Here is a 56262-nt window from a genome sequence, read left to right as displayed (position 1 = left end):
CCCGGAGCCCGCCCCGGCCGTTCCCGCCCGGTCCGCCGATTCCACGGAGGTACGCCCCCCGATGAGCACCACCTCCCACGCCCGTGCCCGCCGCCGGGACCGCCGGGTCTATCTGCGCAGCCATCCCGTGCTGTTCGGGCTGCTCGCCGCCACCCGCGGGCGTCCGGTGCGCCGGCTCGGCCGGACCCTGCTGGTGCACGGCCCGGAGGCCTACCGGGAGGCGCTGACCCGGCTGCCGCTCGACCGGACGGCGGCCGGTACGACGGGCGCCGCCGCACGGACGGCGCTGCGCGACGGCGGGGGCGGGGGCGGGGGCGGGGGCGGGGGTGTGCACGGGGGTGTGCTCTTCGATCAGGAGGGCGGCGCGCACCGGGCGGACCGCCGCGGCCTCGTGGGCTCGTTGGGCCGTGCCGGGGTCGAGGACCTCCGTTCGCTCTGGCGGCCGTTGCTCGTACGCCGTCTCGCGCCGCTGGACCGGGGCGGCGAGGTGGACCTCGTCGACCTCGCGCGCGAGCTCTCCGGGTCGGTGGTGTGCGCCCTGCTGGGGTCCGGCGCCGACCCGCGCGCGGTCGCCGGTGCCGCGGCCGAAGCAGCGGCCGCGTCCGTGCGCAGCCATCTGCCGGGGCCGCGCCGCCCGCGCGCCGAGGCCGCCGCGGCCCGCGCCGCCGACCGGCTCCGCCTGCTCCTGGGTCCCTCCGGGGAGGCCCTGCCGGCGATGGTGGCGGTGGCCGCCGTCAACACCACCGTCGCCGCGCTGCCCCGTGCGGTGGCCTGGTGCGCCGACGCGGGGCTGTGGCAGCAGGCCGCCGACGAGGCCCTGCGGCCGGTGCTCGCCGACGAGCTGCTGCGGGTCACCGCGGCCTCGCCGCTGCTGCCCCGGGTGGCTGCCGCGGACGGCGCCGTCGGCGGCTGCCCGGTGCGTGGCGGGGACCGGCTGTTGCTGGTCGCCCGGCACGCGGCCGGGGCGCACCGGCACGACCCGGACGCGCTGCGGCCCGCCGGCCCGGCCGTCGACCGGCTGGTGTTCGGCGCCGGACCGCACGCGTGTCCCGGGGCCCGGCTGGCCCGGGCCCAACTGGCCGACGTCCTCGGTGCGCTGGCCCCGTACCGGCCGGTGGTGACGCGGGCCCGGGTGGACCGGGGGGCGGCACTGCCCGGCTGGCGCGTACTCACCGTACGGGCCGGGGGCTGCGGGGCCGGAGCGTGATCGCGGTCACGGGCGCGAGCGGATTCTGCGGCGGGCACGTCGCGCGGGCCGCCGCGGCGGCCGGGGCCGAGGTGGTGTGCTTGGGCCGCAAGCCGGGCCCGGTGGGCACGCACCGCTTCTGGGACGCCGCCGCGCAGCCGCCGGACCTGGCGGGCGTGGACCTGGTGGTGCACTGCGCGGCGGCCGTCGGCGATCCGGCGCCCGGCTCGCGGGCCGCGGCGCTGATGCACGCGGTCAACGTGGACGGCACCGAGCGGCTGCTCCGAGCGGCGGGCGGGCGGCCCGTGGTGTGGGTCAGCAGTGCGAGCGTCTACGATCCGCGGCCGAGCCGCGGCCTGGTCGACGAGGAGCACCCGCGCGCCGGGCAGTTGAACGCCTACGGCCGGACGAAGGCGGCGGGCGAGGCCCTGGCCCTGGCCGCCGGGGCGGTGGTGCTGCGCCCCCGGGCCGTCTACGGGCCGGGCGACACCACGCTGCTGCCCCGGCTGCTCTCCCGGGTCCGGGCGGGCACCCTGCTGCTGCCCGGCCCGGACGTGACGCTCAGCCTCACCGCGGTGGAGAACCTGACGCGGGCCTGTCTGGCGGCGGCGGCTTGGGCGCCGGGCGCGTACAACATCGCCGACGGGCAGCCGTACGGTCGCGACGCGGCGGTCCGCGCGGTCCTGCACGCCCACGGCGTCCGGGCCCGGATCCGGCACCTCCCGCTGCCGGTGGCCGCCGCAGCGGCCCGGGTCGCGGAGGCGGTGGCGGCGGTGGTCGGGGCGGAGCCGGCCCTCAGCCGCTACGCGGTGGACCAGCTGGCGCACCCGGTGGTCCTGGACCTCACCCGGGCCCGGGCCCAGGGCTGGGCCCCGCACCGGAACCTGGCGGACCACCTGGCCTCGGTGACCGGGGCCCGGTCGGGGCTCAGCCGCTGACGCCCGCCGGGGCCTGCGCCTTGGCGATGAGCAGGTCGAGCAGGGCGAGCAGGGAGCCGCGGACGTCCGTACGGGAGCGTGCGTCGAGCATGAGGACGGGCGTGTTCGGATCCCGCAGGTGCAGCGCCGCCGCGATCTCCTCGGCGGTGTAGGGCTGTTCGCCGTGGAAGCAGTTCGCGCCGACCACGAAGGGCAGCCCGCGGCTCTCGAAGAAATCCAAGGCCGGGAAGCTGCGGTCCAGGCGCCGGGTGTCGACCAGCACGATCGCTCCGAGCGCCCCGTTCAGCAGGTCGTCCCACATGAACCAGAAGCGTTCCTGGCCGGGGGTGCCGAACAGGTAGAGGACCACACCGGCGTCGGTGAGGGTGAGCCGGCCGAAGTCCATCGCGACGGTGGTCACCGTCTTGGACTCGATGCCGTCGAGGTCGTCGACGCCGATGCCGGCGGACGTCAGTTGTTCCTCCGTGCGCAGCGGTTCGATCTCGGAGATCGTCTCCACCAAGGTCGTCTTCCCGACCCCGAACCCACCGGCGACGAGGATCTTGACCGGGGCCGGTTCCTGCGGGGCGGTCGTGTCATATCCGGGCAAGGCTGTCCCTGATTCTCATGAGCAGGTGGACGTCGGTGGTCTCGGCGACCGCCAGGGGCGGCCGGTGGTGGATCAGCCCGCGGTCGGCGAGTTCGCCGAGGAGCAGCGTCATCGGGGTGAGGCGGATGTGCATCCGTGCCGCTATCTCGGCGACCGCCCGCCCGCCCGGCGGCGCGCACATGGCGAGGATCTCCTGCCACTCGGTGGGCAGGGTCCCGTCCACTTCGCCGTCGGCCGCCGCCGTGATGGTGGTGTCCATGGTGAGGACGCTGTGCGCGGCGGCCGTACGCCCGTCGGTCAGGGCGTACAGCCGCGTCCGGCGGCGGCCCGGGGGCTGCGACTGTGGCTCGTCCCGCGGCATTACGCGGACGGCTGGCCGCGCTCGGGGGTGCCCAGCCACTCGCCGAGCGCCTGGGCGGTCCGTACGGCCTCGCCGCCCAGTTCCCCGAGCCGCGCCTTGCGGGAGGTCACCACGATGAGCGTGCTGCCCTCGCCGCATCCGACGATGCAGAGGTACCGGTCGTCCATCTCGACCAGTTGGCGGATGACGCGGCCGCCGTCGATCTCTCGGGATATCGCCTTCATGGTGGACGCGATGCCGGAGGCCGCGGCCGCCATGCGCTCGGCCTGGGGCTCGTCGAGCAGGTAGGCGCTGAGCTTGATGCCGTCGTTGGAGAGCAGCACGGCTCCTTGGACGCCGGCGATTCTGCTCAGGTTGTTGTCGAGGACGCTGTAGATCGCGTCGTTGGATGCCGTGGTGTTCGGTGAGGTGGTCATGGCTGATCCCGTCGGAGCTCTTCTTCCACTGTCTGGGTCCCCTGTTCGTAGTCCGCCCAGGCATCGGCCACCTCTTCGGGTGTCGCGGTGTCGGGCCGGACGACGCGTTCCTGCGCGCGGGGCTCGCGCAGCTGTTCGGCGATGTGGGTCTGCGGGACGCGCTCGGGGAGGGCCGGGCGGACCGCGGGTGCGGGTACGAGTGCGGGCACGGGCACGGCCTTTGGCGCTGCGGGCACGGCCGCGGGTGCCTTCGTACGGCGGCTCGGCAGCCCGGCGCTCGTGTGCACGACCGGCTCGGGCACCGGGGCGGGCTCGGGGTCCGGGGCGGGCTCGGGGTCCGGGGCGGGCTCGGGCGCCGCGGGCTTGCTCGGCACGGCGGCGGCCAGGGCCAAGGTCGGGGCCGGGGCCGGGAGCAGCTCCAGGACCCGGGCCTGCGGCTCGATCTCGCGGGGGGCCTGCGCGTCGGTCGCCACCAGCAGCTGCCGGGGCAGGATCACCACCGCCGAGGTGCCCCCGTACACCGAGCGGCGCAGGGTGACCTTCGCACGGAGCTGGTCGGCGAGGTGCCCGACGACGAAGAGGCCGAGCCGGTGCGCGTTCTGCGCCAGCACGGAGTACGGCGGGGCCTCGTGCAGGCGCCCGTTCATCTCCTCGTAGCGCTCCGGGCTCACGCGCGGCCCGCGGTCCTCGATCTCGACCGACAGCCCGTCCGTCACCAGTTCGGCGCGGATGACCACCTTGGACTTCGGCGGGGAGAACCGGGTGGCGTTGTCCAGCAGCTCCGCGAGCAGGTGGCTGATCTGGCTGATCGCGCTCGGTTCGACGCTGGTCTCGTCCAGGGCCTGCCGCTCGATGCGCCGGAAGTCCTCGACCTCCGCGGCCGCTTCGCGCAGCAGGTCGGCGACGCGCATGGGCTCGGTGTGCGGGTCGGGGACCTCGCCGCCGGCCAGGATGAGCAGGTTCTCGATCTGCCGCCGCATGCCGACCGTCAGTTGGTCGGCCCGCATCAGCTCGGCGAGCAGTGCCTCGTCGTGGCCGAAGGTGTCCTGGAGGTCCTCGGTGAGGCTCAGCTGGCGGCTGACCAGGTTTCCGGTGCGCGAGGCGATGCCCGAGGCGAACAGGCCGAACCCGTGGCGCTCGGCGGCGAGCTCGCGGTGTCCGTCGACGGACACCGCCACGGCCCGGGCGAAGGCGTCGCTGATGCGCCCGACCTCGTCCCGGTCCCCGCTCACGGTCGGCAGGGCGTCGGGGTCCACGGACTGCCCGCGCTGGAGCCGGGCGACGACCTCGGGAAGGGTCTCCTCGGCGACGGTCACCGTGCGTTCGTGCAGGTCGTCCAGGCGGCGGAGCACCGACCGGGTGGTGAAGACGACCACGATCACGACGGCCAGCAGTCCGCCGGCGCTGCCCCCGATCAGCCAGGCGACCTCGGCCTGCAGCTCGTCGGCCTTGGCCTCGCCGCGGGCGAGCACCGAACGCGCCAGGTCGATGTTGAGCGTGGTCATCTGCACCGAGAAGGTCGCGTGCGCGGCGGACCAGCCGCCGGTCTCGGCGGGGAGCCTGATGCCCGTGGCGATGTCCTTGTGCCCGGAGAGGACCGCGCTCTCGATGCGCGTCTTGGTCTGCCACTCCGGGGAGCCGACGACCCGCTCGTAGGCCCGCTGGTCCCGGACCGTCAGGTGCGGCACGATCAGCGCCTCGTGCAGGTACCGCTGGGCGCCCAGGGCACTGACGAACTGGTCGTAGCCGACGTAGCTCAGGTCCCCGGACGGCCCGGCCAGGGCCAGGACGGTGTCCTCGCGCGCCACCATCTCCGTGGCCTGGAGCATCGACACCACGGGACGGCTCGCCTGGGCGAGTTCGGCGTCCTCGGCGTGGCTGAACTCCTGCTGGTAGACCTGGATGACCTTGCCGATCACGTCGGAGTAGTAGGCCAGGGTGCTGTCGGCGGAGCCGTTGCGGGTGTCCGCGCGCTGCCGGTGGCCGGCCAGCTTCTCCAGCAGTCGGGTCACGTCCACGAAGGACCGCGAGGGGTCGACCGCGAGTCGACGGAACTCGGCCGCGGCCAGGTCCGTGGCATCGCGGCGGGCGCGCAGTTCGCCCTCGGACCCGTCGGCGCCCGCCCACCGGGCGGCGGTCGCCGTCCGCTCGGCCTGCATGTCGATCATGAGCGTGTAGAGCGGGGCGCCGACCTGTTCGGCAGCCGCCACGTCGGACCGCAGCTTCTCCGCCTGGTCCAGCAACCGTTCCGCGGTCACCGCCACTTGGGTGCCCATCGCGATGGTGGGGACCACCGCCAGCCAGATCAGCAGGGTGCGCAGACGCACGGTACGCCGCCGACGGGTCGTCGACTGCCGTCGTATGCCTTCGGGTTCTATGGGAGACATCGGTCCTCGCGAGCGGGGGACGGCGGGAGGCCGATCATAACCAGACATGGCGGAGATTCGGATAGGTGTCTTCAGGGGCCGAAGCGTGCTAGTTGCGGGAAATCATCGCAGGCCAGAGATCGGATCGGAATCGAACTGCGACGTACTCGACACCAAGGCCGCCCCCTTGGGTCGCGGCCGCCGGTTAACCGGTGGAGGTCACGGGTGTCCGGTGGCAGGGTGAGGCCCATGCCGTCGCACCGTGCCGAGCAGTTGGTCCGCGAGTTGCACGCCTCGCTGGGGCTCCGCAGACGCCCCGAGGACATCGCCCAGCTGATCCAGGATCTGTTCGCCGCCCGTCAGGTCGCTCCCGATCCCGCCACCTCCGAGGCCCTGGAGAAGGCCTCCCAGCACTCCCTGCGCAGGATCTGGCACGGATACACCTCCATGCTGGAGGAGTTCGCCGCGCCCGTCGGCGCGCAGCGCCAGCTCGCCCGCGCCACGGCGCTGTTCGCGTCCGTTCCCGAACTCCCCGCAGGGGCCGGGGACGATCCGGCCGAAATCGAGGCGGTCATCCGCCGGGCCGGCGAGGAGATCCACCGCCGGTACGGGGAGAACGACTTCGGCCTGGACCGGCTGAACCGGATGGAGCGGGACGAAGCCGGCATCGGCGAGCTGTCCAAGCGTCAGTACAACAAGCGGTTCCGGCTGCTGCGGCGGATGGAGGCGAAGCTGGCCCGGCTCCTGCACGAACAACGCCGCCGCGAGGTCACGATGACCGGCAAGGGCGCGCTCGCGCACGCGCTGCCGTACGAGGTGTTCGGCGCGGACCCCGACACCGCCGCGTTCATCGCGTACCTCACCGCCCGCGCCCACATGCGCAGCGTCTTCACCAACACCGCGCAGCGCCGCCCGTACGACGAGGTCGCCGACGCGCTCCTGGGGCGCCTGCGCGCGGCGCCCGAACGGACCGACTGGTTCGCCGTGGCGCACGTCCATCCGACCCGCGAGGTGCTCGGGCACCTGTCCGACCAGGAGCTGATCCGGCTGCTGGTGCGGTGGAACCGCTTCCTGCGCGAGGTGGCCGAGCTGCTGGAGGACGCGTGGAACCGCTCCGGCTTCGAGGCGACGAGCATGGTGGTGCGGCGGGGCGACGACTCCTCGACGTGGAACCAGGCGGCGCAGGCCTGGGGCATCGCCCGCGCGCACTGGTTCGCCCTGATGACCGAACTGGGCCAGGAGGAGGTCCTGGACCGGGTCTGCCCGGGCAAGGTCCCGCGGCTGATGGCGGCCGACGTGGCCGCCTGGCACCGCAGGAGCGGCGGCGGGCTGCACCCCGACACGTACGTGTGGGCGGATCTGCCGCGGCCCTGGGAGGTCCTGCGGGGCGAGAAGGAGTGCACGCGTTCGCTGGTGGAGGCGGCCTGCGCCCGGCACGGTGTGGATCCGGTCTCGGGCGGCTGGACCGCGCCCCGCCCGACGGCGGAGGCCGTCCGCTTCCAGCGCACGCCGGAGCTGGTGCACGGCGTGGCCGTCGCCGACCCGCTGATGGCGAGCGCGATGCGGTCGGCGGGGGTGTTCTCGGGCCGCGGCAAGCGCGCGGCGGCCGAGGAATGGCTGTGACTCCCGGGGCCGCGAAATCCCGTTGACCCGGGAGGCCCGGCGTGCGGATGATCGGGGCGGCGGCGAGGAAGCTCTGTGGAGGAGCGCCCGGCTCGCACTCCGGGTGGACGTAGGTTCGAATCCTGCCCTCGCCGCCCTCACCTGCTTCACCTGTTTCACCGGTTTCGGACGCACGGACGGGATGCGCATGGCCACGCAGGAGCACGAGGACGCGGCCGTGCACGCGGCCATGGTCGCGGCCGACGCCGACCGCTGGGACGGCGGCCAGCCCTGCACGTTCTCCGCGTTGCTCGATTACTGGGGCCACCAGGTGGCGGGCGTGGAGGAGGGCTACGCGTGGTGCCTCGACGATTTCGACTACGAGATCTGGTGCCGGACCAGACTGGCCCGCGTCTGGCCCCTCCTGCCCCCGCAGTTCCGATCGGCCCGGCAGCCGGTGCTCGACGAACTCGACGGGCGGTTCCGCGCGGCGACCATCGCGTGGCCCGGCCGCGGCGGCGAGGAGCAGTGGTGGCTGTGGCGCTTCCCCCGACTGCTCGGGATCGAACCAGGGGACTCCTACGACGGGGGCTGGCCGGCGGGCTGGGTGCGGATGCCCTTCCCCAAACCGGACGCCGTCCGGGTCATCGTCTGACCCGCGTCGGCCTACCCTCCTCGCATGAGCATCGGCGTGCACGTCCCCGAGTACCTGCAAGGCAGCGAGTTGGTCGCGAGTGAGGACCTCGCGAAGGACCCCGCGTTCTGGCTGGCTCACGTCCTGCTGACGATGGGCGATCCCGGTGAACCGGTCGAACCGTACGGGGTGGACGCGGCGGCCTACGACGCCATGGTGGAGCGGCTCGGCGACCCCGAGCAGCCCTGGCCCGTCCTGAGGGTCTGCTGCGACGGCGGGCACACGGTCTACGCCGTCTACGCCAACGGGGAGGACCAGAACGACGTCGACTTCTTCGTCCACCATCCCGAGTGGGGGCGCCTCGGCCATCTCGGCCAGTGCGGTGCCGACGGGGCCGGCCCCGGCCTGTCCTGGACCGAGCTCCTCGCGCTCGCCACGAGCACCCGGGAAGGCGGTGCGGGGCTGACCGATCCGTCCGAGCGCCTCCTCCTGCTGCTGCCCGTGCTCGGCGACGCCGACCTGCCCGGCGAGGCGTACGACACCGTGGCCCGCGCGCTGTCCCGTTGCGGGATCCGGCCGGAGGCCACCGGCGCTCTGGCCGCGATGCTGCTCGGCGAGCCGGACCCGGCCGGCGGACCCCGGTGGACCGTGACCGGCGACCATCCGATCGCCGTCTGCTCGTCCCCGTACAGCCCCCGCCGGGTACCGCTCGCCCTCGGCATCACGCCGGACCAGGCCCGGGCCCTGGCCACCGCCCTCGGCAGCCGCCCGGGGACCTGAGCCCGGGTCCTTCGGGTCGAGGCGGCGGACTACCGGGCATCGGCGGCCGGTCGACCGGTCAGCGATCCCCGGGGCTCGCCCCGTACGAGCATTCCGGCAGCGCTCAGGAGCCGTGCCGGAACGTCCGGCCGCTGCGGGGCGCGCTGCGCGAGGTGGTGGCGCAGGGCCGGGTCCGGGGCGCACCGGTAGCGCTCGAGGTAGTAGGCGATCTGGTCGGACCAGACCCAGAGGCCGTCGGTGCGGAAACCGGCGGGCACCACCCTGCTCCGGGCCGGATCAAGGCGGTCCGGTTCCGGGACGAGGCCGTGCAGGGCCACGGGAGCCTCCCTGAGCAACCTGAGCAGGACGGCGCACTCCTCGGCGGAGGTCACGTGTTCGCGGTCGGGCGCGATGACGGGCGCTCCGTCGGGCCCCCGGAAGTCGAAGACCCGCGCGAGGTGCAGCGCGGCGGCCGGGAACGTCCCGCCGTCCGTCGATCGCGGGACGTCCGCGTCTGCGAGCGGGTCGGCCAGCGTGGGCGTGTAGCCGCGGGGCGCCTCCAGTTGCCGGAGCCGTCCGTCGACGGCCGCGGCGTCCGGCGGCCGGGCCTCGCGGTCCTTGGCCAGCAGATCGAGGATGAGCCGTTCCAGGCCGACGGGCAGGTCGGCGCGGAGCTCCGTCGGTGGGGGCGGAGGTTCGTGGAGGTGCCGGGCCAGGACGGAGTGGACCGCTCCGTTTCCGAACGGCGGTGCCCCTGTGACCAGTTCGTACAGGAGGCAGCCGAGCGAGTAGAGGTCGGTGCGGGCGTCGACCGCCACGCCCTGGATCTGTTCCGGGGAGGCGTAGGGCGGGCTTCCGAGGAAGTGCCCGCTCACCGTCAGTTTGGTCAGGCCCCGGCTGCCCGGCGCGGCTCCGGGCAGCAGCGCGGCGATGCCGAAGTCCACGACCTTGACCGTTCCGGTCCGGGTCAGGATGACGTTCGACGGCTTGAGGTCCCGGTGGACGATCTCCTTCGCGTGCGCGGTGTGCAGCGCGGCACAGATCTGGCGGGCCCATGCGAGTACGTCGGTCAGGGGCGGCGGCGCGCCGCGGACCAGGGTGTCCAGCGAGCTGCCCTCGACCAGCTCCATCACCACGTGGTAGCAGGGGTCCTTCCTGAAGTCGTAGACCGTGACGATGTGCGGGTCGCCGGCCAGCCGTGCGGTGAAACTGGCCTCGCGCTCGAACCGGGCCCGGAAGTGCGTGTCCTGCGCCGCGGCGGGGTGGATCAGCTTGAGCGCGACCTCCCGGTCGAGCAGTTCGTCGTGGGCGCGCCACACCTCGCCCATCCCGCCCGCCCCCAGCAGCACGCGCAGCCGGTAGCGCCCGTCGAGCAGCCGGCCGTCCGTGGCGCCGGTCACCGGGCTCACCCGCCGTCTCCGCCCGCCGCGCCGGTCAGACCGAATCCGGCGCTCGCGAGCAGGCCGGCCAGCGAGTCGGTCGTGACGGCGAAGGCGGGCTCCGACTCCGCGCGCAGGGCCAGCGTGCCGATCACCTCGCCGAGCTCGTTCAGCAGGGGGCCGCCGGCCGCTTCGGGGGGCAGTCCCAGATTGGTCTTGAACAACTGGAGTCGCTGTTCCGGGAAGACCTCGAACTTCTCGACGATGCCGGGCACCAGTGCGTCGTCCGGGTCCGGGGCAGCCCAGACGAGGTCGCCGATGTGGACGAGCCGGGGGAAGCCCAGGCGCAGCGGCGCCGCCTGCACCGGCTCGGCCAGGAGCAGCACGGCCGTGGCGATGGAGGAGGAGTCGGCGAGGAAGACCCGGCGCACGGCCCGGTCCCCTTCGACCAGCCGTACCGTCATCCCCTCGGGGTCCTGCGCCGACCACCGCCGGCTGGTCAGGACGTGGCGGTCCGAGATCAGGAAGCCGCTGCCCTCGTTTCCGCTGCCGTCCGCCACCCGCACCAGGGCGGACCTGGCCGATGCCACGAACGCCGTGGGGTCTTCGGGGTCGAGCACGACCGCGCGCAGTGGGGCCGCGTCGGCCAGCAGCGTCCGCCGGTAGCCCGCTACGTCCCCGGCGCCGGCGAGGCTGTGCAGCCGTCGCCGGAGGTCGTCGGGGTCGGTGAGCGGCTCGGCCAGTTCTTCCAGCGCGAGCAGCGCCCGGCCGTGGTCACCGGCGTCGTGCAGCGCGCGGAAGCGCGCCAGCGGGTCGCTGTCCACGGCGGCGAGGGCCGCGAGCACGCCGTTCCAGCGCGTCAGCCGGGCCATGCCCTGCCGCATGGCGTCGAGGTGCACCCCGAGCTGGTGGGCGAGGTGCGCTCCCGCGGCTGCCCGTTCCGCCAGGACCGGCTGGGACAGGTGGTCCCGCGCGGTGGCCAGCAGATCCAGCAACGGGGCGCGCAGGGAGAGGAGTTCGCCCTCCAGCTCGGCCGACTGCGGGCCGTACATCTCGGCGAGCAGGCCCTGTGTGGCCGGATCCAGGGCCCGGCGGGACGGCCGGTGGGCGCTCAGGCGCTCGCGGAACTCGTGGCAGAGCGGCTCGCAGTCGCCGAGCCCGGCCGCTGCCTCGACCAGCTCGCGCAGGGCGCGCCGCAGTTCCTCCAGTTCGTGCTGGACAGTATGCCGTCGCGACATCGTCTCGATCTCGCTCGGTGCGAGCAGGGTCGTCTCGGTGAACTCGGCCGAGCTGCTGTTCCCGGTCACCGTGTCGCGCGCCGTGACCGTCAGGACGCAGCTCCTGTCGAAGCCGAAGGTCACTTCGATCTGCGGCACTCCGCGCGCGACCGGCGGGATGCCCGTCAGCCGCAGCACCCCCACCAGCGAACGGGGCTCGATCCGGCCGATGTAGACCTTGACCTCCACCTCCGTCTGGAGGTCCCGGGTCGTGGTGTAGGTCTTCGACTCCTGGGTCGGAATGGGCGTGTTCCGCTCGATGAGGACGGAGAAGCCCGTGGTGCCGTCGGCCTCGGCGACCGCGATCCCGAGGTCGAAGGGGGTCACGTCCTCCAGACGGATCTCCTTCAGGTGGCCGGAGAGCACCGCCCCTTCCAGTGCGGCACCGTAGGCCACGGCCGTCCGGGCATCCGACAGGACGGTGCGGTCGGCCTCGAAGACCTCCTCCACGGTCCCGCTGATCAGCGGCGAGAGCATCGGGCCACCGACCAGGACGAGGTGGTCGGGCGGGAGGCCGCGCTCGTCCATCATCCGCTCGCAGACGTCGCGCAGGGTGCGCAGCGAGTCGGCGAGCAGGACGGCGAGTTCGTCGCGGGTCAGCTCCAGGCGTACTTCCGCCTGCCCGAGGTAGGCGTTGAGGGTGTATTCGGCCTCGCGCTGGGAGGAGAGGGCGATCTTGAGGTGCTCGGCGGCCAGTTCGAGCCGTCGGCGCGCCCGGCCGGTCTTCGGGACCTCGAGTCCGCGGGCGCGCAGCCGTCGCGCGAGCTCGTCGGCCACGATGCGGTCGAAGTCGTACCCGCCGTACTCGTTGTCGCCGAGGATGTTCCGGACCTGGTAGCGGTTGCCCTGGACCTCCATGGCGCTCACGTCGAGGGTGCCCGCGCCGAGGTCCACGACGGTGACCTCGCCGCTCAGCCGGCGCTGGGCGGCGGCCGCCAGGCAGGCCGCGGTCGGCTCGTGGATCAGGCGCCTGGCCTTCACCCCGGCGATCTCGCACGCACTGCGGGTGGCGTGCTTGGCGTTGTTGAGGAAGTACGCGGGGATGGTGAGGATCACCTCGTCCCGTTTCAGGGTGAGGTCGTGGTGCTCGGCCGCCCAGTCCAGCCAGTCGTCGCGGACCTGCCCGAGCGCTTCGCGGGCCAGCTCGCCGAGCCGTTCCCGCACCTGCCCGGCGAGGTGTTTCTCCACCAGCGTCCGGGCGTGCGCGATCAGGCGGGCGGCGACCTCTTCCGGCCGGTAGGAGCGTTCGAGGATGGTGTAGGACATGCCGTCGCCCATCCGGCGCTTGGACGCGCTGATGTGGCCGACCACCCAGGGGGCGAAGATCTGGTCGCCGGTCAGTCCGACGATCTCCTCACGCCCCTCGGTCACCGTCAAGGTGGAGGCGAACTGGGAGTTCGCTCCGTCCGGACAGATCACCGGCTGTTCACGGTGCGCGTCGTACAGGGCGGCGACGCACGAGTGGGTCCCGAGGTCGAGGCCCCAGACGGCGGCGAAGCGGGCGTCCGTCTCGGCGCGGGCCCGCTGCGCCCACTCCGCGGCCCGCTCCTCGAACGCCTTGCGGCCGACGGCGCCGATCGCGTCCAGGGCCCAGCCCACCCGTTCCCGCTGCAGTTCGGGGACGGCCGCGTCGTCCTGTTCGACCAGCGACCTCAGCAGCCCCGGGGCGGCCGAGTCGCGTCCCCTGCGCTCGATGGCGTCCAGGCAGCGCTCGACGAGCTCGGCGATGTCGCCCGTCCTGCGCAGGAACGGTGCCAGCCGCGGGTCCTCGATCGCCTCCTCGCCCTTCCAGCGGATCAGACAGCGGGCCGCCGCCGAGGCGTCGTCCGCCCGGCCGTAGAGCACGACGGCCTCCTCGTACCGCCCGTCCTGCTCGTGCAGGCGGGCCGCGCCGAGCAGGTCGCCGCCGGCTTCGCGGGACGCCGCGCGAGCGGCCCGGCCCTCGGCGGAGTCCTCGCTCTTGAGGACGCGGTCGGCGTCGCCGAACCGCTCGGCCTTCCGGAAGAGGGTGTGCGCGCGGTAGAGGTCACCGGCGTCCTCGGCGTGCCCGGCCGCTTCCGCGGGGTGCCCGGCCGCCTCCTCGAACCGGCTCCACTCCAGGTGCACGGTCGGGCGGTCCTCGGCGGGGGCGCGGCGCAGCAGATCGTCCAGACGGCGCCGTTCGACCGCGACGACGGCCGCGCGCAAACCCTGTAGCTCGGCCGCCGCCCCGGCGACCCGCTCCGTCGGCCTCGCGGCCCGTTCCAGTTGCCCGAGGATGTCCGAGACCAGCCCGAGGGCGGCGATCCGGTCGCCGCGTTGCACCTGGTCGTCGATGTCCGGGTGGCAGGCGGCGGCCAGGGAAGCCAGCCGGTCGGGCTCCTGGGCGGGACAGGCCGCGAGCGCGGACCGGTGATCGCCGAGTTGCTCGTGGCAGTGGCTCACCAGATCGCGCCGGCCGGCCTGCTCGCAGTGCGCCAGCGCCTCGGCGGGCCGGCCCGCGGCGAGGAGGAGTTCACCGGCCCGCTCGTGGAAGTCCCGGGCCCGCTCGGACCAGCCTTCGGTCCGGGCCAGTTCCAGTGCGGCCAGGACGTCGTCGAGGTGCTGCGAGGCCGCACAGCAGTCCAGCGCCTCGCGCTTGCGTACGGGGTTGTCCGCGAGCCGCACGGCATCGCCGCCGCGGCCGAGGAAGAGCTTCACCGGGTACAGGTCCGGCACCAGGGGGTCGGCGAGGTGGTCGAAGAAGGCACCCCACAGTGCGGCGTCGTGGGCGAGCGCGGCCCTCGCGGTGTACGCCCGTAAGGCTTGCGTCGCGGTGTCGAGGTCGAGGAGGCCTGCGTCCTGACGGCGCCGCAGCAAGGAGACCAGGCTGTCGGCGGTGTCCTGCTCGCCCGCCAGCACCGCCAGCCGGCCCCCGGCCGCACGCTCCAGCGCGAGGTCGCCGGCGCGGCCCGCCGCCTCGGCGATCACGGTGAGGACGGTGCGGTCGCCGTGCCCGACCACTTCGTGCAGCGCCGCCCTCCGGGCCGGCCCCAGGGCCGCCGCGTACCCCTCGGCGGGCAGTCGACGGCCCGGCCGCTCCAGCAGGTCGGCCGCCAGCGCCGGGTCGTGGTCGAGCGCCTCCACGAGCGCCCGACCGAAGGCCTCGGCGGCCTGGTCAAGGTCCCTTCCGGTCAGCAGTGCGGGCCGGAAGGTCTGCTCCACCACCTTCAGCGCCTTGCGCAGGCTGCGGGGTCTGCCGTCCGAAGACCTGTTGAGCCACACCTGTCCTCATCCCCCTGCGATCACAAGGCCGGGCCCTGATCTCACATGCTAACGACCCTGGGAGCAAAGGGAGATGGGACTGCGGTACTGCTCGCGACCTCTACGGGACGCACGTTCGAACCGACCCGGCGCACCGGCGGGCCCGACGCCACCCCGGAGGAGGGCACACGCCCCCGTCGGCCGAAATCGTCCCTTGTGTACCGCGGGTAACGGCCTTTAGGGTCGGCGGACTTGAGGAATGGGAGGCACCATGGAAAGCGACAGGGCGCCAGAGGACGACACCCGGACCAAGCCAGAGATCAAGAAGGTCGCCGTCCGCGACGAGGCCAGGAAGCGCGACCGGCTCACCATCGACAAGCGGCCGTCGTCCTGACCGGGCGGGAGTCGGCACCCGGCGCGGCACCGAGGGCACCGGGCGCCGAGGCCCCGCGCCGGGCTGTCGATCCACCGGCCCGGCGGACGGAGCGGGCCCGGGCGGGAAGGGCCGCATGCGCGTTCATCTGGTGACCATGCCCTGGCAGCCGCTCGACCTTCCCTCGCTCCAGATCGGCCTGCTGCACTCACTCCTGACCCGCACCCGGCCCTGCGACGAGATCCACGAGTTCCACGGTTCGCTGCGCTGGGCGGAGTTCCTGCTGGAGCGGACGGACGGCCTGCTGCGCCCGGCCGACCACGCCGAGGTGGGCAGCGACTCGATCTTCGACGGACTCGGCGACTGGGTCTTCTCGGGCGTGCTCTACGCGGACCCCGACTGGGGCGTCGCCCGGCTCGACGCGTACGCGGAGCGGCGCGGGGTCCCGGTGGACAAGGCGCACGCCATGCGGGTCCACGCGGCGGATTTCATCTCCCGCAGCGCCTCGGAGATCCTCGACGAGGACCCGGACGTCGTCGGGTTCACCAGCACGTTCATGCAGAACGTGGCCTCGCTCGCACTCGCCGCCGAGCTCAAGCGCCGCCGTCCCGGCCTCACCGTGGTCTTCGGCGGCAGCAACTGCGACGGGCCGATGGGCCACGCCCTGCACCGCAACCATCCCTTCGTCGACCACGTGGTGCGCGGGGAGGGGGAGTACGCGTTCCCCGCCCTGCTGGCCCATCTGGACGCCGGGACCCCGCCCGTCGACGTACCGGGCCTGTGCTGGTGGGACGGCGGGACCTCGCGGGCGAACGAGGAGGCCCGCCGTACGGTGGCGCCGCGTGACATCGCCTCGCCCGACTACGACATCTGGCAGGCGGAGCTCGACGCCTCCCCGGTGGCCGAGTACGTCCGTCCGAAACTGGTCGTGGAAGGCGCACGCGGCTGCTGGTGGGGCGAGAAGCACCATTGCACGTTCTGCGGTCTCAACGGCTCGGCCATGGCGTTCCGCGCCAAGCCCGGTGAGCAGTTGTGGGCCGAAGTGGACCGGCTCGTCCGGCGGCACCGGATCCTCGACGTCGTCACGGTCGACAACATCATCGACATGGCGTACTTCACGGACTTCCTGCCGCTCGCCGCCGACAGCGGCTGGGACCTCCTGATGCACTACGAGGTCAAATCCAACCTCAACACGGACCAGTTGGCGCTCCTGGCCCGCTCGGGAGCGGTGCACATCCAACCGGGCATCGAGAGCCTGGGCAACCGCGTCCTCGGCCTCATGGACAAGGGCGTCACCGGCTCCCGCAACGTCCGCACGCTCCGGGAATGCGCCGACCGGTCGCTCACGTGCACGTGGAACTACCTGTACGGGTTCCCGGGCGAGACGGCGGACGACTACGACCCGATCGTCGACCAGTTCCCGGCGCTCGTCCACCTGCAACCACCGGGCGGCGCGTTCCGCATCCAACTGGAGCGGTTCAGCCCGCACTTCGCCGATCCCGCCCTCGGCTTCGCCGAGCGGACCCCCGCCGAGATGTACGGCCACGTGTACGACCTCCCCGAGGAGGAACTGGCCGATCTGGTGTACCTCTTCGACACGCCGCCCCGCGGGATCGGCGGCAGGACGGAGGATCGGCTCGCACGGGCCGTTGCGGACTGGCGGGCCGGGCACGCCGGTTCGACGCTGCTGATGGAACCCGGCGCGGACGGTGGCCTGCTGGTGCACGACCGGCGGCACGGATGGCCCGCCCGGACGCATCGGCTGGGCGGCTGGGAGGCCGCCGCTTTCCGGCACCTGGAACACGGCCGCTCCGGGCCCGCCCTGCGCCGGCTCCTCACCGAGGAGGGACGTCCGGTCCCCCCGGAACGGCTCACGGAGTGGCTCGGTGAGGGCGTGTCGCTGGGACTGCTGTTCTTCGACGGACGGTCGTACGTGTCCCTGCCGCTGCGCAACGCTCCGGTCCGCACGGTCGCCGTCACGGACGGGGCCGGGGCGGGGGCCGACACCGGGGCGGTGGCCCGATGACCGGCGGGCAGGTGGTGGTGGACGAGCCGCTGCCGCTGGGCGCGGGCGGACGCGGCGCGGCGGACGCCGTGCGTTTCCTGCGCGACTGCCAGAGTCAGGCGCTCACGGTGCGCTGGGTCCCGGACAGCGACGCCCTGCCCTTCGACACCGGACTGCTGCACCACCTCCCGCCGCCGGCCCCCCGGCCCGACCGCCCGGGCGGGTCCGGCAGGTCCGACGGGGCGGCCGTGTGGCGGTCCCGGTACGCGTACGGCCTGCTGTACCACCGCCGCGGGCCGGACTTCGTGACGGTCATGGACCGCAGGGACCCCTCGGCCTCGGCGCGGTTCACCATCGACGAACCCTCACTGCTCGGCGCCTTCCACGCCGTGCAGGAGCCCACGGCCCTCGACGAGCTCGACGCGACACGGCGCGAGGCCGTGTCCCTGCTGGCGGACGAACGTCTCGTCCTGGTCACGCAGGGGTGGGTGGTGGCACTGCCGCCGCGCCTGCGCCGCTGGCCCGTCCCCTGCACGAGCGTCTGACCCGTGACCCCGTCGCCGGCCCGCCCCCAGTCCACGGCCGCCGACGGGGGCCGCACGCCGTGGGGTGCGCTGCGGCGGCACCGCCCGTTCCTGCTGCTCTGCGGCGAACAGGCGGCCAGCTCCGTCGGCCGGCAGATCACCGCGCTGGCACTGGCGATGCTGGCCGTGACCCGGCTGGACGCGGGCCCGTTCGGGGCGTCGGCACTGCTCGCCCTGACCTATCTCCCCGGCGCCGTGCTCAGCCCCCTCGCCGGCGTGCTCGCCGACCGGGCCCGGCTGCGCACCCTGGCCGTCACGCTCACCTCGCTCCAGGTGGTGGTCGTCGCTTCGGTGCCGCTCGCCGAGGCGCTCGGGAGCCTCGCTCTGCCGCACCTGTACGTGGTGGCCGCCCTGTCGGGCGCGCTGACCTGGACCCTCTCGGTGGCGCTCCAGGCGGCGCTGCCCCGAGTGGTCGGCCCCGAGCAGCTCCTGACCGGCAACTCCGCGCTGACCGGCGCCCGTACGACGGGCATGATCGGCGGGCCCGCCCTGGGCGGCGTCCTCGTCGGTCTCGTCGGGGCGTCCTCCGCCCTGCTGGCCGGCGGCGCCGCCTATGCGGTCGAGGCCGCGCTGCTGTTCGCCCTGCCCGCGTCACTGAACAGACCGGCCGAGCCCGCCGGACGCCGGGGCCCCCGGCTCGCCGCGCTCCGCGAAGGGCTGGCGGTGGTCCGGGCGGAACCGGTGCTGCGCCGGCAGGTGCTCGCGGGCGCTGGGTTCAACCTCGGCAGCGGGGCTGCGGACGCGCTCTTCGTGGTGTACGCGAATCGCGAACTCGCCCTTCCTGCATGGCAGTTGGGGATCGTATACGCCGCGTTCAGCGTGGCCACCGTAGCCGGAGTCCTGCTCGCGGGCCGGTTCGCGACATCCGTCGAGCTGTACCGGGCGACACGGATCTGCGCGGTGGTGGCGGCCCTCGCGATCTTCCTCGTTCCGGCGGCGTCGCTGGGGCTCGCCTTCCCCGCGCTGCTCGCCTACCAGCTGGTCTTCGGCATCGCGGCGACCGTTTGGGCGATCTCCATGACGACCACCCAGCAACTGATCGCCCCGCACCACCTCCAGGGCCGCGTCGCCGGCTTCGCCCAGGCGGCACTCCTGACCACCGTCCCGGTCGGGGCCCTGTCCGCAGGCGCGCTGGCTGCCTGGCTGGGGAACGTCCCCGTGCTGACCGGCGCTGCGGCGGCGGCGCTGCTGGCCGCGTCCTGCTTCTGGCTGCCGCCGCACCGTACCGGCACCGCCGTACGACCGCCCGCCCCGTGATGGCGGCCTCCTCGGATTCCACACGGCGCGGGCGGTCGCCGGCGGGCTCGCACCGCCCTGGGTACGCCCGAGCCCCGGACCCATCGGGGTCCGGGGCTCGGGCGCGCGGGCCTGTCAGCCCTCCGTCGGGGTCAGGCGCAGGGAGATCGAGTTGATGCAGTACCGCTGGTCCGTCGGGGTCGAGTAGCCCTCGCCCTCGAAGACGTGGCCCAGGTGCGAGCCGCACTTCGCGCAGCGGACCTCCGTGCGGACCATCCCGTGCGAGGTGTCCGCGATCAGTTCGACCGCGTCGGTGTCCTTCGGGTCGAAGAAGGACGGCCAGCCGCAGTGCGAGTCGAACTTCTCCGACGAACGGAACAGCTCGGAGCCGCAGCCGCGGCAGGAGTAGACGCCCTCCGCCTTGGTGTCCGTGTACTCACCGCGGAAGGCGGGCTCGGTGCCCGCCAGGCGCAGTACCTGGTACTCGGACGGGGTCAGCTCCGCCTGCCACTGCTCGTCCGTCTTCTCGACCTCGTAGGACATGACTCTCCCGCTCCCTCGTACCTTCAGCTCGACAGCCGGGCGAGGATGGCCGGACCGAGGTCCGTGACGTCGCCCGCGCCCATGGTGAGAACGAGATCACCGGGCTTCGCCATTCCCGCGATGGCGTCGGCGACGGCCGCCTTGTCGTGCTCGGCGGTGACGTCGGCGCCCGCCGCCCGGGCCGCCGCGATGATCAGCTCGCTGGTGACGCCGGGGATCGGGTCCTCACGGGCCGGGTAGATGTCCAGCACCAGGGAGGCGTCGGCGAGGGCCAGCGACTGGCCCATCTCCTTGCCGAGCTCCTGGGTGCGGGAGAAGAGGTGCGGCTGGAAGACGACCAGGATCCGGGAGTCACCGGCGGCTCCGCGGATGGCCTCCAGGTCGGCGGTCATCTCGGTGGGGTGGTGGGCGTAGGAGTCGATCACCTGGACGCCCGCGGCCTCGCCCTTGAGCTGGAGGCGGCGCTTGACGCCGGTGTACTTGCCGAGCGCGCTCGCCAGGTTGTGCGCCGGGATGCCGAGCGCCACGCCCGCGGCGAGGGCCGCGACGGCGTTGTGCGCGTAGTGGCGGCCGGGGACCGAGACGGTGAAGGTGAGCATCCGGCCGTCCAGGATCACGGTGACCTCGCTGGTCAGGCCGCGCGGGGTGATCTTGGTGATGCGGACGTCGGCGCCCTCCTCCTCGCCGTACGTGACGACGGTGAGGCCCTCCTTGCCGGCGACGCGGCGGGCGATCTCGGCCGCGCCCTCCTGGCCGTGGGCGACGACGAGGGTGCCGCCGGGCACGACCTTGCCGACGAAGGTCTCGAAGGACTCGTAGATCTCGTCGATGGAGGCGTAGTTCGCGTGGTGGTCGAGCTCCGCGTTGAGGATGATCGCGACCTGCGGGGTGTACTTGTGGAAGGTGCGGTCGCTCTCGTCCGCCTCGGCGACGAAGATGTCGCCCTCGCCGTGGTGGGCGTTGGAGCCGGGGGCGTCCAGGTCGCCGCCGATGGCGTAGGAGGGGTCCAGGCCCAGGGCCGAGAGGGACACCGCCAGCATCGAGGTGGTGGTGGTCTTGCCGTGCGTGCCGGCGACGGCGATCGGCCGCAGCCCGTCCATCAGGGCGGCCAGCGCGTCGGAGCGGTGCACGACGGGGATGCCCAGCTCGGCGGCCCGGGCCAGCTCGGGGTTGTCGGCGCGGATCGCGCTGGAGACGACCACGCAGGTGGAGTCGGCGGCGAGGTTCCCGGCCGCGTGTCCGCCGTGGACCGTGGCGCCGTGGGCGCGCAGCGCCTCGGCGGTCTCGGAGTCGCCCCGGCTGTCGCTGCCGGCCACGTGCGCTCCGCGCTGGGCCAGGATCTTCGCGATGCCGGACATGCCGGCGCCGCCGATGCCGATGAAGTGGGGCCGTTCCATGGCGGTCGGCAGGCCGGGCTTCATTCAGGTCGCTCCAGGATCGTGTGTCTTGCGGGTGCGCGTGAGGCTCTGACTGGCCCCAAGCCTATTCGTTGTGGGCGAAGAGCTTGAGCACGGGAACGCCGACCTTGTGGCGGGCGCGCGAGGCCCAGTCCCGGTGGAAGAACTCCTCCACGAAGTGCGGGGCGGTCAGGACGATCACCTCGTCGGCCTGGTGCTCGTCCACGACGGTCTTCAGCTTGTCGAGCGGGTGGTCCTCGACGAGCTGTCCGACGGCGTTGGCGCCCTTGGCGCGCAGCGCGTTCAAGGAGTGCGCGAGGGCGTGCGCGGCAGGGCCCAGGGCGGCCTCGCCCTCGGGTTCGTCACCCTCACGGATGGCCTCCGGAATCTCACCGAGCGCTACGTCGTCGATGGCGCGCAGCAGTCGGTCCTGGTCGCCCCGGGGTTGCATGAGGACGATGAAGGAGACCGGGTCGTCCCCGTGCAGGTTGGTGACGAAGTCCACGTCCACCGCGGTCAGCGGCTGCTCGATCATCAATACGCTCGTGAACACGGACGCCCTCTCCTTCATGGGCCGAGGCCGGCCGGCCGACCCCTGCGGAAACCATCCTGCCCCGCTGTCGCACGGGGCCCTGCGCAGACATACCTGCCCAGTTATGTGCCCAGCGGAAGCAAAGCGGAACGACAAATTCCGCGTCTTGTCAGATCCGACGGTAGCTCGTGAAGAGGAACCCGGCCTCTTCCAGTACGCAGGCGGGCGCGAGCCGGTGCGGAACCGTGACGGAGGGGCCGCCGGCGATCCGCTGGGCGCCTCCCGCGACGAGCATCGGGGAGATCGTCAGGCACAGCTCGTCCAGGGCGTCGGCGGCCACGAACTGGCCCAGGAGCCGGGGCCCGCCCTCGGTGAGCTGGCGGCGCAGCCCCCGCGCCGCGAGTTCCCGTACCGCCCGGGCGGCGTCCACGCCCGCACCGTCACCGGCCACCACGACCTCGGCTCCGGCCCGTGCGGCCTCGGCCACCCGGGCGGCGGGCGCGGCGGCCCCCGTGACCACCAGGGTCGGCACCAGCGGGGAGGTGAACAGGGGCAGCGAGAAGTCCAGGTCCATGCTGGCGGTGACCACGGCGATGGCGGGGGCCGGGCCCTGTCCGGAGGCGGCGCGGCGGGCGGCGAAGGCCTCCCGGGCGCGGGCCGGGCGGTAGCCCTCCTGGCGAACCGTTTCCGCGCCGACGACCACCACATCGGCCAGCGCCCGCAGGGTGCCGAAGATCCGCATGTCGCTCTCGCCGGAGATGGGCTGCGAGCGGCCCTCGTGCTGGGCGCCCCCGTCCAGGGTGGAGACCATGTTGGCCCGGAGCCAGTGGCCGTCCGCCTTCAGCGCGGGATACGCGTAGGCCTCCGCCAGCTCGTCGAGCGACCACTCCCGGTCGGCCCGGTCCTGGGGCGAGGCTGATGTCTGATCGGTCACAGGGAACAGGCGTCGCATCGGTGCAGTGTGCCACGCCCCGTAGAGTTAAGAGCTGTGTCAACATCTCTCTCCACCTCCGGTTACACCTCCGGCCGGCCCCCCATAGCCGACGCGGGGCCCCAGGCCCTCTGCGCGCGCGAGCCGCGGGTGCCCGCCGAACGGCTGGTGGCCGAGATGGTGCCGCCGCCGCGGTTCGACTCGGTGCGCTTCGACACGTACAACCCGGACCCGACCCAGCCCAGCCAGGCCGAGGCCGTCACCGTGCTGAGCGGCTTCGCCGCCGGCCTGGGCGGCGCGCACGCCAGCGGCGCCGGCAAGAAGCGCTGGTTCGCGAAGAAGCCGGCCGCCCCCACCGGGCCCCGCGGGGTCTACCTCGACGGCGGCTACGGCGTCGGCAAGACCCACCTGCTGGCCTCCCTGTGGCACGCCACCCCGGCCGAGCCCGCGCTCAAGGCCTTCGGCACCTTCGTGGAACTCACCAACCTGGTCGGCGCGCTCGGCTTCCAGCAGACCGTGCAGACCCTGGGCGGACACCGGCTGCTGTGCATCGACGAGTTCGAGCTCGACGACCCGGGCGACACCGTCCTGGTGTCCTCGCTGCTCAGCCGCCTCGTCGAGCAGGGTGTGGCGCTGGCCGCCACCTCCAACACGCTGCCCGGCAAGCTCGGCGAGGGCCGCTTCGCCGCCGCCGACTTCCTGCGCGAGATCCAGGGGCTGTCGGCGCACTTCCGGCCGCTGCGGATCGACGGCCAGGACTACCGCCACCGCGGTCTGCCGGAGGCTCCGGCGCCGTTCTCCGACGAGCAGGTCACCAAGGCCGCGTACGCGACCGAGGGCGCGAGCCTGGACGACTTCCCCGGCCTGCTCGAACACCTGGCCAGGGTGCACCCCAGCCGCTACGGCGCGTTGACCGACGGCCTCACGGCGGTCTGCCTGACCGACGTCGGCCCGGTGCCGGACCAGTCGACGGCGCTGCGCCTGGTGGTACTGGCCGACCGGCTGTACGACCGCGAGATCCCGGTGCTGGCCTCCGGAGTCCCCTTCGACCGGCTGTTCAGTGAGGACATGCTGAACGGCGGCTATCGGAAGAAGTACTTCCGCGCCATATCGCGGCTCACCGCGCTGGCGCGCGACGCGAAGCCCCTGGTCTCCCAGTAGGTTTGGGGACGCCGGGTCCCTTCGGGAGCCCGGCCGTTTGCCACATCTTCGAAGGGATCACCATGGCCACCACGCGTACCGCGCACACCGTCTGGGAAGGCAACCTGCTCAAGGGCGCCGGCACGGTCAGCCTCGACTCCTCGGGCCGGGGCTCGTTCGAGGTCTCCTGGCCCTCGCGCGCCGAGGCCGCGAACGGCAAGACCAGCCCGGAAGAGCTGATCGCCGCCGCGCACTCCAGCTGCTACTCGATGGCCCTCTCGCACGGCCTGGACGGCGCCGGCACCCCGCCCACCCGCCTGGAGACCAAGGCCGATGTGACCTTCCAGCCGGGCGAGGGCATCACGGGCATCCACCTGACGGTCCGTGCGGAGGTCCCCGGTCTGGACGCGGAGGGCTTCGCCTCCGCCGCCGAGGACGCCAAGAAGAACTGCCCGGTCAGCCAGGCCCTGACCGGTACGACGATCACCCTGAGCGCGGAGCTCGTCTGATCGCTCCCGCTCCGGCGGGGGTGCGGGCCGCACCTCGCGGCCCACACCCCCGTCAGGCGGTCGCCAACTGCGGGATCAGGCGCATCGCGTTGTCGTGGTAGATCCCCCGCAGCTGCTCCGGCGTGAAGGCCGGATCGGCTTCGAGGGCGGGGAGCGCCAGGTCCGTGACCGTGTCGGCGGGGGCGGCGGGCCAGTCGGTGCCGAAGAGCACGTGGTCGGCCGGCACGTGTTCCAGCAGGGTCGCGGCGGGCGCCATGGGACCGGCCGTGTCGTAGTAGAAACGGCTCAGGTGGTCACGGACGGCGGCGGGTTCGACGGGCGGTTCGCAGAACCGCCCGAGGGCCTGCAAGCGCGTCGCGATGTAGGGCAGGAAGCCTCCGGCGTGCGGCAGGACCACGGAGATGTCCGGGAAGCGGTCCAGCGTCCTGCGGCTGATCATGTTCACGGCGGCCCGCGTGGTGTCCAGCAGGAAGTCGCACATGAAGTTCGGGATCCCCGGAACCGTCGACCCACCGGGCGGGCCGGACCCACCGGGCGGGCCGGACGCACCGGGCGGGCCGGACGCACCGGGCGGGCCGGGGGAACGGGATGCGCCCGGCGGACCGGAAGCGACGGGCGGACCCGGCGGACCGGGCGGGCGGGATGCGACGGGCGGGCCGAGCGGGCCGTCCGGGAGGTTGTGCGGGTGGGTGTCCACCACGGCGGAGTACGCGTTCAACTCGTGGAACAGCCGGTCGTAGGCGGGATCGCCGAGGTAGACGCCCCCGTAGTTGGCCGTCACGTTCACCCCGACGGCTCCGAGCTGCCCGAGCCCGCGGCGCACGGCCCAGGACGAGGCCTCCGGGTCGTCCAGGAACAGCGGCACGTAGTACGAGAACCGTCCCGGATGCGACTGCGCCACCTCCATCATCGACTGCAACGTGATGTTGATGGCCTCGCGCAGCTGCGCGGACGACCGGTAGCGCGCCGGCAGCATCGGCTTGAGGACGGCGGTCGTGATGCCCACGTCGTCCATGAAGCGGATCGCCGCGTCGGTGCCCAACCGGGCCCACGGGGGCAGCCGTTCCGGCGTGATCAGTCCGTGGTGCGCCGCCCAGTCGCGCCACTGCGGCGCGCAGAAGTGATGATGCATGTCGATCTTCGAATGGGCCGCGCGCGCCGCGCCCGTGCCCGACGCGGAGGAACCCCGCGCGACCCGGATGACCGCGCTGGTGCCCACCGCGGCGATCCGCAGTTCGTCCGCCGGCGTCCCCAGCAGGCGCAGTGCGGAGGTACTCACGGAATCCGTCATGCCGATCCACCGCCCATCGGGTCTGGGTTACCTGCCGGAGGCCACGGAGGCCAGGGACGCCTCGCCCGGGTCAGCGCCGGGGCGGCGCGGCTCGAGGACGAGCCGGAGGTGTTCGAGGCCCCGGAACGCCGGCACCGGACCCTTGAGCCACGCCCGCCCGGTCTCCTGCGCGTCCGCGAGCTCCATGTCCGGGAACTCCCGCAGGAGGGTGGCGAGCGCGATCTCGAGTTCGAGCCGCGCCAGCGGCGCCCCGAGGCAGTAGTGGGTCCCGTGCCCGAAGCCCAGGTGCGTGCCCTGGAGTCCCTCGCGCGTCACGTCCAGCTCGTCGGGGAGGTCGAACTTCTCGGGGTCCCGGTTGGCCGAGGAGATCGCGATCTGCACGAGGGAGCCCTCGGGGATCCGCGTGCCCCGGATCTCGGCCTCCCGCGCCGCGTACCGGAAGGTCGACGTCTCCACCGATCCCTCGAAGCGCAGCATCTCCTCGACCGCGCGCGGGATGAGCGCGGGGTCCCGGCGCAGCAGCGCCGCCTGATCGGGGTGGTGCAGCAGGTTGAGGACGGAATTGCCGATCTGGTAGGCGGTGGTCTTGTGGCCGGCGAAGAACAGGACCCACAGCGACGCGACCAGTTCGGGGTCCTCCAGCCGTTCCTCCGCCTGGAGGAGGTCGCTGAGGAAGGAGTCCGACGGGTGCGCGCGCGTGTCCGAGATGAGCCGCTCCAGCCGGTGCTGCAGGCCCTCCTCGGCCGCCTTCAGCTCCGCCCTCCTGCTGGGGTCGAACCGGGAGCGGGTCACCACCGCGAACTGCTCCAGGATCTCCGGGCGGTCCTCCTGCGGGATGCCCATCAGTTCGCACAGGACCGCGACGGGCAGCGGGAACGCGAACGAGGCCATGAGGTCGACCGTGCCCGCCGTGCGGCATTCGCCGAGGATGTTCTCGGCGATCTCGGTGATCCTCGGGCGCATCTGCTCCACCCGCCGGGGGGTGAAGGCGCTCCGCAGGACGCGGCGCAGCCGCGTGTGCCGGGGCGGGTCCGAGAAGAGCACGTTGTCGTCGAGCGCGTCGAAGAAGCTGCCGTACACGGCGTGGTACGTGTCGATGGCGCCGTGCATGTTCTTGCTGAACCGGGGGTCCGACAGCGCGTCGCGGGCGTCGTCGTAACGGGTGATGAGATACGTCTCGATCCCGTGGGGAGGGGTCAGCCGGCACACCGGGTCCTGCTCGCGCAGGGCGGCGTACATCGGATGGGGGCACTGCCGGTACTCCGGTGCGCCCCGGGACACGGCCGACACGATCTCGTGCAGCTCTCCGCCGCCGTCCGGTGCCGCATCCTGCTGCGCCATGGTCCGCACCCTCCGTCGCACTCGTCTGCTGGGGACAACACCGGTTCCCCGCGCGGATGCGTCGCGAAACGGCGCCCTTCCCGTTCGAGTGAGCCGGCGGCGCCGGGTGCCGGGGCGGGCCCGGGTACGGGTCCGGCCGACCGTCAGCCGATCGGCGGTCGCCCGTCCGGGCCGAGTGTGTGGCGGGCCGGGCGGCCCGGGGAAGGGCTGCTGGTGCCCCCAGCCAGCCCGTCACAAGGAGCCCGCGCATGGCCCGTAGTCTCGCCCTGGCCCTCACCGCAGCCGCCTCGCTCACCCTCGCGGCCGCCACCGCTCCGCTCGCCGCCGCGGACTCGGGCCCCGGCCGGTCCCAGGGCGACCTGGCCCGTACGTACGCCGCGACCGCCAGGTATCAGGTGCACGCCAACGCCGTGGCGGACGGCTACAAGCCCGACCAGTACTGCGTCGTAAACAAGGCGGGCCCGGGCGCGCTCGGTTACCCCCACTTCAACCACACGTACGACAACTCCCTCGACCCGGCGAAGCCCGCCGCGCTGTTCTACGAGGACGACGGACGCGGCGGCAAGCGCCTCGTCGCGGTCCAGTGGCTGCGCTACGACCGCGACCAGAAGCTGACGACGGACGACGACCGCCCCACGATGTTCGGCATCCCCTTCAAGGGCCCCAAGCCCGGCAACTTCCCCGGTCAGCCGGTGCACTACGCCCTGCACCTGTGGCTCTGGAAGAAGAATCCCGACGGCCTGTTCGAAACGTTCAACCGGGCGGTGACCTGCCTTCCGGGCACCACCCGCCCCAAGCCGTCGCTCTGATGCCGCCCCGGGAGCAGCCGATGGCCGTCACCCGGCGCGGCCTGCTCGCCGCGGGCGGGATCGCCTTCAGCGGGGCGCTCGGCGCCCTGTTCGCCGGTGGCGGCTCCCGGGCCGCCGCCGCCCGGGCCCCGCGGCCCCGTACCCCCCGCACCGACCGCGGGTACGGGCCGCTGGTGGCCGATCCGCGCGGGCTGCTCGACCTGCCCGCCGGATTCACCTACCGGGTGCTCTCCCGGGCCGGCGAGCCGCTGCGCTCCGGCGAGGGGACCGTGCCCGCGAACTGCGACGGCATGGCCGCCTTCGACGCCGGCGGCGGCCGCGTGCGCCTCGTCCGCAACCACGAGAACCGCACCACCGCCGCCCTGCGCGTCCCCGCCGTCCCGGGACTGACCTACGACGCCCGGGCGCTCGGCGGCTGCACCGCCCTGGAACTGGACGCGGCCGGGCGGGTCACCGGCGAGCGCGTCGCCCTCGCCGGCACCGCCGTCAACTGCGCGGGCGGCCGCACCCCCTGGAACACCTGGCTGAGCTGCGAGGAGACCGAGGACCGCGCGGGCACCTCCGGCTACACCCGCGACCACGGCTACGTCTTCGAGGTGGACCCGGCCGACCCGCACCGCTCGGGCGCGGTCCCGCTCACCGCGCTGGGTCGCTTCGCGCACGAGGCCGTCGCCGTGGACCCGTACCGCGGGGTCGTCTACGAGACCGAGGACGCCTTCGTCCAGCCGTTCGGGCTGTTCTACCGGTTCCTGCCGGAGCGGCCGCTCGGCGGGCTCGGCTCGCTGCGGGCCGGGGGCCGGCTGGAGGCCCTGCGGGTGCCGGGGCTCGCGGACCTGGCGGTGGTGGACGAGCCCGGGGCGGTGTTCCCGGTGGAGTGGGTGCCCGTTCCGGACCCGTCGGCGGCCGGAACGCCCATCCGGCTCCAGGACTTCGGGCCGGACGGGATCACCCACGCGCAGAAGCTGGAGGGCTGCTACTGGGGCGACGGCGGGGTGCACTTCGTGTCCAGCTTCGCGCGCAGCGGCGAGGGCGCGGCCGCCGACCACCACGGGCAGGTGTGGTTCCACGACCCGCGGCGCTCCACGATCCGCCTGGACGTGCTCTTCGGCCCGGCCGCCGACATCGCCCTGCCCGGGGACTCCCCCGACAACATCTGCCTGGCCCCGGACGGCGGACTGATGGTGTGTGAGGACGGCGGCGGCGCGCAGTACGTGTTCGGGGTGACGGTGGGCGGTGAGGTCTACCCGATGGCCCGCAACGCCGAGGACGTCGGCCGGCCGGGGGCTCCGGAGTGGGGGGAGTTCGCCGGGGTCACCTTCTCCCCCGACGGGCGGACGATGTACGTGAACGCCTACGCGCCGGGGACCACGTTCGCGGTGACAGGACCCTGGCACTGACGCCGTACTGACGCCGTACTGACCCCGGGCCGGCCCCGTACCGGCCTCGTACCGGCCTCGCGTTCCCGTTCGGGCTGCTGGAAGATCGTACGGAACCGACGGGATTGGGGTGGTCAGCGATGGCCGGGAAGCAGAACGAGAAGCGGAAAGCGGCGAAGTCCGAGAAGCAGCAGGAGAAGCGGGGGAAGGCCGCCAAGGACGCGAAGGACGCGAGGTCCGCACAGCCCGAGAAGGCGGGGAAGTCGGGGAAGCCGGGGAAGTCCGAGGAGCGGGAGAAGGCCCCGAAGCCGGAACGGGCGGCCGAGCCGGCGAAGACCGGTAACCACGGCAAGCCCGGCAAGCCCGGGAAGCCCGGCGAGCGCTCCGGGGCCGACGGCTCCGGGGCCCGGCCGCTGCGGGAGTTGCTGCGCGTGCCCCCGGGCGAACGGCCGGACCTCGGCCACCTCGACCCCTCCGCGACCCCCGGCGGCCCCGCGTCCAAGGCGGCCGGGGCGGCCGCCACCGCCCTGCTGGCGCAGCCGCTCGGCTCCCTCCAGGAGCGGCTCTACGCGGCGAGCACCGCCGGTGACCGCCGCCGGGTGCTCCTCGTCCTCCAGGGCATGGACACCAGCGGCAAGGGCGGCACCCTCAAGCACGTGATCGGCCTGTTCAACCCCTCCGGCTGCCGGATCAAGGCCTTCAAGGCGCCCACCCCGGAGGAGCTGGGCCACCCCTTCCTCTGGCGCATCAAGCAGGAGCTCCCCCGGCCGGGTGAGATCGGCATCTTCGACCGTTCCCACTACGAGGACGTGCTGATCGCCCGGGTCCGCGAGCTGGTGCCGCGCAACCGGCTCCGCGCCCGGTACGCCCAGATCAACCGGTTCGAGAAGGCCCTCGTCGACGACGGCGTGACCGTGGTGAAGGTCTTCCTCCACATCGGCTACGAGGAGCAGCGGGCCCGGCTCCTGGCGCGGCTGGACGACCCGGACAAGCACTGGAAGTTCAACGTGGGCGACATCGAGGAGCGCGGCGCGTGGGCCGCGTACCAGGAGGCGTACGAGGTGGCGCTGGAGCGCTGCTCCACCGATGCGGCGCCCTGGTACGTGGTGCCCGCGGACCGCAAGTGGTACCGCAACTGGGCCATCAGCACGCTGCTGCGGGAGCATCTGGAGGATCTCGATCCGCAGTACCCGAAGGGGGACTTCGACGTCGAGGAGTGCCGCAGGAGGCTGCTGGCGGGGTGAGTTCCCGCCGACCGCCTGTCGTTCATTCTTCTGATCAGTTAGTCATATAGTTTGCGTGCGTGACCAATTCCGTACGAAAAGTAGCTGCCGCAGCTGCCACGGCGGTGCTCGGCGCCGCCCTCGCGGGATGCGGGGGCGGCGCCGGCGCGCCGGACGCCGGCCGCGAGGCCCGTATGGGCACCCCCGCCGCCTCGGCCCCGGCTTCGGCCTCCGCCGCCACCTCCGCCTCCGGATCGCCCGCCGCGTCCCCGCAGGCCGGTGCGCCCGCCAAGCCCCCGACCATGGCTCCGGGTCCGAACGGCCTGACCCCCGTCTTCGAACGGGCGAAGCAGCAGACGGACAAGACCGTGGCGCTGACCTTCGACGCCGACATGACCTCCGACCAGGGGCCGCGCGCCGCGGACGGGGAACGCTTCGACAATCCCGCGCTGATCTCGACCCTGCGCACCCTCAAGGTGCCCTCGACCATCTTCATGACGGGCCGCTGGGCCGAGGAGTACCCGGACCAGGCCAAGTCGATCGGCACCGACCCGAACTTCGAGATCGCGAACCACTCGTACAGCCACCACGCCTTCAAGTCCCCCTGCTACGGGCTGCCCGCGCTCGACGCCGCGGCCGCCCGGGCCGACGTGGACCGGGCCTTCGCCGCCTTCCGGCAGGCGGGCGCGCTCAACACCGTCCCGTACTTCCGCTTCCCCGGCGGTTGCTACGACGACCAGGCGCTGCGGACCCTGTCCACGGCCAAGGTCACGGCCGTCCAGTGGGACGTGGTCAGCGGGGACGCCTTCTCCAAGGACCCGGGCGCCGTGGCCGAGCAGGTGCTCAGCGGCGTGAAGCCCGGCTCGGTGGTGGTCATGCACTGCACGCGCAGCGCCGCCCCGGTCACCGAGGAGGCCATCCAGCGGATCGTCCCCGAACTGCGCAAGCGCGGCTACCGCTTCGTGAAGGTCTCCGAGCTGATCGGCACGTAGCGCGGGCCCGGCGGTTCCTAGCCGGAACAGGCGGTGCGCTGGGCCTCCTGCCACTCGCACACGGGGCAGAGCACCACACCCGGGGTGGCGACCCCGTACTCGGTGGGCTTTGCGCACTCCAGGCAGTCCGCGTACGGCGGTCCCGCCACCCGGCCGGCCGGTGCAGCCGGTGCGGGGCAGTACGACGGGGGCTCCTGCGACGGGGGCTCGTCCGACCGGTTCATGTGGACGAGCCTACCGGCGGACGGCTTACGGGCAACTGCCTCCGTCCGGAGTACTGGTAGGAAACTTTCCTTCCTGTTAGTGTCCCGGGCGGCGGCTTGGCGCGGTGCCCATCCCCACGGGCATGACGCGCTCAGCGAGAGCTCTGACCCGGCCGCCGTGGCGCCGCCCCCTGCCCGCCCCGTGGGCGGGTGCGGCGCCCCGCCCCAGTGTCCAGCTCTCGCCGCCCCTCAAGGCAGGGAGTTCCAGGTATGCGCCTGAACCGCCTGAACGCCTCCGCTCACCCCCCTCTGTTACGCGGCAGACTTCGCACCCTCCTCCTCACCACCCTCACCGGCTTCGCCGCACTCACCCTCGTCGGCGGGCTCCTCCTCGCCTGGCCCGGACGGGCCGGGGCCGCCGCCGACCCCCTCATATCCCGCGGGAAGCCCGCCACCGCCTCCTCCACCGAGTCCTCCTCGCTGGGCGCGAAGAACGCCTTCGACGCAGACCCGGCCACCCGCTGGGCCAGCGCCGAGGGCAAGGACCCGCAGTGGATCCGGGTCGACCTCGGGGCCGGGGCCACCGTCTCGCGGGTGCGGCTCACCTGGGAGGCGGCCTACGCCAAGGCGTACCGCGTCGAGGTCTCCGCCGACGGCGCCGCCTGGACCGCGCTCGCCAGCGAGAGCGCCGGCAACGGCGGCGTCGACGACTGGACCGGCCTGTCCGGCAAGGGCCGCTACCTGCGCGTCCAGGGCACCGCGCGCGGCACCTCGTACGGCTACTCGCTCTTCGAGGCCGAGGTGTACGGCACCGTCGGGGACGGGCCGCCGCCGGGCGGCTCCTTCACGGTCGTCGCCGCCGGTGACATCGCCGCGCAGTGCACGGCCTCCGACAGCGGCTGCGCGCACCCGAAGACCGCCGCGCTCGCCCAGCGGATCGACCCGAAGTTCTACCTGACGATGGGCGACAACCAGTACGACGACGCCCGGCTCTCCGACTACCGCGCCTACTACGACAGGAGTTGGGGCGCCTTCAAGGCCAAGACCCGCCCGGTCCCGGGCAACCACGAGACGTACGACCCGGCCGGCCCGCTCGCCGGGTACAAGTCGTACTTCGGCAGCATCGCCTACCCGCAGGGCAAGAGCTACTACAGCTTCGACGAGGGCAACTGGCACTTCGTCGCCCTCGACTCCAACTCCTTCGACCAGGCCGCCCAGCTCAACTGGCTGAAGGCCGACCTCGCCGCCACCACCAAGCCGTGCGTCGCCGCCTATTGGCACCACCCGCTGTACTCCTCCGGCGGACACGGCAACGACCCCGTCTCCAAGCCCGTCTGGAAGATCCTCTACGCCGCCCGGGCCGACCTGGTCCTGGGCGGACACGACCACCACTACGAGCGGTTCGCCCCGCAGGACCCCGAGGGCCGGGCCACCGCCGACGGGATCGTGGAGATCGTCGGCGGGACGGGCGGCGCCGGTCCCTACCCGATCGAGGAGGTCCAGCCCAACAGCCAGAAGCGGATCAGCGGACCGTACGGCGTGGTGAAGCTGGACTTCACCGACTCCGGCTACGGGTGGACCTACGTGACCACCGACGGCCAGGTCAAGGACACGAGCCCGAAGTACAGCTGCCACTGATGTACCTGGCCGCCAACGGCCGCCCGGACGCGCCGCCCCGCCCCCAGGGGGCCCGGCGGCGCGTCCCCGCCGCCGTCCTCGCGCTCGGCGCGGTCAGCCTCGTCACCGACATCTCCTCCGAGATGGTCACGGCGGTGCTGCCGCTCTACCTCGTCCTGGGCCTCGGCCTGACTCCCCTCCAGTTCGGCTTCCTCGACGGCATGTTCCACGGGGCCACCGCCCTCGTGCGACTGCTCGGCGGGCGGCTCGCCGACCGCCGCGGCCACCACAAGCGGGTCGCCGGCGCCGGCTACCTGCTCTCCGCGCTCTCCCGACTCGGGCTGCTCCTCGCCGGGGGCGCCACGGGCGCGATCGCCGCCGCGCTCGCCGCCGACCGGCTGGGCAAGGGCATCCGTACCGCCCCGCGCGACGCCCTCATCTCGCTCAGCGGGCCCCCGGAGAGCCTCGGCCGGTCCTTCGGCGTGCACCGCGCCATGGACACCACGGGCGCCCTGCTCGGGCCGCTCGCCGCGTTCGCCGTGCTCGGGGCGACCGCCGATGCCTACGACGCGGTGTTCGCCGTCAGTTTCTGCACCGGCCTGCTCGGTGTGCTGCTGCTCGTCGTGTACGTCCCGGCCGCGCCCGGGCCGGCTGCCGGGCCGACGTCCGCGCCCCCGGCCAGGACCCGGCCGCCCCGCCGGTCGGTCCTGCGCGACCCCGTGTTCCGCCGCGTGCTCTGCGCCTCGGCCCTGCTCGGCGCCACCACCATCGGCGACGCCTTCCTCTACCTGCTGCTCCTGCGCGGACTCGACCTGCCGCCCGCCCTGTTCACGCTGCTGCCGCTCGGGGCCGCCGCCGTCTACCTGCTGCTCGCCGTCCCCGTGGGCCGGCTCGCCGACCGCACCGCCGACCGGACCGGGCGCCGGACGGCCTTCCTGCTCGGGCACTGCGCCCTGCTCGGCGCGTACGCCCTGCTCCTGGCCCCCGTCTCCCCGCCGACCGTCGTGGGTGTGCTCGCCCTGCTGGGCCTCTTCTACGCGGCCACCGACGGGGTCCTGATGGCGCTCGCCGCTCCCGCGCTGCCCGAGGCCGGGCGGGCCGGCGGGCTCGCGGTGCTGCAGACCGGCCAGGCGCTGGCCCGGCTGCTGGGCGCCGCCGGATTCGGAGCGGCGTGGACCCTCTGGGGGCAGCGGCCCGCCCTCTGGGCCGCGGCCCTCGCGCTGGCCGGAGCGCTCGCGGCCGCCTCGCGCATCCTGCCCGCCGTTCCCCCGACGGCCCCGACCGCCCCGACCGCCGCCCCGGAGGCCCCGTGAACCCCCCGTCCCGCCGGCTGCGCCTCGCCCTCGTCGTCACCGCGGTCCTGCTGCTGGCGGGCGGCTCGCTGGGCTACGTCCTGCACGCACGGCACCGCGAACGGCCGTCCGCACAGCAGGCCGACGCCTCCTTCGACACCTCGGAGCCGGGCCTCTACTTCCGGGACACGGCCGGCGGGCGGATCGCGCGCCAGGTCGGTCCGGGCCTGCCGCGGGTGACCGGCGGCCCGTCCTGCGACCGCTTCCACACCGCCGGGGACCACGCCCTGTGCCTGCGGGGGCTGCCCGGGGTCCCGGCCCGCACGGAGGCCCTCGTACTCGACCGGCGCCTGCGGGAGGTCCGCAAGGTGACCGTGCCCGGCATCCCGAACCGGGCCCGCGTCTCGCCCTCGGGCCAGGTGCTGTCCTGGACCACCTTCACGACCGGCGACTCCTACAACACCGCCGCGTTCTCCACCCGGACGGCGATCCTGGACCTGCGCACCGGCTACCTGATCAAGTCGATCGAGCAGATCCCGCTGACCCTCGACGGGGCCCGCCACCACGACTCGGACGTCAACTACTGGGGCGTGACCTTCGCCGCCGACGACAACCGCTTCTACGCCACCGTCTCCACCCGGGGCGCCACCCACCTCGTCGAGGGCGACCTGCGCGCCTGGTCGGCGAAGGCACTGCGGGAGAACGTCGAATGCCCCTCGCTGTCACCGGACGGCGCCCGCATCGCCTTCAAGAAGAAGGTCTCCGACGACCCCCGGGCCCCCTGGCGGCTGTACGTCCTCGACCTGACGACGATGCGCGAACACCCGCTGGCCGAACGGCACGGCGTCGACGACCAGGCCGCCTGGCTGGACGACACGACCGTGGCCTACGCCCTGCCGGGCCGGGACGGCCGCACGAGCGACATCTGGTCCACCCGCGCGGACGGCACGGGCGACCCCACCCTCCTCGCCCCCGGCGCCTCCTCCCCCGCGAACGTGCGGTGAAAAGGGCTGGTCGGTGATCCCGTGCAGAAATCCGACGGCCGCCCCGAAGGTCGCGCCGCCGGGGAGGAGCCCGGTGAGCGCGGTACCTCCGTCCACACGGCAGGAAGAGGGGAGCGGCTGGCCGTGGCCGCGTCCCCTCCATGACGAGGTTCCAGCGGGTCCTGGGTCGACCCCCGCGGCTCAGGTGCAGGACCTCGCGCTAGGTTCCCGCCATGGACGTAGGAGATTGGATCGCCGCCTGTTCCGGGGCGGTGGCCGTGGCAGCAGCCGGCATCAGCATGAGGCAGGCCAGGCACGCGAGCAGCCAGGTGGTGGCGGCTCACGAGCAGGTTCGGGTCGCACGGCAGCAGCTGGAGCATGCCGAGGCGGTCCGTCGTGAACAGAACGAGCCCTACGTCGTCGTCGACATCCAGCCGGACGCGTCGGGCACCCTCGTGATCGTCGTCGAGAACATCGGCTCCACGATCGCCCGCAACGTACGGATCGAGGTCGATCCCCCGCTGGAATCCGGATGGGGCGAGGACCTGACGGAGCTGCTCGCTCGGGCGTTCTCCCGGACGTTTCCCCTGCTTCCGCCACGACGACGACTTGAATTCCTTCTCGACGAGCAGGAGCGCTTCCAGAACACCGACCTTCCGACGGCCTACACCTTCACCGTCCGGTGCGAAGGGCCGTACGGCCCGGTGGAAGACAGCGAGCACGTGGTCGACTTCGGCACGTACGCCGAGACGCTGATCGCCCGCAGTCCCCTGCGCAGGGTGGAGGACAAGCTGGACGACATCGCCAAGGAGCTCGCGACACTCACCACCCTCTACGAGAAGGGCGACGCGTCTGCACTCCGGAAAGCGGAAGAGCACCGCGTCCAGACGCTGCGTGCCGCTCAGGAACAGCGACGCCGCGGCCAACTACAGCGCAGCCCCGACGACCGTCACCGTGATGGGCCGACGGGACCCTCCCGCTCCGACCGGGACTGAACGGGGTGCCTTCCGGCGGGTGGGAAGGCACCCGGGCCCGTACGGGCGAAGCGACTAGCGGCGTCGTGCCGCGGCCAAGCTGGCCGTCGTGCCCGCTCCGGCGGCCAGGAGCAGGGCGCCGGCCAGGGCCGTGAGCGGCAGCGGCGCCGGCCCCGAGCGGCCCGCCGTGACCAGGGCGGACACCGCGCCGCGGGCCGGGGAGACCGCGAGGACCAGGGCGAGCAGGGAGCCGAGGGTCCCGGCCAGGACCGCGTGGCCCCGGCGCCGGAGCAACGGCCTGCTGCACAGGGCGCCCACGGCCGTGCCGGTCAGTGCGCAGGCCGCCACCGCGAGGGCTCCGGCGAGGGCGGCCGCGCCGGGGTCGGCGCCGGCCCGGTCGCCGGTCAGCAGGGCGACGGCGGCCGCCGCGGCTCCGGCGAGCAGCGCACCGGCCGACGCGGTGAGCAGGGCCGCCGCGTGGACCCGTACGGGACCGGCCGCGGCGGCCGTGCAGTCGCGGGCCGCGTCCGGTTCGACGGTCACGCAGATCCGGACGAGCCAGGCGGTGGCCGGGACCAGGCCGGCGGCGGCGAAGCCGAGGGAGTCCAGTACCGGGTCGCCCGGCCGGATGCCGACGGCCACGAAGGCGGCGTAGGCGAGGAGGGGCGCCAGCCAGCGCTGGGAGCGCAGCAGCAGGGCGCTCTGGTAACGGAGCAGGGCGGTCACGGGAGTTCCTCCACGGCGCGGATGTGCCAGGGCGGCCGGGCGGTGAGCAGGTCGCGCAGGACCGCGTCGGAGCGTGCGGCTTCCACGGTGAGCTGCACTCCCCCGCCGGCTGCCGGCGAGGCGGCGAGGTCCGGGGGCAGCGCTCGGCCGGGCGGGCCGACCGCGTGGATCCGTACGCGGGGCCCGGCCGGCGCGGACACCGGTACGAGTGCCCCGCCCTCGACCCGGTAGTGGGCGTCGGCCGCGCCCGCGAGCCGCCGCGGGTCGTGGTCGACGAACACCACCGTGCCTCCGGCGGCGGTGCGTTCGGCGACGGCCCGGTCCAGCTCCGTCCGGGCGGAGCCGTCCAGGCCGGTCCACGCCTCGTCGAGGACGAGCAGCCCCGGTTCGGCGAGCAGGGCCTGCGCGACGGCGACCTTCTGGCTGCTGCCCTTGGACAGTTCGGCCATCGGGGTGCGGGCGTACGCGGCGGCGCCGAACCGCTCCAGCCGGTCGGCCGCCCGGCGGGCCGCCTCGGCGCGCGGCAGCCCGTGCACCCGGCCCAGCCGGGTCAGGTAGTCGGCGGCCGTGAGCGGCAGCGCCGCCGGGAAGCGTTCGGGCACGTAGCCGGTGCGGGGCGGGCGACCGGTGACGCGCCCCTCGGTCGGGGCCTCGATCCCGGCGACGAGCCGCAGCAGGGTGGACTTGCCGCCGCCGTTGCCGCCTTCGACGCGGACGAGGGCGCCGCGCGGGAGTTCCAGCGTGATCCCGCGCAGCACCCAGGGGCGGCGCCGTCCGTAGCGGCGGCCCACATCGGTCAGGTTCAGTGCGCGGCCGCCGTCTCGGTGACCTCGCTGGGGCGGACGATGACGAAGCCCTCGCCGCTCAGCTTCAGCTGGACGGCCTCGCCGGAGCCGCCGCGGATCATCGAGCCGACCGACTGGGAGCGGTGCAGTCCGGTCTCCAGCTGGGCGCTCCAGCCGACCACCGCGTCCGTGTCCACGTAGACCGGGGCCTGGGCGGTGACCGGGATGATGATCGGGTGGCCGTCGCAGACGACGGCGAGCTTGCCGGTGCCGGTGAAGAGGCTGTTGAAGAGGCCACCGCCGGTCATGCCGGCGCCCTTCACCATCTTGATCTCGTAGGACAGGGTCGGGTCGAAGCAGAGCACGTTGCGGCCGTTGATGGTGAGGGCGTCACCCGGCTCGAATTCGATGATGAAGCAGTTGTCGGCCCGGTGGGCGAACCAGGCCTCGCCCTGACCGCGTACGGACATGAGCGCGAGGCCCTCGCCCGTCACGGCGCGCTTGAGCATGCCGCCTATGCCCTGTCCCTTGCGCTCGAACTGGAGGTTGCCGCGGAAGGCGATCATCGAGCCCTGGCGGGCCAGCATTTCGCCGTTGACGTCGTACTTCACGGACTTGGCGTTCTGCAGGGTCATGCCGGGGACGACGGCGGCCCGGGCCAGGTTCTCGGACGCGAAAAGATCACTCTTCATGGCATCGATCCTCACCCGGGTCGACCACCCGGGGCATCATCCTGAAGGCGGAGGCTGGCATCCTTGGCAGGATGAGCAGCCAGCACACCCACGACATCTCCGACGTCCCCGCGGTCGGGGCGGACAGCCCCTTCCGGCAGGAGCACGTACTGCGCGACGAGGCACCGCAGTTCGTGCTGCCGCTGGTGGTGCGGATCGAGAAGGCGGAGCCGCCCGCCCGGACGGACGCCCTGGAGACGGCGGCCCGTGCCGTGCTGGTCCTGCTCACCGACGAGCGGGCGCACGGCGAGGGCGAGTGGGCCGAGGCCGTCCGCGACTGGCAGGACGCCCGGATCCGCAAGGTGGTCCGGCGGGCGCGCGGGGCGGAGTGGCGCAAGGCGGAGACCCTGCCGGGCGTCACGGTGCACGGGGACGGCGCGCAGGTACGGGTCTTCCCGCCGGTGCCCCTCGACGGCTGGCCCAAGGTACTGGCCAAGCTCCAGGTGTCGGGCACGGATCTGGACGATCCGGAGCCGGTCGCCGCGACCGTGGAGCCGGGGCTGCCGGTGCTGTGGCTCAACCCCGGCCTCGACATGTCGGCCGGCAAGGCCATGGCCCAGGCCGGGCACGCGGCGCAGCTGGCGTGGTGGGAGCTGACGAGGGCGGAGCGGACCGCCTGGCAGGATTCCGGTTTCCGGCTGGCGGTACGGACGGCCCCGCGCGAGCGGTGGGCCGAGCTGAGCGGCAGCGGGCTGCCGGTGGTCCGGGACGCCGGGTTCACCGAGATCGCGCCGGGCAGCGCGACGGTGGTCGCCGACCACCCGGCGCTGCGGGCCCGGCTCTGACCGTCCGGTGTTGACCGTCCGGTGTTGACCGTCCGGCTCTGACGGTCCGGCTCTGACGCGCTTCCGGGCCGGCGGGAACCTCAAATGTTCCTCTGAACGTCCCCTCCTGCGATTGGCGCGACTCCGTCGGGGCCATGACATCCGCACACGGTGCGACGAGAGGGGGCGAGGGGACATGAAACCCATGGCACACCTGGGGGTGGGCATCGGCTGGCGGCCGGAGATCGCGGACGCCGTCGAGCGGCTTTCCGGCCTGGACTGGGTCGAGGTGGTGGCCGAGAACGTATGCCCCGGCCACCTGCCCGAATCCCTGCTGCGGCTGCGCGAGCGGGGCACGCGCGTCGTGCCGCACGGGGTCTCGCTCGGCCTCGGCGGCGCGGACCGCCCCGATCCGGCGAAGCTGGCGGCCCTCGGTGAGCGGGCGGTGGCGCTGGGGGCGCCGCTCGTCACCGAGCACATCGCCTTCGTACGGACCTCCTCGCCGGTGCTGGAGGCGGGGCACCTGCTGCCGGTGCCCCGCACCCGCGACGCGCTGGACGTGCTGTGCGAGAACGTGCGGATCGCGCAGGACGCCCTGCCGGTCCCGCTGGCGCTGGAGAACATCGCCGCGCTGTTCTCGTGGCCGGGCGAGGAGCTGACGGAAGGGCAGTTCCTCACCGAGCTGGTCGAGCGGACCGGGGTCCGGCTCCTCATCGACGTGGCCAACCTGCACACCAACCGGGTCAACCGGGGCGAGGACCCGGCCGCCGTGCTGGACGCGATCCCGCTGGAGGCGCTGGCGTACGTACACGTGGCGGGCGGCATCGAGCGGGGCGGCGTCTGGCACGACACCCATGCGCATCCGGTCCCGCCGGTGGTGCTCGACCTGCTGGCCGAGCTGCGCTCCCGGGTGGAACCGGCGGGCGTCCTGCTGGAGCGGGACGACGACTTCCCGCCGGAGGCCGAGCTGGCGGGCGAGCTGGCCGCGATCCGGGCCGTGGTGACGGCCGGACCGGCCGCGCCCGTGGAGGCGGCCACCGCCGGGTCCGGCCCGGCGGGCACCGCCCCCGGCACCGAACCGGGCACCGAACCGGGCACCGAACCCGGCACCGAACAGGGCACCCACCCGGGCCCGGTCGCGGAGTCGGTCCGCACCCGAGTGGCGCTCGGTCAGGCCGCGCTGCTGTCGGCGCTGGTGGCCGGGACCCCCGTACCCGAGGGCTTCGACCGCCGGCGCATCCGGGTGCAGGCCCGGGCGCTGGCCGCCAAACGGGCCGACGTGGTGGCGAAGCTGGCTCCCGAGCTGCCCGTGATCCTGGGCGGCCCGGACCCGTACCGCGCCGCCTTCCTCTCCTACGCCAAGAGCCGCCCGATGACCTCCGGGTACCGTCGGGACGCGTTGGACTTCGCCGAGGACCTGCTGATCCGGGACCTGCCGGCCGATCCGGCCGCCCGGCGCCGGCTCACCACCTGGTGGCGGGACCGGGCCGGGGCCAGGCCGCCCCGCCGGATCGTGCGCTGGGCCCGGACGCTGGCGGGGAGAGCGGCATGAACTTCCTCGCCGTGGCGATCTGGATCGCCGTCATCCTCTCCTCCGTCCTCCTGCTGGCCGGGCTCCGCAGGTCCCGGTCCTCGTCCGCGGGACCGTCGCCCGCCCTGCACGACCTGTCCGAGGCCGCCTTCGTGGTGGGCGGCCCCGGCACCGTCGTGGACGCCGCACTCGTCTCGATGCTCGGCGACGGCCGGCTGGTGGCCGGCGGTCCGGGCATCGTCCAGGTACGTCCCGGGGCGCGGGCCACCGACACCGCCGAGCGGGCCGTCCTCCAGGCCCACCAGGGGGCGCCCTCGGGATGGCTCTACCAGGTGCGCTACGCCGCCATGTGCGACCCGGCCGTCCAGGAGATCGGGGACGGGCTGGCCGACCGCGGGCTGATCACCCCGCCCGGATCCGGGCTGCGCCGCCTGCGTCGCTGGGGGCTGATCCAGGCCGTCGTGTGCGCGCTGCTGCTGTTCCCGGTGTCGCTGGTGCTGACCGTCGTCTCGCTCGCCCTCGATTCCGGCTCCGGGGTTCCGTTCATCGCGAAGGTGGTGGTCGTCCTGGTGGGCGGCATCGTCGTGGGCCTGGTCTGCGCGTCCCGGGCCAAGAGCCGGGTCACCGGGGCCGGGGCGCGGGCGCTGCGCGCGATCCGCTCCGCCCACCTGAACGACCGGACCCCGCACGTGCAGACCGCACTGTTCGGGCTGCGCGGTCTGCGGGACCCGCACCTGCGCCGGCAGTTGGTGCCCGCCGTACGCGGTACCCGGCTGGCCGCGGCCCAGTCGCGCACGCGCTTCCACGGCACGGGCGGCTCCTCGCACGGGTCGGGGGCCGAGGTGCTGCCGATCGTCTGGTGCGCCGGGAGCGACGGGGGCGGTGGCGGTGGTTCGAGCTGTGGCGGCGGTTCGGGCTGCGGCTCCTCGGGCAGCAGTTGTGGCTCCTCGGGCAGCGGCTCCAGCTGCTCCAGTGGTGGTTCCGGCTGTGCGAGCAGCAGTTCCAGCTGTTCCAGCAGCAGCTCCAGTTGCGGCAGTTCGTCGAGCTGCGGCAGTTCGTCCAGCTCCAGCTGCGGCAGCAGCTCCTGACCGGCGGGCGCACTGCGACCGGGGACGCAATCCGCGGCAACGGGGCCATCGGCGGCGACACCGGCCGGTGATCCTTTACAAGGCGACCACCCGCGCCTCTCATCGGTTCATCGGATGAAAGGGAGGGGCCGCCATGCGGACGGGACTCGCAGGCTGAGCGGCCGCCCTGGCGGCGTTCTCCCTCCTCCTGTGCGTCCCGGCCCACGCCGCGCGGCCGGCGCCGCCCTCGCCGCCCGCCGCGCGGCGGCCCGGGCCACGGTCGAAGGGCCGCGCCGGATCGCGACGGCGGTCTCCACGGCGGTGCTGTGCAACGACGCCCCTTGGCCCGCGGACCGGGAGAGCTGGGACCGCGACAACACCGAGCTGGCGCGCAGGGCCCGTTCGAGACCTGGACCGATGCCTTCCTGAACCTTCCGTGCGCCTCCTGGCCGGTGCGCGAGCGGCAGCGGCCGGTGGCGGTCGGGGCCCAGCCGGAGCAGCTGCCCCGGACCCTGGTGGTCGCGGCGGAGCGGGACGGGGCGGCCCCGTACGCGGGCGCGCTGGAACTCCAGCGGCGGCTCGGCGCCGGGGCTTCCCTGGTGACGGAGAGGGGGGCCGGCTCCCACGGAGCGGTCGGCGGACGCAACGGCTGTGTGGACCGTCACGTGGAGCGGTATCTGCTGACGGGCGCCACCCCGGGGTGGCGGGTCACATGTGCGCCGCATCCGGAGCCCGCACCGGTGTCGCTGGACGACCGGGCAGCGAGCGCCCACAGGGCACTGCTGCCGCCAGTCGTCTGAACTTCCGGGCGGGATCTCCGGCTGCGTCGTTTCGGGGGCAGGGGCCGTCTTTCGGACCAGCCTCCCGATCCACCGGAGGAACTCACCTGACGGTGTGGTCGTCCTCCGGTCCTTCCCCCCAGGGGAGGTATCAGGCGAGCCCGGCCACCAGATCGGCGACGGACTTGCGGCGCCCGGTGTAGAAGGGCACCTCTTCACGGACGTGCATGCGGGCCTCGGAGGCACGCAGGTGACGCATCAGGTCCACGATGCGGTACAGCTCGTCCGCCTCGAAGGCCAGCATCCACTCGTAGTCGCCCAGCGAGAAGGAGGCGACGGTGTTGGCGCGCACGTCCGGGTAGCCGCGGGCCATCTTGCCGTGGTCGGCGAGCATGCGGCGGCGGTCTTCGTCCGGCAGCAGGTACCAGTCGTAACTGCGCACGAAGGGGTACACGCTGACGTACTCGCGCGCGACCTCGTCGGCCAGGAAGGCCGGGATGTGCGACTTGTTGAACTCGGCCGGGCGGTGCAGGGCCATGTTCGACCACACCGGCTCCAGGGCGCGGCCCAGCTTGGTGCGACGGAACAGGTTGTAGGCGGTCTGCAGCTCGTCCGCCGTCTCGGCGTGCCACCAGATCATGACGTCGGCGTCGGCGCGCAGGCCGGAGACGTCGTAGGTGCCGCGGACGGTGATGTCCTTGGCGCCCAGCTGGTCGAAGAGCTCCTGGACCTCGTCGGCGTAGCCGGTGCGGTCCTCCGGAAGAACGTCCTTCAGCTTGAAGACGGACCACAGGGTGTAGCGGATGACCTCGTTGAGGTCCTTCGCCTTCTTCCCCGCGTTGGGAATCTTCTCTGGTGCAGTCATGTGCCTATTGTCCCGTGCGCTGATCAGTGGTCGGTGCCAGGGGTGCCGTACGCGCACCGAGCGCGGCGATCACCGCGTCCGCGGCCTTGCCGGCGCTCGCGATACAGGCCGGAATGCCGACTCCGTCGTAGACCGCGCCGCACACGGCGAGGCCCGGCAGGGCCGCGACGGCGGTGCGGATCCGGGCGACCCGGTCGAGGTGGCCGACCGGGTACTGGGGCAGTCCGCCGTCCCACCGGGTGACGGTGGAGGCGACCGGCCGGGCCGCGAGGCCCACGGCCTCGCCGAGGTCGGCCAGGGAGACGTCGACGAGCTCGCCGTCCTCGCGCTGCAGGTCGCTCTCGTCGGCGTAGCGGCCGACCGAGGTGCGCAACAGGAAGAGGTCGGGATCCGTCCCGGCCCAGGCCCACTTGTTGCTGGAGAAGGTGGAGGCCTTGATGGTCCGGCCGTCGACCGGGGGTACGAGGAATCCGCTGGCGCCGCCGTCGGAGACGGCCGCCGGCAGGTCGGAGCGGCGGAAGGCCATCGTGATCAGGGCCATCGAGGCGTACTCGACCCCGCGCAGCTCGGTCGCGGCGGCCGGGGCGAGCCCGTCAAGCAGCCGTGCGGCGGCGCCGGCCGGGGTGGCGAGGATCACGGCGTCGGCCTCGATGACCTCGGTACCGGCCACCACCCGCCAGCCCCCGGCCGTACGGGCGACCTCGCGGACGGGGGCGTCGGTGACGAGCCGGGCCCCCGCGGCGCGGCAGGCCTCGGCCACGGCGATCGGGAGCCGTCCGATGCCGCCGGCGATGCCGGCGAAGACCGGACCGGCCTGCTGGGGCGCGGCCTCCGCCCGGCGCTGGAGTTCCCGTACGCCGTCGCCCAGGAGGGCGTGCGTGCGGGCGACCTCGAAGAGCTGGGGGACGGCGGCGCGCATGGAGATGCGGTAGGCGTCGCCCGCGTAGACCCCGCCGAGCAGCGGTTCCACCAGCCGGTCGACGACCTCGCGGCCGAGGCGGGCCGCGACGTACGCGCCGACGGCGACGTCGTCGCCGATCTCGGTGGGCGGGAGCGTCCGCTCGGCCTCGATGCGGGCCAGTCCCTCGGCGGAGAGCACCCCGGAGGCGGCGAGCGGTCCCAGGTCGCCGGGGACGCCCATGACGTGGCCGCGCGGCATCGGCCGCAGCGCGCCGCGGGTCCACAGGTGGGCGGTGGCGGTGGCGGGCGCCTGCACGGCGTCGCCGAGGCCCACGGCCTCGGCCAGGGCCACGGCTTCGGGGCGGCGGGCGAGCATGGATTCGGCGCCGAGGTCGACGCTGGCCCCGGCGACTTCACCGGCGTGGAGCTTGCCGCCGAGCCGGGGTCCGGCCTCCAGCAGGGTGACGCGGACGCCTTCGGCGAGCAGCCGGTGGGCCGCCGCGAGGCCCGCGATGCCGCCGCCGATGACGACGGCGTGGCGCTGGGAGCCGGTGGACCGGGGCGAGGAGCCCGGCCGATCCGTACGCATGTCCGCTTCGTGCATGGACACATCGTCTCAGACCGATCTCCGAGGCCGGACCGTGACCTCATCGGGATCACCCCGGGACCGTGGATGCGAAACCCGCGACGGGACTCTGGACGTCGAACCGGCAACACCAGCCGATCCTCGGGGGTTTACAGCGATGCGCAGCTTCGACAGACACCGTTCCGCGGCGGCCCTGGCCGCCCTCGCACTGGCCGGGGCGCTCGCGCTCACCGGCTGCGGCGCGAGCGGCCAGGGTTCCGCGAACGACAAGGCGGCGGTGGCGCCCGCCGCCGACGGCAAGGCCCCGGAGGGCGCCGCGGCGGCCCCGGCGCCGGCGCCGGCCGGGTCCGCGGGCGCCGCGGGCTCCTCCGCGAACAAGAACGCCGGGCCGCCGGCCGTGGTCCGGCCGAACGTGATCCGGACCGCGACGCTCGGCATCGAGACGGCGGACGTCCAAAAGACGCTCGCCGCGGCCCGCACGGCAGCCGACGAAGCGGGCGGCTACGTCGGCAACGAGTCCACCAAGCGCGGCGAGGACGGCCGGATGACCTCGACGCTGACGCTGCGGGTGCCGGGCGAGCGCTACGACGCCGTGCTCGGCGCCATGGAGGGCAGCGGGAAGCTCCTGCACCGCAAGGTCGACGCGCAGGACGTCACGGAGAAGGTCGCCGACATCGGCAGCCGCGTGGCCTCGCAGCAGGCCAGCGTGGCGCGGGTGCGGGAAATGATGGGCAAGGCCTCGGCGCTGAGCGAGGTGGTGATGCTGGAGAGCGAGCTGTCGCGCCGCCAGTCCGACCTGGAGTCGCTGCTGGCGCAGCAGACGGCGCTGAAGGACCAGACCTCGCTGGGCACGATCACGCTGGAGGTCTCGGAGCCGGCCGCGAAGCCGGAGGCCGAGAAGAAGGAGAAGAAGAAGGAGCCCACCTTCCTGGGGGCCCTGGGCGGGGGCTGGGACGTCTTCACCAAGGTCGTGCGCTACCTGACGGTGGCGGTGGGCGCGGTGCTCCCGTTCGCACTGACGGCCGTGGTGGTGCTGCTGCTGGTCCGGCTGTACCGGCGGTGGCGTCCGGCGCCGGCGAAGACGGCCCCGGCGCCGTGGCGGGCGACGGTACCGGCGGCCCGGACGGCTCCGGACGCCGAGGCCGACGTACAGGACTGAACGCGCGTTCGGCCGTAGCGTGTTCACCATCCGACGGTGGTGAAGGGGCGGTACGGACGATGGCGACGGAACGACTGGTGGTGGTGGGCGGTGACGCGGCGGGGATGTCCGCCGCGTCACAGGCCCGCAGGCTCAGGAGCGCGGCGGAACTGGAGATCGTCGCGTTCGAGCGCGGGCACTTCACCTCCTATTCGGCGTGCGGGATCCCGTACTGGGTCGGCGGTCAGGTCGCCGAGCGCGACGACCTGATCGCCCGTACGCCGGAGGAGCACCGGGCCCGGGACATCGATCTGCGCATCCGCACGGAGGTCGTGGAGCTCGACCTCGCCGGCTCCCGGGTCCGCGCCCGCGATCTGGACACCGGATCCGAATCCTGGACGGGCTACGACAAGTTGGTCCTGGCGACGGGCGCCCGCCCTGTGCGCCCCCGGCTCCCCGGCATCGGCGCGCACGGCGTCCACGGGATCCAGAGCCTGGACGACGGCCAGCGACTGATGGACACCCTGCGGCGCACCGGGGGCCGCAGGGCGGTCGTGGTGGGCGCGGGCTACATCGGCGTGGAGATGGCGGAGGCCCTGGTGGCGCGGGGGTACGAGGTCACCGTCCTGCACCGGGGCGAGCAGCCGATGGCCACGCTGGATCCGGACATGGGCGGCCTGGTGCACGGCGCGATGAACCGGATGGGGATCCGTACGGTCTCCCGTGCCGAGGTGACCAAGATCCTCACCGACGAGGAGGGACGGGTCCGGGCGGTGGCCACCTCGGCGGGCGAGGAGTACGGGGCGGACGTGGTCGTGCTCGGCATCGGCGTGGAGCCCCGCACCGCGCTCGCCCGCGCGGCCGGCCTCCCGCTCGGCCCGTCGGGCGGCATCCTCACGGACCTCTCGATGCGGGTCCGGGGCCACGAGAACATCTGGTCGGGCGGCGACTGCGTGGAGGTCCTGGACCTGGTCGCGGGCCGCACCCGGCACATCCCGCTGGGCACGCACGCCAACAAGCACGGCCAGGTCATCGGCTCGGGCGTGGGCGGTGGCTACGCGACCTTCCCCGGGGTGGTGGGGACGGCCGTCAGCAAGGTCTGCGACCTGGAGATCGCCCGTACGGGGCTGCGCGAGCGCGACGCGCTGGAGGCCGGTCTGCGGTTCGTGACGGCCACCATCACCTCCACCAACACGGCGGGCTACTACCCGGGCGCGGCGGAGATGACGGTGAAGATGCTGGCGGAGCGCCGTACGGGCCGCCTCCTCGGGGTCCAGATCGTCGGCGGCGCGGGCGCGGCGAAGCGGGTGGACATCGCGGCGGTCGCCCTCACGGCGGGGATGACGGTGGACCGGATGGTGTCCCTGGACCTGGGCTACGCCCCGCCGTTCTCCCCGGTCTGGGACCCGATCCTGGTCGCGGCCCGCAAGGCGGTCGCGGCGGTGCGCTCGGCGGGGGTCTGACCGCTCTGCGCGCGGCGCAGTTCCGAGCGGACCAGCTCCAGGAGGCGGCCCGTCCAGTTCCGACCGCCGCGGGGGCCCTCGTCGCGCCAGAACGGCGCCTCGGAGATGCCGGTGTAGACGATCGCGGCCTCGCCCGTGGCGAGCAGGACCTCGGCGAGACGGGGGTGCTGATCGAACTTCGCCCGCAGCAGGGCGGCCATGACGGCGAGCCGCTCGCCGGGCCAGCCGGCCCGGCGAGCGGCCCCGCCACCCAGTTCCCGGGCCTCGCGGGCGGTGGCGGCCCCGAGGATCCGGTCGTGGTCGGCGGGGCCTGCGGCCGACAGGGCCCAGTAGGCGTGGAACACGGTGGGGTAGCTCCGGCCCGCGTACGTGAAGGGGGCGTCGTAGTCGTTGCGCAGCACGAAGCGGCCGGGCTCCGCCGGCCAGCCCCGGGGGTACACGGCCTCGTCGAGGACGACCGGGGGCACGGGAGCGCCTTCCGGGTCGTCCGCGTACGGGACGGCCCGGCCGTCCTGCGCGCGTTCGACGTACTCGGTGAGCTCGGTGAGGTACGCGAGGGCGCCCCGGTGCATGTCCTCGGTCGCCACCGGACCGTCCCCTTCCACCGCCTCGCCCAGGTCGGTCAACAGCATCCGCAGCGGCCGGTCCTGACGGTCCATGTCGCCGAGGAGGTAGACCCGCCTGTGGGCGGGGACCGCCAGGTACGCGTCCCGGAGCAGCAGGCGCCGCTCCGCGGTCGGCTCCGTCGTGTAGGCCCGGACGGCGTCCAGGCACCGGTCGGCCGTGGTCGGCCGCCCGGCCAGCCGGGAGATCTCGTCGGCGACCTCCAGGACGAACCCCTCGTCGGTCCGCGGCTCGGGGTACCGGGATTCCCACCTGGACCGCTTCGGCGGCCCGTCGCGGCGCTCGCTCCGCTCACGCCGCTCGCGCCGCTCGCGCGCCTCCGGCGGGTCCAGGGTGATCTTTCCCGTGACCAGCAGCCGCTCCAGCCCCGCCAGGTCGGTCGAGTCGTGGCCGCCGTAGGTGATCTTGCCGTCCGCGTAGACGAAGAGGTGCGCGACGACGTACTCGTCCACCAGGTCGTGCCTGCGCCACACGAGGCACCAGGCCCCGTCGATGTGTTCTCCGTCGGATATGCGAAACGTCGGTCCGTGCCATGTCATGCAGGGCACGGTACCGACGTTTCGATCTTGCTCGGGTGCGGTTCCGCTCAGCGGGCCGTCTTGGTGTGGACGTAGTCCACCAGGCGGGTCAGCGCGTCCGGGTCGGTCGTCGGCAGGACGCCGTGGCCCAGGTTGAAGACGTGGCCCTCCAGGCCGGCGGCGGCCGCGAGGACCTCGTCCGTCTTGGCCTCGACCGCCTCCGGGGTGGAGAAGAGCACGGCCGGGTCCAGGTTGCCCTGGAGCGCCTTGCCGGGGCCGACCCGACGCACGGCCTCGTCCAGCGAGACCCGGTAGTCGACGCCCATGACGTCCGCGCCGGCCTCGCCCATCAGGCCGAGGAGCTCGCCGGTGCCCACGCCGAAGTGGATCCGCGGGACTCCGTAGGAGGCGACGGACTCCAGGACCTTCGCGGACGCGGGCATCACCGAGCGGCGGTAGTCCGCCGGGGCGAGGGCGCCCACCCAGGAGTCGAAGAGCTGGACGGCGGAGGCACCGGCCTCGATCTGGACCTTCAGGAAGGCGGAGGTGATCTCCGCGAGGCGGTCCAGGAGGTCGGCCCACAGCTGGGGGTCCCCGTACATGAGGGCCTTGGTGTGCTCGTGGTTCTTCGAGGGACCGCCCTCGACCAGGTAGCTCGCGAGGGTGAAAGGCGCGCCCGCGAATCCGATCAACGGCGTGGAGCCCAGTTCACCCGTGAGCATGCCGATCGCCTCGGTGACGTACGAGACGTCCTCCGGGGTGAGGTCGCGCAGCTGTGCGAGGTCCTCGCGGCGGCGGATCGGCTGGGCGACGACCGGGCCGATGCCCGGCTTGATGTCCAGGTCGACGCCGATGGCCTTGAGCGGGACCACGATGTCGGAGAAGAAGATCGCCGCGTCCACCTTGTGGCGGCGCACCGGCTGCAGCGTGATCTCGGTGACCAGGTCGGGCCGCATGCAGGACTCCAGCATCTGCGTGCCCTCGCGCAGCTTGCGGTACTCCGGGAGCGAGCGCCCTGCCTGCCGCATGAACCACACCGGGGTGTGCGGCACCGGCTCCCGCCGGCACGCCTTCAGGAAGGCGGAATCGTACGTCTGACTCGGCTGGCCCGTGGGGCGGGTGTTGGCGCTCACGACCCAAATCTTCGCACGTACGAAGAAGTGTCCGACCCGGCGAGGGTGTCCCTGCGGCGCGCGGGCGCTCGTTCCGCCTAGTCTTCCCCGCATGGCTGCGGCTCAGGGACGATTTTCAGATGGCGCCGAGGGTACGGACAGCGCGAAGGAGAGCTCCGTCCCGCTCCCGTTCCGGCGGGCGGTCGACGGTTTGAAGAAGGCCCGGCTGCGTCCGGGGATCGAGATCGACCCCACGAAACCACCCCAGAGACTGGCGCCGCACGCCTACGCACTGGAGGCCGCGGTGGTGGACGGCGAGGACGACCTGGCCGACGGCCGGCTCATCCTGCTCCACGATCCGGCCGGGCACGACGCCTGGCAGGGCACCTTCCGCCTGGTGACGCTGGTGCGCGCGGAGCTGGAGCCGGAGATGGCCGCGGACCCGCTGCTGCCCGAGGTCTGCTGGTCCTGGCTGACGGGGGCGCTGGAGGCGCGCGGGCTGGCGTACGGGGAGGCGAGCGGCACGGTGACCATGGCGGGCTCGCACTACTTCGGCGGGCTCGCGGAGCGGCGGCCGGCCACGCAGATCGAGATCAGGGCCTCGTGGACACCGCGCGAGGGCGTGGGCGGGGTGCCGGACACCTCGGCGCACCTGTCGGCGTGGTGCGAACTGCTGTGCCAGATCGCCGGGCTGCCGCCGGTGGGTCCGACGGACACGGCGACGGGCGTGGTCTCCCTGCCACAGCGTCGCGGTCCGCACCACCCGTAGCCGCAGGGCCGGACGCCCCCCGGAATCGGTGCGGCACAGAACGACTGATCGAAGAAGTGGGCGGACTGTCGAAAGACGGCGTCCCTTGCAGGCTTCTGATCAACCGATGATCGATCGCGCGTCCGAATTGCCCGAATTGTTACTCACCAAATCGTGATCATTCCCTAAAGCCGGGCGGGTGACGTGCCGAAGGAGTGGGTGACCATCCGCACGGTTCGCACCGGCTTCCTTCCCCGAGCCGGCCGTCCCGCCACTCCCCCAGGAGGCCTAGGTGTCCGTTCTTCTCGAGCAGCCCGCAAGCCTGGTCGCCTACCGCCCGAACAAGCCGACGGCCATGGTCGTCGTGGCCGACCCGCGCGTCCGTTCCACCGTGACCCGCCATCTGTGGGCCCTCGGAGTACGTGACGTGATCGAGGCGTCGTCCATCGCGGAGGCCCGCCCCCGCGTCGGCAGCCCGCGCGACATCTGCGTGGCCGACGTCCACCTGCCCGACGGCTCCGGTCTCACCCTGCTCTCCGAGACCCGGGCCGCCGGCTGGCCCAACGGCCTGGCCCTGTCCGCCGCCGACGACATCGGCGCCGTGCGCAACGCCCTCGCGGGCGGTGTCAAGGGCTACGTCGTCACCGGTACGCGGACCAACATCGGGCTCCCCACCCGGCCCGGCGCCGCCCCCATCGGCGCCGCCGCCGCCCGCATGCACCGCCGCCCCCCGGGTGCCCCGAGCCACCCGGGCGGCTACCGAGAGCTCTCCGGCCGCGAGGTCGAGGTCCTGCGCCTCGTCGCGGAGGGCCAGTCCAACAAGGCCATCGGCGTCTCGATGGGCCTGTCCGCCCTGACCGTCAAGTCCCACCTCGCCCGGATCGCCCGCAAGCTGGGCACCGGTGACCGCGCCGGCATGGTCGCCGTGGCGCTGCGCACCGGGATCATCCACTGACCGGGGGCCGCGGCCCCCGGATATCCGCCTCGGAAGCCGCTGCCGGGGAACCGGCCGGGAGACCCCCGGAATACCCCGGGAAAACTCCCCGCATACCGCTCGCGCCCGTCGACGGAACGTTCCGGCGACGGGCGCGTCGTATACACGGATACCCTTGACCGGTGACCGACGCCCAAGATCCCGCAGCAGACCTGCGCACCACCACCGGGGGCGGCCCCTCGGACGACGTCGTTGTTCCGCCCGGTGGGCTGCCGACTCCCTTGTTGGAGCCCCGCGAGGGGATTCCTCAGGTGGTCGCCGACGCGGACGCCCTCGCCGAAGTGGTCGCGGCCTTCGCCGCGGGCACCGGGCCCGTCGCCGTCGACGCCGAACGGGCCTCCGGATACCGCTACGGCCAGCGCGCCTATCTGGTGCAGCTGCGCCGTGAGGGTGCGGGGTCCGCACTGATCGACCCGGTGGGCTGCCCCGACCTCTCCGCACTGGGCGAGGCCCTGTCCGGCACCGAATGGATCCTGCACGCCGCCACCCAGGACCTGCCGTGCCTGCGGGAAATAGGCATGGTGCCCACCTCCCTGTTCGACACCGAGCTGGCCGGCCGCCTCGCCGGCTTCCCCCGGGTCGGACTCGGCGCGATGGTCGAGAGCGTGCTCGGCTACGCGCTGGAGAAGGGCCACTCCGCCGTCGACTGGTCCACCCGCCCGCTCCCCGAGCCGTGGCTGCGCTACGCCGCCCTGGACGTGGAGCTGCTGGTGGACCTGCGGGACGCACTGGAGAAGGAACTGGACCGCCAGGGCAAGCTCGAATGGGCCCACCAGGAGTTCGACGCCATCGCCTCCGCCCCGCCCGCCCCGCCGCGCAAGGACCCGTGGCGCCGCACGTCCGGCATGCACAAGGTGCGCCGGCGCCGTCAGATGGCGGTCGTACGGGAGCTGTGGGAGTCCCGGGACCGGATCGCGCAGCGGCGTGACGTGTCGCCGGGCAAGGTGCTGGGCGACGCCGCGATCGTCGAGGCCGCGCTCGCCCTGCCGGCCAACGTGCACACCCTGTCCGCCCTGCCCGGCTACGGGCAGCGGATGGGCCGGCGCCAGCTGGACCAGTGGATGGCGGCCGTGGACCGGGCGAAGGCCCTGCCCGAGAACGAGCTGCCGCAGCCCGGGGCGACCCCGGCCGGTCCCCCGCCGCCGCGCTCCTGGGTGGACAAGGACCCGGCGGCCGCGGCCCGGCTCTCGGCGGCCCGTACCGCCGTCTCGGCGCTGGCGGAGGCGCTGAACCTGCCGCAGGAGAACCTGATCACTCCGGACACGGTCCGTCGGCTGTGCTGGGAGCCGCCGCAGCGGCTGCACGCGGACGCGGTGTCGGAGGCCCTGGCGGGCTACGGTGCCCGGCCCTGGCAGATCGAACTGGTGACCCCGGTGCTGGTCACGGCCCTGGCCGCGACCGCCTGAACCGGCGGACCGGCAGCCGATCCCACCCGTAGGAGCCCCCGGCCCGGTGCCGGGGGCTCTCGCCGTTCACCGACCGCCGCCCGGGTTGCCCGTGCAGGACGCGTTGCCCCCGTCGGCCTTCCGTCGTAGAAGAATCCTCGGGTTTGCCCGCCGGCGCGGCAGGGGTGGCAGGGGTGGTGGGCATGACCGCGCCGATGCCGAGTGCGAGCGGGGTTGACCATCTGCGGCCGCCGGAAGGGCTCCTGCTCGCCGATCGCGGGCGGGGCCCCTCGGGCGGGTGCGGCTAGAGGGTGTCCGCGTAGGCGCCGTCCTCGTCCACGTAGAAGCTGCCCTTCTCCAGGTCGTCGACCTTGCCGTGCTTGAGCCACTGTTCGGACAGCCGGTGCAGGACCTTGGACTGGCGCTCCCAGACCATGGAGTGGCCGGCGCAGGACACCCGGAACATCAGTTTGCGGACTCCGGGGACCGCGTCGTAGAAGGCCGGGACCGAGAAGGTGGGTGAGTTCGCCGTCGCGTCGTGCTCGCCGTAGACGATCATCACCGGCACCTTGTCGCCGAGCACACCGTCGATCGGGACGGTGTCCTGGTTCCAGCCCCACCAGTAGGAGTTGCGGAACCGCAGCACGCCCTCGGGCGCCCCGGCCGTCGGGCCGCCCCAGGACTTGCCGACGGGGTCGACGGCCATGAGCTCCTTCCACACCGCGTCGACCATGCCCGCCGCCCGCTGCTTGGGGGAGCGCACCTCCTTGTCCCAAGCGCTTTCCAGACCCGTTCTGCTCGACAGGTTCATCGGGAAGCCGAACAGGGAGGCCGGGGTGGACACCGGGAAGGGCGCGACCGGTGCGCCGAAGCTCTTCGGCGGCTCGCTGGCCCGGCCGGCGGGCGGGTAGATCGGCGCGAGGAGGAGCAGGCTCTCGACCTTCCCCGGGTGCTGGATCGCGTAGGGCCCGAACACGAAGGCGGCGGCGGACTGGCCGACGAGGGCCACCTTGGTGACGCCCTTCTTCGCCTTGACGTACTCGACGACCGCGTCGACCTCTCCCCACTCGCTCTCCGAGTTGCCGAGCTCGTGCGGGTAGGGCGGGGTGCAGGTGTACGTGAGGGGGTTCGGGTCGAGGATCCCCTGGTGCTGCGGGTTGGCGTTGCAGGGCTTGTCCATCTCCGGACGCGGCGACAGGCCGGAGCCCGTGAGTTCCATGAGGAACACGTCGAATCCGGCCTTGGCCAGGTGCTGCGCCCAGCTGTACTTGCCGCCGTCGTGCTGGAGGTCGAAGGCCACGGCGGACGGGACGCTGCGCCCGTGCAGCATCAGGACGACCTTGCGCTGCGCATTGGGGCCGGACGGGGTCCCGTCGTACTCCCGTACGTGCAGCTTGACGTGCTGTCCCGCGTTGGCGGGGACCGTCGAGATGTGCGGGACCTCGTGGTCCGTGGGCGTGGTGGTGGCCATTGCTCGCATCCTCCGTCGACCGGGCCGGAGGGGACGCTCCGGCCCGGTCAGGATCGGGACTGTCCGGGGGCGGCGCCACGATCGCGGCCGGGGGCCGGGTGCACGTGACCTGAACGGGTTGGCCGGACGGGTCCGATCGGTGGGGGCGCGGGGCCCCGGCGCCGCGGCCCGAGTGTGACCTTCGCCGCTCCTCCGGGAGGGGGTGTGCACATTGGTTACCCGCAAGTAGCATGGTCGGGTGAGCGGGCGCTCAGTGACTTACCCCGAACGCCCCCGCGCGCAGCAGTGCACACCCGCACCTGGAGGAGAGCCAACGTGCCTCGTACCGTCAGGGACGTCGTCTTCGTCGACGGCGTCCGCACCCCGTTCGGCAAGGCGGGCCCGAAGGGCATCTACCACGAGACCCGCGCCGACGACCTCGTCGTGAAGGCGATCCGGGAGCTGCTGCGCCGCAACCCGGACCTGGACCCCAAGAAGATCGACGAGGTCGCCATCGCCGCGACCACGCAGATCGGTGACCAGGGCCTGACGCTGGGCCGCACGGCCGGCATTCTCGCGGGCCTGCCGCAGTCCGTCCCGGGCTACTCCATCGACCGCATGTGCGCCGGCGCGCTGACCGCCGTGACCGCCGTCGCGGGCGGCGTGGCCTTCGGTGCGTACGACGTCGCCCTCGCCGGCGGTGTCGAGCACATGGGCCGTCACCCCATGGGCGAGGGCGTGGACCCGAACCCGCGCTTCGTCTCCGAGAAGCTGGTCGACGAGTCCGCCCTGTTCATGGGCATGACCGCCGAGAACCTGCACGACCGGTACCCGACGATCACCAAGCTCCGCGCCGACGAGTACGCCGTGCGCTCGCAGGAGAAGGCCGCCAAGGCGTACGCCGACGGCAAGATCCAGCAGGACCTGGTCCCGATCTCGGTGCGCAACACCAACGAGGCGGCCGGTGAGACGGGCTGGGGCCTGGTCACCACCGACGAGCCGATGCGCCCGGGCACCACGCTGGAGAACCTGGCCGGCCTGAAGACCCCGTTCCGTACGCACGGCCGGGTCACCGCGGGCAACGCCGCCGGTCTCAACGACGGTGCCACCGCCGCGATCATCGCGTCCGAGGACTTCGCCCGGGAGAACAACCTCCCGGTCAAGATGCGCCTGGTCTCGTACTCCTTCGCGGGTGTCGAGCCCGAGGTCATGGGCTACGGCCCGATCCCGGCCACCGAGAAGGCCCTGGCCCAGGCCGGCCTGACGATCGAGGACATCGGTCTCTTCGAGATCAACGAGGCCTTCGCGGTCCAGGTCCTCGCGTTCCTGGAGCACTACGGCATCGCCGACGACGACGCCCGCGTGAACCAGTACGGCGGCGCCATCGCCTTCGGTCACCCGCTCGCCTCCTCGGGCGTGCGCCTGATGACGCAGCTGGCCCGTCAGTTCGAGGAGCAGCCGCACGTCCGCTACGGCCTGACCACCATGTGCGTCGGCTTCGGCATGGGCGCCACGGTCATCTGGGAGAACCCGAACTTCAACGCCGAGGGAGACTCCAAGTGAGCACCACCGCTGAGCTCCTGAAGGGCGCGGCCGAGCTGTTCCCGGACGAGGTCGTCACGTCCGCGCACGTCCGCCACCTGGACCTGCCGTTCGGCGCCGGGCGCTTCGCGCTCATCACGCTGGACAACGGCTTCGACCACACCAAGCCGACCACCTTCGGCCCGCAGTCGCTCGCCAACCTGAACGCGGCGATCGACCAGGTCGAGCAGGAGGCCCTCGCGGGCTCCATCGTCGGCGCGGGCATCACCGGCAAGCCGTTCATCTTCGCGGTCGGCGCCGACCTCAAGGGCGTCGAGCTGCTGAAGAAGCACGACGAGGCCCTCGCCATCGGCAAGGGCGGCCACGACGTCTTCAAGCGCCTCTCGGCGCTGGCGGTCCCGACCTTCGCGTACTACAACGGCGCGGCCATGGGCGGCGGCGTCGAGGTCGGTCTGCACTGCTCCTACCGCACCG

50 protein-coding genes, 1 tRNA gene and 1 pseudogene (1 of these 52 cut by a window edge) are annotated in these 56262 nt (G+C 73.4%); 31 read left to right on the top strand and 21 right to left on the bottom strand.

Features of this window, described 5'->3' with window-relative positions; translation table 11 throughout:
* The first annotated feature begins 61 nt into the window (after positions 1-61).
* Positions 62-1207, top strand: coding sequence for a cytochrome P450 (locus OG594_RS33350; RefSeq protein ID WP_266606103.1), 1146 nt, complete (start codon positions 62-64; stop codon positions 1205-1207).
* A complete protein-coding gene (locus OG594_RS33345; protein ID WP_266606102.1) occupies positions 1204-2124 on the top strand; it encodes an NAD(P)-dependent oxidoreductase in 921 nt (306 codons plus the stop codon). The genes OG594_RS33350 and OG594_RS33345 overlap by 4 nt, the downstream gene beginning before the upstream one ends.
* On the opposite strand, the gene OG594_RS33340 is transcribed toward OG594_RS33345, so the two are convergent.
* From OG594_RS33340 to OG594_RS33325, 4 genes are read right to left on the bottom strand one after another with little or no spacing between them, the layout of a single operon-like run.
* Complete coding sequence (locus OG594_RS33340; RefSeq protein WP_266606101.1) at positions 2114-2713, bottom strand: ATP/GTP-binding protein; 600 nt, start codon at positions 2711-2713, stop codon at positions 2114-2116. The two genes, OG594_RS33345 and OG594_RS33340, sit on opposite strands and share 11 nt — an antisense overlap.
* Positions 2700-3074, bottom strand: a complete 375-nt coding sequence (locus OG594_RS33335; protein ID WP_266606100.1) for a DUF742 domain-containing protein — start codon at positions 3072-3074, stop codon at positions 2700-2702. The genes OG594_RS33340 and OG594_RS33335 overlap by 14 nt, the downstream gene beginning before the upstream one ends.
* On the bottom strand, positions 3074-3490 hold the full coding sequence (locus OG594_RS33330) for a roadblock/LC7 domain-containing protein (protein WP_266606099.1): 417 nt from the start codon (positions 3488-3490) through the stop codon (positions 3074-3076). Before OG594_RS33330 ends, OG594_RS33335 begins: the two co-directional genes overlap by 1 nt.
* Entirely contained in the window at positions 3487-5877 is a 2391-nt protein-coding gene (locus OG594_RS33325; protein WP_266606098.1) for a sensor histidine kinase, read from the bottom strand. The genes OG594_RS33330 and OG594_RS33325 overlap by 4 nt, the downstream gene beginning before the upstream one ends.
* A gap of 228 nt (positions 5878-6105) precedes the next feature.
* Between OG594_RS33325 and OG594_RS33320 the strand changes: the two genes are divergently transcribed.
* The 4 genes from OG594_RS33320 to OG594_RS33305 all read left to right on the top strand — a co-directional run bounded on the left by OG594_RS33320 (position 6106) and on the right by OG594_RS33305 (position 8872).
* Complete coding sequence (locus OG594_RS33320) at positions 6106-7479, top strand: hypothetical protein (protein ID WP_266606097.1); 1374 nt, start codon at positions 6106-6108, stop codon at positions 7477-7479.
* A gap of 61 nt (positions 7480-7540) precedes the next feature.
* Positions 7541-7613 (top strand) — tRNA-Ala (locus OG594_RS33315).
* A gap of 53 nt (positions 7614-7666) precedes the next feature.
* Positions 7667-8113, top strand: a complete 447-nt coding sequence (locus OG594_RS33310) for a hypothetical protein (protein ID WP_266606096.1) — start codon at positions 7667-7669, stop codon at positions 8111-8113.
* A gap of 24 nt (positions 8114-8137) precedes the next feature.
* Entirely contained in the window at positions 8138-8872 is a 735-nt protein-coding gene (locus OG594_RS33305) for a hypothetical protein (RefSeq protein ID WP_266606095.1), read from the top strand.
* A gap of 29 nt (positions 8873-8901) precedes the next feature.
* Here OG594_RS33305 and OG594_RS33300 read toward each other — a convergent pair whose 3' ends face one another.
* Both OG594_RS33300 and OG594_RS33295 read right to left on the bottom strand, forming a co-directional pair.
* The gene (locus OG594_RS33300) at positions 8902-10260 is read right to left on the bottom strand and encodes a serine/threonine-protein kinase (protein ID WP_266606094.1); all 1359 of its coding nucleotides are present in this window, start codon (positions 10258-10260) and stop codon (positions 8902-8904) included.
* Positions 10257-14750 carry an Hsp70 family protein gene (locus tag OG594_RS33295; RefSeq protein WP_266606093.1) on the bottom strand — a complete coding sequence of 1498 codons (4494 nt, stop codon included), beginning with the start codon at positions 14748-14750 and terminating at the stop codon, positions 10257-10259. Before OG594_RS33295 ends, OG594_RS33300 begins: the two co-directional genes overlap by 4 nt.
* Before the next feature lie 250 nt (positions 14751-15000).
* Here OG594_RS33295 and OG594_RS33290 point away from each other — a divergent pair, with 250 nt between their 5' ends.
* The 4 genes from OG594_RS33290 (at position 15001) to OG594_RS33275 (ending at position 18948) form a co-directional block, all read left to right on the top strand.
* Entirely contained in the window at positions 15001-15123 is a 123-nt protein-coding gene (locus tag OG594_RS33290; protein ID WP_258309265.1) for a hypothetical protein, read from the top strand.
* Between the two features lie 115 nt (positions 15124-15238).
* Positions 15239-17128, top strand: coding sequence for a RiPP maturation radical SAM C-methyltransferase (locus OG594_RS33285; protein WP_266606092.1), 1890 nt, complete (start codon positions 15239-15241; stop codon positions 17126-17128).
* Positions 17125-17652 (top strand): DUF5825 family protein, encoded by a 528-nt coding sequence (locus OG594_RS33280; RefSeq protein WP_266606091.1) that lies wholly within the window; start codon positions 17125-17127, stop codon positions 17650-17652. Before OG594_RS33285 ends, OG594_RS33280 begins: the two co-directional genes overlap by 4 nt.
* Positions 17653-17655: 3 nt before the next feature.
* Positions 17656-18948, top strand: a complete 1293-nt coding sequence (locus tag OG594_RS33275; protein ID WP_266606090.1) for an MFS transporter — start codon at positions 17656-17658, stop codon at positions 18946-18948.
* 114 nt (positions 18949-19062) lie between these two features.
* Here the strand turns inward: OG594_RS33275 and msrB are convergent, their stop codons facing one another.
* The 4 genes from msrB to OG594_RS33255 form a co-directional block, all read right to left on the bottom strand.
* Positions 19063-19470: a peptide-methionine (R)-S-oxide reductase MsrB gene (gene msrB, locus OG594_RS33270; RefSeq protein WP_266606089.1), complete on the bottom strand. Its 408-nt coding sequence runs from the start codon at positions 19468-19470 to the stop codon at positions 19063-19065.
* Between the two features lie 23 nt (positions 19471-19493).
* Positions 19494-20891 carry a UDP-N-acetylmuramate--L-alanine ligase gene (murC, locus tag OG594_RS33265; protein WP_266606088.1) on the bottom strand — a complete coding sequence of 466 codons (1398 nt, stop codon included), beginning with the start codon at positions 20889-20891 and terminating at the stop codon, positions 19494-19496.
* A 61-nt stretch (positions 20892-20952) separates the two neighbouring features.
* Positions 20953-21420: an indole-3-glycerol phosphate synthase gene (locus OG594_RS33260; RefSeq protein WP_266606087.1), complete on the bottom strand. Its 468-nt coding sequence runs from the start codon at positions 21418-21420 to the stop codon at positions 20953-20955.
* A 148-nt stretch (positions 21421-21568) separates the two neighbouring features.
* Positions 21569-22351 carry a pyrimidine reductase family protein gene (locus OG594_RS33255; protein WP_266606086.1) on the bottom strand — a complete coding sequence of 261 codons (783 nt, stop codon included), beginning with the start codon at positions 22349-22351 and terminating at the stop codon, positions 21569-21571.
* Between the two features lie 36 nt (positions 22352-22387).
* On the opposite strand from OG594_RS33255, the gene zapE reads away from it, so the two are divergent.
* Both zapE and OG594_RS33245 read left to right on the top strand, forming a co-directional pair.
* On the top strand, positions 22388-23491 hold the full coding sequence (gene zapE / locus OG594_RS33250; protein WP_266606085.1) for a cell division protein ZapE: 1104 nt from the start codon (positions 22388-22390) through the stop codon (positions 23489-23491).
* A 62-nt stretch (positions 23492-23553) separates the two neighbouring features.
* Entirely contained in the window at positions 23554-23979 is a 426-nt protein-coding gene (locus OG594_RS33245; RefSeq protein WP_266606084.1) for an OsmC family protein, read from the top strand.
* Between the two features lie 52 nt (positions 23980-24031).
* Here OG594_RS33245 and OG594_RS33240 read toward each other — a convergent pair whose 3' ends face one another.
* Together OG594_RS33240 and OG594_RS33235 are read right to left on the bottom strand one after the other, a co-directional pair.
* Positions 24032-25258 carry an amidohydrolase family protein gene (locus OG594_RS33240; protein ID WP_266606083.1) on the bottom strand — a complete coding sequence of 409 codons (1227 nt, stop codon included), beginning with the start codon at positions 25256-25258 and terminating at the stop codon, positions 24032-24034.
* A gap of 39 nt (positions 25259-25297) precedes the next feature.
* On the bottom strand, positions 25298-26611 hold the full coding sequence (locus tag OG594_RS33235) for a cytochrome P450 (RefSeq protein WP_266606082.1): 1314 nt from the start codon (positions 26609-26611) through the stop codon (positions 25298-25300).
* Positions 26612-26859: 248 nt separating this feature from the next.
* Between OG594_RS33235 and OG594_RS33230 the strand changes: the two genes are divergently transcribed.
* The 4 genes from OG594_RS33230 (at position 26860) to OG594_RS33215 (ending at position 31011) form a co-directional block, all read left to right on the top strand.
* Entirely contained in the window at positions 26860-27420 is a 561-nt protein-coding gene (locus tag OG594_RS33230; protein WP_266606081.1) for a hypothetical protein, read from the top strand.
* A gap of 20 nt (positions 27421-27440) precedes the next feature.
* Entirely contained in the window at positions 27441-28817 is a 1377-nt protein-coding gene (locus OG594_RS33225; protein WP_266606080.1) for an alkaline phosphatase PhoX, read from the top strand.
* A gap of 119 nt (positions 28818-28936) precedes the next feature.
* Positions 28937-30040, top strand: coding sequence for a PPK2 family polyphosphate kinase (locus OG594_RS33220; RefSeq protein WP_323185365.1), 1104 nt, complete (start codon positions 28937-28939; stop codon positions 30038-30040).
* A gap of 59 nt (positions 30041-30099) precedes the next feature.
* Positions 30100-31011, top strand: coding sequence for a polysaccharide deacetylase family protein (locus OG594_RS33215; RefSeq protein ID WP_266606079.1), 912 nt, complete (start codon positions 30100-30102; stop codon positions 31009-31011).
* A 17-nt stretch (positions 31012-31028) separates the two neighbouring features.
* Here the strand turns inward: OG594_RS33215 and OG594_RS33210 are convergent, their stop codons facing one another.
* A complete protein-coding gene (locus OG594_RS33210; protein ID WP_266606078.1) occupies positions 31029-31235 on the bottom strand; it encodes a hypothetical protein in 207 nt (68 codons plus the stop codon).
* Between the two features lie 249 nt (positions 31236-31484).
* Between OG594_RS33210 and OG594_RS33205 the strand changes: the two genes are divergently transcribed.
* The 4 genes from OG594_RS33205 to OG594_RS33190 all read left to right on the top strand — a co-directional run bounded on the left by OG594_RS33205 (position 31485) and on the right by OG594_RS33190 (position 36101).
* A complete protein-coding gene (locus OG594_RS33205) occupies positions 31485-32852 on the top strand; it encodes a discoidin domain-containing protein (protein WP_266606077.1) in 1368 nt (455 codons plus the stop codon).
* Positions 32852-34144: an MFS transporter gene (locus tag OG594_RS33200; RefSeq protein ID WP_266606076.1), complete on the top strand. Its 1293-nt coding sequence runs from the start codon at positions 32852-32854 to the stop codon at positions 34142-34144. The genes OG594_RS33205 and OG594_RS33200 overlap by 1 nt, the downstream gene beginning before the upstream one ends.
* Complete coding sequence (locus OG594_RS33195; protein ID WP_266606075.1) at positions 34141-35127, top strand: hypothetical protein; 987 nt, start codon at positions 34141-34143, stop codon at positions 35125-35127. Before OG594_RS33200 ends, OG594_RS33195 begins: the two co-directional genes overlap by 4 nt.
* 212 nt (positions 35128-35339) lie before the next feature.
* Positions 35340-36101: a hypothetical protein gene (locus tag OG594_RS33190; protein WP_266606074.1), complete on the top strand. Its 762-nt coding sequence runs from the start codon at positions 35340-35342 to the stop codon at positions 36099-36101.
* Between the two features lie 54 nt (positions 36102-36155).
* Here the strand turns inward: OG594_RS33190 and OG594_RS33185 are convergent, their stop codons facing one another.
* From OG594_RS33185 to OG594_RS33175, 3 genes are read right to left on the bottom strand one after another with little or no spacing between them, the layout of a single operon-like run.
* Positions 36156-36806: an ABC transporter gene (locus OG594_RS33185; protein ID WP_266606073.1), complete on the bottom strand. Its 651-nt coding sequence runs from the start codon at positions 36804-36806 to the stop codon at positions 36156-36158.
* Complete coding sequence (locus OG594_RS33180; RefSeq protein ID WP_266606675.1) at positions 36803-37612, bottom strand: ATP-binding cassette domain-containing protein; 810 nt, start codon at positions 37610-37612, stop codon at positions 36803-36805. The genes OG594_RS33185 and OG594_RS33180 overlap by 4 nt, the downstream gene beginning before the upstream one ends.
* Positions 37609-38283, bottom strand: a complete 675-nt coding sequence (locus OG594_RS33175) for an AIM24 family protein (RefSeq protein WP_266606072.1) — start codon at positions 38281-38283, stop codon at positions 37609-37611. The genes OG594_RS33180 and OG594_RS33175 overlap by 4 nt, the downstream gene beginning before the upstream one ends.
* A gap of 71 nt (positions 38284-38354) precedes the next feature.
* Between OG594_RS33175 and OG594_RS33170 the strand changes: the two genes are divergently transcribed.
* The 4 genes and pseudogenes from OG594_RS33170 to OG594_RS33155 form a co-directional block, all read left to right on the top strand.
* Entirely contained in the window at positions 38355-39107 is a 753-nt protein-coding gene (locus OG594_RS33170; RefSeq protein WP_266606071.1) for an aminoacyl-tRNA hydrolase, read from the top strand.
* 175 nt (positions 39108-39282) lie between these two features.
* Positions 39283-40638, top strand: a complete 1356-nt coding sequence (locus tag OG594_RS33165) for a DUF692 domain-containing protein (protein ID WP_266606070.1) — start codon at positions 39283-39285, stop codon at positions 40636-40638.
* Positions 40635-41705 carry a TIGR04222 domain-containing membrane protein gene (locus tag OG594_RS33160; RefSeq protein ID WP_266606069.1) on the top strand — a complete coding sequence of 357 codons (1071 nt, stop codon included), beginning with the start codon at positions 40635-40637 and terminating at the stop codon, positions 41703-41705. The genes OG594_RS33165 and OG594_RS33160 overlap by 4 nt, the downstream gene beginning before the upstream one ends.
* 279 nt (positions 41706-41984) lie before the next feature.
* Positions 41985-42484: pseudogene (locus tag OG594_RS33155) on the top strand (alpha/beta hydrolase); the annotation flags it as partial.
* A 130-nt stretch (positions 42485-42614) separates the two neighbouring features.
* Here OG594_RS33155 and hemQ read toward each other — a convergent pair.
* Both hemQ and hemG read right to left on the bottom strand, forming a co-directional pair.
* Positions 42615-43328, bottom strand: coding sequence for a hydrogen peroxide-dependent heme synthase (gene hemQ, locus OG594_RS33150; protein WP_266606068.1), 714 nt, complete (start codon positions 43326-43328; stop codon positions 42615-42617).
* A gap of 4 nt (positions 43329-43332) precedes the next feature.
* The gene (hemG, locus tag OG594_RS33145; protein ID WP_266606674.1) at positions 43333-44817 is read right to left on the bottom strand and encodes a protoporphyrinogen oxidase; all 1485 of its coding nucleotides are present in this window, start codon (positions 44815-44817) and stop codon (positions 43333-43335) included.
* Positions 44818-44971: 154 nt separating this feature from the next.
* Here hemG and OG594_RS33140 point away from each other — a divergent pair, with 154 nt between their 5' ends.
* On the top strand, positions 44972-45973 hold the full coding sequence (locus tag OG594_RS33140) for a DUF4349 domain-containing protein (RefSeq protein ID WP_266606067.1): 1002 nt from the start codon (positions 44972-44974) through the stop codon (positions 45971-45973).
* A gap of 59 nt (positions 45974-46032) precedes the next feature.
* Positions 46033-47415: an FAD-dependent oxidoreductase gene (locus OG594_RS33135; protein ID WP_266606066.1), complete on the top strand. Its 1383-nt coding sequence runs from the start codon at positions 46033-46035 to the stop codon at positions 47413-47415.
* Here the strand turns inward: OG594_RS33135 and OG594_RS33130 are convergent.
* Positions 47328-48578: an NADAR family protein gene (locus OG594_RS33130; protein WP_266606065.1), complete on the bottom strand. Its 1251-nt coding sequence runs from the start codon at positions 48576-48578 to the stop codon at positions 47328-47330. The genes OG594_RS33135 and OG594_RS33130 overlap by 88 nt on opposite strands.
* A 47-nt stretch (positions 48579-48625) precedes the next feature.
* Complete coding sequence (gene hemE / locus OG594_RS33125) at positions 48626-49690, bottom strand: uroporphyrinogen decarboxylase (protein WP_266606064.1); 1065 nt, start codon at positions 49688-49690, stop codon at positions 48626-48628.
* Between the two features lie 91 nt (positions 49691-49781).
* Here hemE and OG594_RS33120 point away from each other — a divergent pair, with 91 nt between their 5' ends.
* The 3 genes from OG594_RS33120 to OG594_RS33110 all read left to right on the top strand — a co-directional run bounded on the left by OG594_RS33120 (position 49782) and on the right by OG594_RS33110 (position 52817).
* Entirely contained in the window at positions 49782-50438 is a 657-nt protein-coding gene (locus OG594_RS33120) for a DUF3000 domain-containing protein (protein WP_266606063.1), read from the top strand.
* Positions 50439-50709: 271 nt separating this feature from the next.
* Positions 50710-51372 carry a response regulator transcription factor gene (locus OG594_RS33115; protein ID WP_007267191.1) on the top strand — a complete coding sequence of 221 codons (663 nt, stop codon included), beginning with the start codon at positions 50710-50712 and terminating at the stop codon, positions 51370-51372.
* A 161-nt stretch (positions 51373-51533) separates the two neighbouring features.
* Positions 51534-52817 (top strand): ribonuclease D, encoded by a 1284-nt coding sequence (locus OG594_RS33110; RefSeq protein ID WP_266606062.1) that lies wholly within the window; start codon positions 51534-51536, stop codon positions 52815-52817.
* 283 nt (positions 52818-53100) lie between these two features.
* On the opposite strand, the gene OG594_RS33105 is transcribed toward OG594_RS33110, so the two are convergent.
* A complete protein-coding gene (locus OG594_RS33105; RefSeq protein WP_266606061.1) occupies positions 53101-54267 on the bottom strand; it encodes an alpha/beta fold hydrolase in 1167 nt (388 codons plus the stop codon).
* A gap of 315 nt (positions 54268-54582) precedes the next feature.
* Here OG594_RS33105 and OG594_RS33100 point away from each other — a divergent pair, with 315 nt between their 5' ends.
* Both OG594_RS33100 and OG594_RS33095 read left to right on the top strand, forming a co-directional pair.
* Positions 54583-55809, top strand: a complete 1227-nt coding sequence (locus tag OG594_RS33100) for an acetyl-CoA C-acyltransferase (protein ID WP_189739315.1) — start codon at positions 54583-54585, stop codon at positions 55807-55809.
* A protein-coding gene (locus OG594_RS33095) for a 3-hydroxyacyl-CoA dehydrogenase NAD-binding domain-containing protein (RefSeq protein ID WP_266606060.1) crosses the window boundary here: on the top strand, positions 55806-56262 show its beginning. It continues 1682 nt past the right edge of the window; 457 of the gene's 2139 nt are visible here — the first part of the coding sequence; it begins with the start codon at positions 55806-55808; the stop codon falls past the right edge of the window. Before OG594_RS33100 ends, OG594_RS33095 begins: the two co-directional genes overlap by 4 nt.

The sequence above is a fragment of the Streptomyces sp. NBC_01214 genome, assembly GCF_026340975.1.
Taxonomy (GTDB): Bacteria; Actinomycetota; Actinomycetes; order Streptomycetales; family Streptomycetaceae; genus Streptomyces.
This window is presented reverse-complemented; position numbering and strand designations above follow the sequence as displayed.

What these genes read in the sequence shown, in the direction of transcription:
- OG594_RS33350 (WP_266606103.1), top strand. Translation starts at nt 62, where the DNA reads ATGAGCACCACCTCCCACGCCCGTGCCCGCCGCCGGGACCGCCGGGTC.
- OG594_RS33335 (WP_266606100.1), bottom strand. Translation starts at nt 3,074, where the DNA reads ATGCCGCGGGACGAGCCACAGTCGCAGCCCCCGGGCCGCCGCCGGACG.
- OG594_RS33330 (WP_266606099.1), bottom strand. Translation starts at nt 3,490, where the DNA reads ATGACCACCTCACCGAACACCACGGCATCCAACGACGCGATCTACAGC.
- OG594_RS33325 (WP_266606098.1), bottom strand. Translation starts at nt 5,877, where the DNA reads ATGTCTCCCATAGAACCCGAAGGCATACGACGGCAGTCGACGACCCGT.
- OG594_RS33320 (WP_266606097.1), top strand. Translation starts at nt 6,106, where the DNA reads ATGCCGTCGCACCGTGCCGAGCAGTTGGTCCGCGAGTTGCACGCCTCG.
- OG594_RS33310 (WP_266606096.1), top strand. Translation starts at nt 7,667, where the DNA reads ATGGCCACGCAGGAGCACGAGGACGCGGCCGTGCACGCGGCCATGGTC.
- OG594_RS33305 (WP_266606095.1), top strand. Translation starts at nt 8,138, where the DNA reads ATGAGCATCGGCGTGCACGTCCCCGAGTACCTGCAAGGCAGCGAGTTG.
- OG594_RS33290 (WP_258309265.1), top strand. Translation starts at nt 15,001, where the DNA reads ATGGAAAGCGACAGGGCGCCAGAGGACGACACCCGGACCAAGCCAGAG.
- OG594_RS33285 (WP_266606092.1), top strand. Translation starts at nt 15,239, where the DNA reads ATGCGCGTTCATCTGGTGACCATGCCCTGGCAGCCGCTCGACCTTCCC.
- OG594_RS33280 (WP_266606091.1), top strand. Translation starts at nt 17,125, where the DNA reads ATGACCGGCGGGCAGGTGGTGGTGGACGAGCCGCTGCCGCTGGGCGCG.
- msrB (WP_266606089.1), bottom strand. Translation starts at nt 19,470, where the DNA reads ATGTCCTACGAGGTCGAGAAGACGGACGAGCAGTGGCAGGCGGAGCTG.
- murC (WP_266606088.1), bottom strand. Translation starts at nt 20,891, where the DNA reads ATGAAGCCCGGCCTGCCGACCGCCATGGAACGGCCCCACTTCATCGGC.
- OG594_RS33255 (WP_266606086.1), bottom strand. Translation starts at nt 22,351, where the DNA reads ATGCGACGCCTGTTCCCTGTGACCGATCAGACATCAGCCTCGCCCCAG.
- OG594_RS33245 (WP_266606084.1), top strand. Translation starts at nt 23,554, where the DNA reads ATGGCCACCACGCGTACCGCGCACACCGTCTGGGAAGGCAACCTGCTC.
- OG594_RS33235 (WP_266606082.1), bottom strand. Translation starts at nt 26,611, where the DNA reads ATGGCGCAGCAGGATGCGGCACCGGACGGCGGCGGAGAGCTGCACGAG.
- OG594_RS33230 (WP_266606081.1), top strand. Translation starts at nt 26,860, where the DNA reads ATGGCCCGTAGTCTCGCCCTGGCCCTCACCGCAGCCGCCTCGCTCACC.
- OG594_RS33225 (WP_266606080.1), top strand. Translation starts at nt 27,441, where the DNA reads ATGGCCGTCACCCGGCGCGGCCTGCTCGCCGCGGGCGGGATCGCCTTC.
- OG594_RS33220 (WP_323185365.1), top strand. Translation starts at nt 28,937, where the DNA reads ATGGCCGGGAAGCAGAACGAGAAGCGGAAAGCGGCGAAGTCCGAGAAG.
- OG594_RS33210 (WP_266606078.1), bottom strand. Translation starts at nt 31,235, where the DNA reads ATGAACCGGTCGGACGAGCCCCCGTCGCAGGAGCCCCCGTCGTACTGC.
- OG594_RS33205 (WP_266606077.1), top strand. Translation starts at nt 31,485, where the DNA reads ATGCGCCTGAACCGCCTGAACGCCTCCGCTCACCCCCCTCTGTTACGC.
- OG594_RS33200 (WP_266606076.1), top strand. Translation starts at nt 32,852, where the DNA reads ATGTACCTGGCCGCCAACGGCCGCCCGGACGCGCCGCCCCGCCCCCAG.
- OG594_RS33190 (WP_266606074.1), top strand. Translation starts at nt 35,340, where the DNA reads ATGGACGTAGGAGATTGGATCGCCGCCTGTTCCGGGGCGGTGGCCGTG.
- OG594_RS33175 (WP_266606072.1), bottom strand. Translation starts at nt 38,283, where the DNA reads ATGAAGAGTGATCTTTTCGCGTCCGAGAACCTGGCCCGGGCCGCCGTC.
- OG594_RS33170 (WP_266606071.1), top strand. Translation starts at nt 38,355, where the DNA reads ATGAGCAGCCAGCACACCCACGACATCTCCGACGTCCCCGCGGTCGGG.
- OG594_RS33165 (WP_266606070.1), top strand. Translation starts at nt 39,283, where the DNA reads ATGAAACCCATGGCACACCTGGGGGTGGGCATCGGCTGGCGGCCGGAG.
- OG594_RS33160 (WP_266606069.1), top strand. Translation starts at nt 40,635, where the DNA reads ATGAACTTCCTCGCCGTGGCGATCTGGATCGCCGTCATCCTCTCCTCC.
- hemQ (WP_266606068.1), bottom strand. Translation starts at nt 43,328, where the DNA reads ATGACTGCACCAGAGAAGATTCCCAACGCGGGGAAGAAGGCGAAGGAC.
- hemG (WP_266606674.1), bottom strand. Translation starts at nt 44,817, where the DNA reads ATGCGTACGGATCGGCCGGGCTCCTCGCCCCGGTCCACCGGCTCCCAG.
- OG594_RS33140 (WP_266606067.1), top strand. Translation starts at nt 44,972, where the DNA reads ATGCGCAGCTTCGACAGACACCGTTCCGCGGCGGCCCTGGCCGCCCTC.
- OG594_RS33135 (WP_266606066.1), top strand. Translation starts at nt 46,033, where the DNA reads ATGGCGACGGAACGACTGGTGGTGGTGGGCGGTGACGCGGCGGGGATG.
- OG594_RS33130 (WP_266606065.1), bottom strand. Translation starts at nt 48,578, where the DNA reads ATGACATGGCACGGACCGACGTTTCGCATATCCGACGGAGAACACATC.
- OG594_RS33120 (WP_266606063.1), top strand. Translation starts at nt 49,782, where the DNA reads ATGGCTGCGGCTCAGGGACGATTTTCAGATGGCGCCGAGGGTACGGAC.
- OG594_RS33105 (WP_266606061.1), bottom strand. Translation starts at nt 54,267, where the DNA reads ATGGCCACCACCACGCCCACGGACCACGAGGTCCCGCACATCTCGACG.